This window comes from Corallococcus sp. EGB (assembly GCF_019968905.1).
In the GTDB taxonomy this organism is placed as follows: Bacteria; Myxococcota; Myxococcia; order Myxococcales; family Myxococcaceae; genus Corallococcus.
Genome location: NZ_CP079946.1, coordinates 396,756 through 454,426, shown reverse-complemented (window position 1 = coordinate 454,426; position 57,671 = coordinate 396,756). Strand labels below are relative to the sequence as shown.

At 71.6% G+C, this 57,671-nt stretch carries 45 protein-coding genes and 1 tRNA gene (2 of these 46 cut by a window edge); 28 read left to right on the top strand and 18 right to left on the bottom strand.

What is annotated here, in order from left to right:
• The 3 genes from KYK13_RS01950 to KYK13_RS01940 all read left to right on the top strand — a co-directional run.
• Positions 1–2,005, top strand: partial view of an RND family transporter gene (locus tag KYK13_RS01950; RefSeq protein WP_223641460.1) — the 3' portion only. It extends 521 nt beyond the left edge of the window; only the last 2,005 of its 2,526 coding nucleotides appear in the window; its start codon lies off the left edge, out of view; the stop codon is at positions 2,003–2,005.
• A gap of 51 nt (positions 2,006–2,056) precedes the next feature.
• Positions 2,057–2,788, top strand: coding sequence for a hypothetical protein (locus KYK13_RS01945; RefSeq protein WP_223641458.1), 732 nt, complete (start codon positions 2,057–2,059; stop codon positions 2,786–2,788).
• Between the two features lie 222 nt (positions 2,789–3,010).
• A complete protein-coding gene (locus KYK13_RS01940; RefSeq protein ID WP_223641456.1) occupies positions 3,011–3,574 on the top strand; it encodes a hypothetical protein in 564 nt (187 codons plus the stop codon).
• A 149-nt stretch (positions 3,575–3,723) separates the two neighbouring features.
• Here KYK13_RS01940 and KYK13_RS01935 read toward each other — a convergent pair whose 3' ends face one another.
• Positions 3,724–3,936: a hypothetical protein gene (locus tag KYK13_RS01935; RefSeq protein WP_223641453.1), complete on the bottom strand. Its 213-nt coding sequence runs from the start codon at positions 3,934–3,936 to the stop codon at positions 3,724–3,726.
• 179 nt (positions 3,937–4,115) lie between these two features.
• On the opposite strand from KYK13_RS01935, the gene KYK13_RS01930 reads away from it, so the two are divergent.
• The 3 genes from KYK13_RS01930 to KYK13_RS01920 all read left to right on the top strand — a co-directional run bounded on the left by KYK13_RS01930 (position 4,116) and on the right by KYK13_RS01920 (position 8,374).
• Positions 4,116–5,384 (top strand): hypothetical protein, encoded by a 1,269-nt coding sequence (locus KYK13_RS01930; protein ID WP_223641451.1) that lies wholly within the window; start codon positions 4,116–4,118, stop codon positions 5,382–5,384.
• A 136-nt stretch (positions 5,385–5,520) separates the two neighbouring features.
• The gene (gene glgX, locus KYK13_RS01925; RefSeq protein ID WP_223641449.1) at positions 5,521–7,671 is read left to right on the top strand and encodes a glycogen debranching protein GlgX; all 2,151 of its coding nucleotides are present in this window, start codon (positions 5,521–5,523) and stop codon (positions 7,669–7,671) included.
• A gap of 37 nt (positions 7,672–7,708) precedes the next feature.
• Positions 7,709–8,374, top strand: coding sequence for a class I SAM-dependent methyltransferase (locus tag KYK13_RS01920; RefSeq protein ID WP_223641447.1), 666 nt, complete (start codon positions 7,709–7,711; stop codon positions 8,372–8,374).
• Between the two features lie 12 nt (positions 8,375–8,386).
• Here the strand turns inward: KYK13_RS01920 and KYK13_RS01915 are convergent, their stop codons facing one another.
• Positions 8,387–8,686, bottom strand: coding sequence for a hypothetical protein (locus KYK13_RS01915; protein ID WP_223641445.1), 300 nt, complete (start codon positions 8,684–8,686; stop codon positions 8,387–8,389).
• 472 nt (positions 8,687–9,158) lie between these two features.
• On the opposite strand from KYK13_RS01915, the gene KYK13_RS01910 reads away from it, so the two are divergent.
• The 6 genes from KYK13_RS01910 (at position 9,159) to KYK13_RS01885 (ending at position 17,792) form a co-directional block, all read left to right on the top strand.
• Positions 9,159–9,227 (top strand) — tRNA-Lys (locus tag KYK13_RS01910).
• A 268-nt stretch (positions 9,228–9,495) separates the two neighbouring features.
• Complete coding sequence (locus tag KYK13_RS01905; protein ID WP_223641443.1) at positions 9,496–10,620, top strand: slipin family protein; 1,125 nt, start codon at positions 9,496–9,498, stop codon at positions 10,618–10,620.
• A 110-nt stretch (positions 10,621–10,730) separates the two neighbouring features.
• Entirely contained in the window at positions 10,731–13,247 is a 2,517-nt protein-coding gene (locus KYK13_RS01900) for a VIT domain-containing protein (RefSeq protein ID WP_223641441.1), read from the top strand.
• A 101-nt stretch (positions 13,248–13,348) separates the two neighbouring features.
• Positions 13,349–15,163: an acyl-CoA dehydrogenase gene (locus tag KYK13_RS01895; RefSeq protein ID WP_223641439.1), complete on the top strand. Its 1,815-nt coding sequence runs from the start codon at positions 13,349–13,351 to the stop codon at positions 15,161–15,163.
• Between the two features lie 34 nt (positions 15,164–15,197).
• Positions 15,198–15,926 (top strand): glutathione S-transferase family protein, encoded by a 729-nt coding sequence (locus KYK13_RS01890; RefSeq protein WP_223641437.1) that lies wholly within the window; start codon positions 15,198–15,200, stop codon positions 15,924–15,926.
• Between the two features lie 195 nt (positions 15,927–16,121).
• Positions 16,122–17,792: a hypothetical protein gene (locus KYK13_RS01885; protein ID WP_223641435.1), complete on the top strand. Its 1,671-nt coding sequence runs from the start codon at positions 16,122–16,124 to the stop codon at positions 17,790–17,792.
• Positions 17,793–17,797: 5 nt separating this feature from the next.
• Here the strand turns inward: KYK13_RS01885 and KYK13_RS01880 are convergent, their stop codons facing one another.
• Positions 17,798–18,901 carry a hypothetical protein gene (locus KYK13_RS01880; protein ID WP_223641432.1) on the bottom strand — a complete coding sequence of 368 codons (1,104 nt, stop codon included), beginning with the start codon at positions 18,899–18,901 and terminating at the stop codon, positions 17,798–17,800.
• 310 nt (positions 18,902–19,211) lie between these two features.
• Between KYK13_RS01880 and KYK13_RS01875 the strand changes: the two genes are divergently transcribed.
• Both KYK13_RS01875 and KYK13_RS01870 read left to right on the top strand, forming a co-directional pair.
• On the top strand, positions 19,212–19,916 hold the full coding sequence (locus KYK13_RS01875; RefSeq protein WP_223641431.1) for a LysM peptidoglycan-binding domain-containing protein: 705 nt from the start codon (positions 19,212–19,214) through the stop codon (positions 19,914–19,916).
• A gap of 242 nt (positions 19,917–20,158) precedes the next feature.
• The gene (locus tag KYK13_RS01870) at positions 20,159–20,542 is read left to right on the top strand and encodes a response regulator (RefSeq protein WP_223641429.1); all 384 of its coding nucleotides are present in this window, start codon (positions 20,159–20,161) and stop codon (positions 20,540–20,542) included.
• On the opposite strand, the gene KYK13_RS01865 is transcribed toward KYK13_RS01870, so the two are convergent.
• Both KYK13_RS01865 and KYK13_RS01860 read right to left on the bottom strand, forming a co-directional pair.
• Complete coding sequence (locus KYK13_RS01865; RefSeq protein ID WP_223641427.1) at positions 20,536–22,461, bottom strand: PAS domain-containing sensor histidine kinase; 1,926 nt, start codon at positions 22,459–22,461, stop codon at positions 20,536–20,538. The genes KYK13_RS01870 and KYK13_RS01865 overlap by 7 nt on opposite strands.
• A 109-nt stretch (positions 22,462–22,570) precedes the next feature.
• Positions 22,571–22,831, bottom strand: coding sequence for a hypothetical protein (locus tag KYK13_RS01860; protein ID WP_223641425.1), 261 nt, complete (start codon positions 22,829–22,831; stop codon positions 22,571–22,573).
• A 189-nt stretch (positions 22,832–23,020) separates the two neighbouring features.
• Here KYK13_RS01860 and KYK13_RS38995 point away from each other — a divergent pair, with 189 nt between their 5' ends.
• Complete coding sequence (locus tag KYK13_RS38995; protein ID WP_304504085.1) at positions 23,021–23,707, top strand: response regulator; 687 nt, start codon at positions 23,021–23,023, stop codon at positions 23,705–23,707.
• Between the two features lie 9 nt (positions 23,708–23,716).
• Here KYK13_RS38995 and KYK13_RS01850 read toward each other — a convergent pair whose 3' ends face one another.
• From KYK13_RS01850 to KYK13_RS01840, 3 genes are read right to left on the bottom strand one after another with little or no spacing between them, the layout of a single operon-like run.
• Positions 23,717–26,710, bottom strand: coding sequence for a bpX6 domain-containing protein (locus tag KYK13_RS01850; protein WP_223641423.1), 2,994 nt, complete (start codon positions 26,708–26,710; stop codon positions 23,717–23,719).
• On the bottom strand, positions 26,707–28,524 hold the full coding sequence (locus KYK13_RS01845; protein WP_223641421.1) for an LpqB family beta-propeller domain-containing protein: 1,818 nt from the start codon (positions 28,522–28,524) through the stop codon (positions 26,707–26,709). Before KYK13_RS01845 ends, KYK13_RS01850 begins: the two co-directional genes overlap by 4 nt.
• Positions 28,521–28,976 (bottom strand): hypothetical protein, encoded by a 456-nt coding sequence (locus KYK13_RS01840; protein ID WP_223641419.1) that lies wholly within the window; start codon positions 28,974–28,976, stop codon positions 28,521–28,523. The genes KYK13_RS01845 and KYK13_RS01840 overlap by 4 nt, the downstream gene beginning before the upstream one ends.
• Before the next feature lie 116 nt (positions 28,977–29,092).
• Between KYK13_RS01840 and KYK13_RS01835 the strand changes: the two genes are divergently transcribed.
• The gene (locus KYK13_RS01835; RefSeq protein ID WP_223641416.1) at positions 29,093–29,563 is read left to right on the top strand and encodes an SRPBCC family protein; all 471 of its coding nucleotides are present in this window, start codon (positions 29,093–29,095) and stop codon (positions 29,561–29,563) included.
• A gap of 21 nt (positions 29,564–29,584) precedes the next feature.
• On the opposite strand, the gene KYK13_RS01830 is transcribed toward KYK13_RS01835, so the two are convergent.
• Positions 29,585–30,742 (bottom strand): AAA family ATPase, encoded by a 1,158-nt coding sequence (locus KYK13_RS01830; protein ID WP_223641414.1) that lies wholly within the window; start codon positions 30,740–30,742, stop codon positions 29,585–29,587.
• 45 nt (positions 30,743–30,787) lie between these two features.
• On the opposite strand from KYK13_RS01830, the gene KYK13_RS01825 reads away from it, so the two are divergent.
• The 3 genes from KYK13_RS01825 to KYK13_RS01815 all read left to right on the top strand — a co-directional run bounded on the left by KYK13_RS01825 (position 30,788) and on the right by KYK13_RS01815 (position 32,915).
• A complete protein-coding gene (locus tag KYK13_RS01825; protein ID WP_223641412.1) occupies positions 30,788–31,408 on the top strand; it encodes a hypothetical protein in 621 nt (206 codons plus the stop codon).
• Between the two features lie 20 nt (positions 31,409–31,428).
• Positions 31,429–32,139, top strand: coding sequence for a YqiA/YcfP family alpha/beta fold hydrolase (locus KYK13_RS01820; protein ID WP_223641410.1), 711 nt, complete (start codon positions 31,429–31,431; stop codon positions 32,137–32,139).
• Positions 32,140–32,201: 62 nt separating this feature from the next.
• Positions 32,202–32,915, top strand: coding sequence for an esterase family protein (locus tag KYK13_RS01815; protein WP_223641408.1), 714 nt, complete (start codon positions 32,202–32,204; stop codon positions 32,913–32,915).
• Positions 32,916–33,003: 88 nt separating this feature from the next.
• Here the strand turns inward: KYK13_RS01815 and KYK13_RS01810 are convergent, their stop codons facing one another.
• The 5 genes from KYK13_RS01810 to KYK13_RS01790 form a co-directional block, all read right to left on the bottom strand.
• Entirely contained in the window at positions 33,004–33,651 is a 648-nt protein-coding gene (locus tag KYK13_RS01810; protein ID WP_223641406.1) for a LysM peptidoglycan-binding domain-containing protein, read from the bottom strand.
• 107 nt (positions 33,652–33,758) lie between these two features.
• On the bottom strand, positions 33,759–35,165 hold the full coding sequence (locus KYK13_RS01805; RefSeq protein ID WP_223641404.1) for an MATE family efflux transporter: 1,407 nt from the start codon (positions 35,163–35,165) through the stop codon (positions 33,759–33,761).
• 91 nt (positions 35,166–35,256) lie between these two features.
• Entirely contained in the window at positions 35,257–37,395 is a 2,139-nt protein-coding gene (locus KYK13_RS01800; RefSeq protein ID WP_223641402.1) for a beta-propeller domain-containing protein, read from the bottom strand.
• A gap of 126 nt (positions 37,396–37,521) precedes the next feature.
• Positions 37,522–38,691: a TIGR02266 family protein gene (locus KYK13_RS01795; RefSeq protein ID WP_223646470.1), complete on the bottom strand. Its 1,170-nt coding sequence runs from the start codon at positions 38,689–38,691 to the stop codon at positions 37,522–37,524.
• A gap of 96 nt (positions 38,692–38,787) precedes the next feature.
• A complete protein-coding gene (locus KYK13_RS01790) occupies positions 38,788–40,614 on the bottom strand; it encodes an Hsp70 family protein (protein ID WP_223641400.1) in 1,827 nt (608 codons plus the stop codon).
• Positions 40,615–40,850: 236 nt separating this feature from the next.
• On the opposite strand from KYK13_RS01790, the gene atpH reads away from it, so the two are divergent.
• The 3 genes from atpH (at position 40,851) to atpA (ending at position 44,806) form a co-directional block, all read left to right on the top strand.
• Positions 40,851–41,393: an ATP synthase F1 subunit delta gene (atpH, locus tag KYK13_RS01785; protein ID WP_223641398.1), complete on the top strand. Its 543-nt coding sequence runs from the start codon at positions 40,851–40,853 to the stop codon at positions 41,391–41,393.
• Between the two features lie 148 nt (positions 41,394–41,541).
• Positions 41,542–43,026 (top strand): PAS domain S-box protein, encoded by a 1,485-nt coding sequence (locus KYK13_RS01780; RefSeq protein ID WP_223641396.1) that lies wholly within the window; start codon positions 41,542–41,544, stop codon positions 43,024–43,026.
• Between the two features lie 232 nt (positions 43,027–43,258).
• Positions 43,259–44,806, top strand: a complete 1,548-nt coding sequence (gene atpA / locus KYK13_RS01775) for a F0F1 ATP synthase subunit alpha (RefSeq protein WP_223641394.1) — start codon at positions 43,259–43,261, stop codon at positions 44,804–44,806.
• Between the two features lie 151 nt (positions 44,807–44,957).
• Here atpA and KYK13_RS01770 read toward each other — a convergent pair whose 3' ends face one another.
• Positions 44,958–45,806 carry an HAD family hydrolase gene (locus KYK13_RS01770; RefSeq protein ID WP_223641391.1) on the bottom strand — a complete coding sequence of 283 codons (849 nt, stop codon included), beginning with the start codon at positions 45,804–45,806 and terminating at the stop codon, positions 44,958–44,960.
• 218 nt (positions 45,807–46,024) lie between these two features.
• Here KYK13_RS01770 and KYK13_RS01765 point away from each other — a divergent pair, with 218 nt between their 5' ends.
• From KYK13_RS01765 to KYK13_RS01750, 4 genes are all read left to right on the top strand, one after another.
• The gene (locus tag KYK13_RS01765) at positions 46,025–48,619 is read left to right on the top strand and encodes a PAS domain-containing protein (protein ID WP_223641388.1); all 2,595 of its coding nucleotides are present in this window, start codon (positions 46,025–46,027) and stop codon (positions 48,617–48,619) included.
• Positions 48,620–48,688: 69 nt separating this feature from the next.
• The gene (locus KYK13_RS01760; protein ID WP_223641386.1) at positions 48,689–49,555 is read left to right on the top strand and encodes an OmpA family protein; all 867 of its coding nucleotides are present in this window, start codon (positions 48,689–48,691) and stop codon (positions 49,553–49,555) included.
• An 84-nt stretch (positions 49,556–49,639) separates the two neighbouring features.
• A complete protein-coding gene (locus tag KYK13_RS01755; protein ID WP_223641384.1) occupies positions 49,640–50,509 on the top strand; it encodes a hypothetical protein in 870 nt (289 codons plus the stop codon).
• A 163-nt stretch (positions 50,510–50,672) separates the two neighbouring features.
• Complete coding sequence (locus KYK13_RS01750) at positions 50,673–51,503, top strand: hypothetical protein (RefSeq protein ID WP_223641382.1); 831 nt, start codon at positions 50,673–50,675, stop codon at positions 51,501–51,503.
• Positions 51,504–51,577: 74 nt separating this feature from the next.
• Here the strand turns inward: KYK13_RS01750 and KYK13_RS01745 are convergent, their stop codons facing one another.
• The 3 genes from KYK13_RS01745 to KYK13_RS01735 all read right to left on the bottom strand — a co-directional run bounded on the left by KYK13_RS01745 (position 51,578) and on the right by KYK13_RS01735 (position 53,455).
• Positions 51,578–52,264 carry an NTP transferase domain-containing protein gene (locus KYK13_RS01745; RefSeq protein ID WP_223641380.1) on the bottom strand — a complete coding sequence of 229 codons (687 nt, stop codon included), beginning with the start codon at positions 52,262–52,264 and terminating at the stop codon, positions 51,578–51,580.
• Between the two features lie 228 nt (positions 52,265–52,492).
• Positions 52,493–52,801 (bottom strand): CBS domain-containing protein, encoded by a 309-nt coding sequence (locus KYK13_RS01740; RefSeq protein WP_223646468.1) that lies wholly within the window; start codon positions 52,799–52,801, stop codon positions 52,493–52,495.
• Positions 52,802–52,918: 117 nt separating this feature from the next.
• Entirely contained in the window at positions 52,919–53,455 is a 537-nt protein-coding gene (locus KYK13_RS01735) for a hypothetical protein (RefSeq protein WP_223641378.1), read from the bottom strand.
• A 200-nt stretch (positions 53,456–53,655) separates the two neighbouring features.
• On the opposite strand from KYK13_RS01735, the gene KYK13_RS01730 reads away from it, so the two are divergent.
• Both KYK13_RS01730 and KYK13_RS01725 read left to right on the top strand, forming a co-directional pair.
• Positions 53,656–56,607: a hypothetical protein gene (locus KYK13_RS01730; protein ID WP_223641376.1), complete on the top strand. Its 2,952-nt coding sequence runs from the start codon at positions 53,656–53,658 to the stop codon at positions 56,605–56,607.
• Between the two features lie 31 nt (positions 56,608–56,638).
• Positions 56,639–57,671, top strand: partial view of an OmpP1/FadL family transporter gene (locus tag KYK13_RS01725; RefSeq protein ID WP_223641374.1) — the 5' portion only. 158 nt of this gene lie beyond the right edge of the window; the window shows 1,033 of its 1,191 coding nt (coding positions 1–1,033); its start codon is at positions 56,639–56,641; its stop codon lies beyond the right edge, outside the window.

Here is a 57,671-nt window from a genome sequence, read left to right as displayed (position 1 = left end):
CTTCTCCGACCTGGAGCGGAAGTACGGCGGCGGCGCGGTGACGCGCCTCTCCGGCCACCCCAGCGACTACTACCTGGATCCCGCCGCGCGCCGCGTGGTGGTGCTGGCCAGGCCGGCGACGTCGTCCGCGGACCTCACCTTCTCGACGAAGATCATCGGCGAGGTCCAGGGCGTGCTGAAGCAGCAGGACCTGTCGAAGTACGGGCCCGGCTTCCACACGGAGCTCACCGGCTCGTTCCAGAAGAAGATGGATCAACAGGCGCAGATCACCCGCGACGTGGCGGTGGCCTCGACGGTGGCGTCGGTGCTGGTGCTGCTCTACCTCCTCCTGCACTTCCGGAGCCTGCTCCCGGTGGGGATGGTGCTGGCGCCGGTGGGCGCGGGCCTCGCGTGGACCTACGGCCTGGTGGGCGTGGCGTACGGCAGGGTGAACCTGCTCACGGCCTTCCTGGGCGCCATCCTGGGCGGCCTGGGCGTGGAGCACGGCATCCACCTGTTGGGCCGCTATCTCATCCTGCGCGGGGAGGGGCAGCCCTCCGAGGAGGCCACGCGCGAGTCGTTCACGCACACGGGTGGCTCGGCGGTGGTGTCCGCGCTGGTGGCGGCGCTCACCTTCTTCGTGCTGGGCTCCTCCCAGCTGCGGGCGTTCCGCGAGTTCGGCGTCATCGCGGGGGTGGGCATGCTGGTGCTCATCGTCGCGTACGTGCTGGTGCTGCCCGCGGCGCTGGGGCTGGCATCGCGCCACGGCTGGAAGCCGCGCGCGTCCTCCACGGAGGCGACGGAGGCCCCCCTGGGCCGCGTCATCACCCACCGCAGGGGGCTGCTCACCGCCGTGTCCGCGCTCGTCGTGCTGGGCCTGCTCACGCAGCTGCCGCGCGTGCGGTTCGACTACAACATCGGCTCGTTGCAGGACCAGCGCCTGGACTCGTTCGTCCTGGACCGCGCCGTCAACCAGCTCATCGGCTACTCGCAGGTCCCGCTCGTGGTGCTCACGCGCTCCCGCGACGAGGAGGCGGCGGTCGTCCGGGAGCTCCAGGCGCGCAAGCAGCAGCGGGGCGCGGACTCCACCGTGGACTTCGTCGCGGCGCTCGCGACGCTCGTGCCGGAGCGGCAGCAGGAGAAGCAGGCCATCCTGAAGGACATCGGGGAGCTGCTGGAGGACGTGCCCGACGGACAGCTCACGCCCGAGCACCGCCAGCAGTTGGAGGAGCTGCGCAGGCAGGTGGCGGCGCGGCCCTTCACCGTGGCGGACCTGCCCTCCAGCGTGCGCCAGCAGTTCGAGGGGCGCGGCGGCCCGGGCACCGGCTTCGTGCTGGTGTACCCGTCCGCGGATCAGTCCAACGGCCAGGCCATGCGCCGGCTGGCGAAGGAGGTCCGCGGGGTGAAGCTGCCGGATGGCCGGCCCGCGATCGTCGCCGGCGAGGCGATGGTGCAGGCGGACATCTTCAACCTGGTGTCGCACGAGGCGCCGTTCATCCTGCTGGGCTCGACGCTCGCGGTGCTGCTGGCCATGTGGCTGACGCTGGGCGGGCTGCGCACCGCGCTCTTGTGCCTGATGCCCACGGTGGTGTCGCTCTTCGCGCTCCTGGGGCTGATGCCCCTGCTGCGCATGGAGTTCAACTACCTCAACATCCTGGTCATCCCGGTGCTCATCGGGACGACGGTGGACGCGGGCGTGCACCTGATTGAACGGCTGCGCGAGCCGGGCAGCGACTTCGTGCGGGTGTACTCGGAGACGGGCAAGGCCATCTGCGGCGGCCTGATGACCAGCGTGGTGGGCTTTGGCGCGCTGCTGCTCGCGGACCACCCCGGGCTCAACTCGATTGGCGCCCTGGCGAACGTGGGGTTCGGGATGAACCTGCTCATCATGCTGGTGGGCTTCCCGGCCTTGCTGCTGGTGCTCTCCGAGCGCAAGCGGCGCCACCGTGCGGTTCCCCCGCGCCTCCGGGGTGAGCAACTCATCGGGAAGGGCCCGGGTCCCCAGCGGCCCACGCCCACCCATTAGTCGGGCCGTGGCGCCGTCCGCCCGGCCCCACACCGGCAAGGAGAGGGGACGATGTCTCAGCAATGGATCTGGATGAGCGTGGCGGCGGGCACCCTGGCGCTGGGCTCCGCGAGCGCGCAGGTGGATCCGAACGCCGCGAGCGCCATCACCACGAGCCAGCCGAACCCGGGGGCTCCCGCGGGCACGCCCGCCCCCATGGGAGGCGCGTTGGACAACCAGGTGACGCAGCCCCTGGGTGACACCACCAGCGTGGGCGCGGGCGGCAGCGGCACGAGCACGGGCGCGGTGATTCCGCAGCCGTACGGCACCCAGCCGGACGTCTCCCTCACCTCGCCAGAAACCACCGCGCCGCCGAGTCCCGGCAATGCCACCACCGTGACGGGCGGCGGCACGGTGGTCGCCCCGGGCAGCGCCACCACCGTGACAGGCGAGGGCGCGGTGCTGGCTCCCGGCACCAGCTCCACCGTGGCGGGTTCCACGGGCTCCACCGCCACCTCGGGCGCGCTGCTGCCGCCCGCCACCACCACGCCCGGCGCCAACCTGCCGGGCGCCTCCAACAGCACCGTCACACCGGGGACTCCGACGGGCACGATGTCCAACCAGGGCGCGGTGCTGCCCCCGGCCACCGGCCTCACGCCTCCGTCCATCACGGGCAGCGCCCAGCCCTCCACGCCCATCACGGGCGGCTCCCAGGGCAACCCGCTGTCGCCGGACAACAACACGTCCAGCAACTCCGTGACGCCGCTCGGTGGCGGCAACGTGACCCAACCCCCGAGTCCCTGAGTCCCGCGGAGCCATGCTCGCTGGCTCGCACTCCGAGCCAACAGGCCTGACGACGGGCGGACAAGCCCACCCACGCAAGCCGCCCCTTCCGTCCGCCCCTGCCGTCCCCCGAGCAGGCAGGCGGATGAGCCACCCCTGCACACATCCAGGGGCCTGCTCACCTTCGGTCGTGCAGGCAGCCAGGACCTTTCAAGCAGTCAGACTCCTATCGGGGGAATCCACATGAAGAAGTTCCTGAAGACCCAGCTGACGGTGGCGGCGGTTCTCGCGGGCGCTCTCGCGCTCGGCACGGGCTGTAAGTCGGATCACTCCGCGACGCGCGGCGATGAGCCGATGCCGGCCTCCGACTCCACGGGCACCGGGACGGACACCTCCGGCACCGGCACCACGCAGACACCTCCGCCCAGCAGCGGCGGCTCCGGCTACGACACGGGCAGCACGTCGCAGGACTCGACGCTGCCTCCGTCGGACATGAGCACCGGCGGGTCCGGCACGACGGATGACTCCACGCTGCCGCCTGCCAATGACAGCACGATGAACCCCGGCACGGGCGGCGCGGGCACCGGTGAAGCGGAGCCCGGCGTGCATGACGGCGAGCTGACCGAGCCGGGCACGGGCGGCTCCGGCACGTCCACGGACGACAACGCCATCCCGGACGACAACAGCACCCTGCCCAACGACTCCACGCTGGATCCGAACAACAGCTCCAGCACCAAGGGCAACATGAACACGCCGGTGCCGGACTCCACCGGCACGATGGCGCCCAACAACGGCACCACGCGCTAGTCTCCACCAGGATGGACATGGGAGCGCCCGCGACCCTCACCGGTCGCGGGCGCCTCGCCGTTTCCAGCGCCCGCCCCTCGCACGAACAACAAGACCCCGCCGACGCGCGGGGCGTCAGCGGGGTCTGGAGGGCCGCCGGTCCGGGATGCTCAGGTCACCTTGACGCCCGGCGAATAGGGCTGGCCCACCGGTTCGATGATGCGCGGGCTCCCGTTGTCACCCGGGCCATTGCCGGGGCCGCCACCCGGATCGAAGGTCGACGGCACATGGCGCTCATGCTCCTGCTCCTCCGTTCCGGCTTCGCGCTCCGGCGGGGGAGGCAGCCCCTCCAAGGGAATGTGCAACACGTCCTTCTTGCTCATGACGAACGCCTCCTTTCCCCTGTCAGGTTGGGGCGCCCCGGGGCCATCCGCCACCGGGCGCTCCCCTGCCCGCATGCTCCCCTCGCTCGGAATGCGTCGCTCCGAGGTGACAGGGAGCAGGCTGGGGCTTATCCAAAGAGGTCCACGCAGCGCGCACCCGAACCGAAGGCGTCCAACGCATGAAGCTGTTGCTGGCAGGCCGACGAGGAGCAAGCGACCCGCTGTTCGCCCCCCCGGAGGCGTCCCGGCCCTGGCTGCAACGCGTGGAGGCCTGGGTGCAGGAGGCCGCCGCGGGTGTGCTGGAGGACAGCCACATCGACATAGGCCCGCAGGGCGCCCCCGTGCTGCACCTGCGCCTGCACCCGGCCGCGCCGGAGGTGTTGCTGCTCGCGGCGACCCAGGAGCGCATCGTCGTGTCCGCGGAGACCCGCGCCGCGGGTCCCGGCTACCACCGCTACGTGGTGGACCTGCTCCATGCCCTGGGCGACCAGCACGGCATCTCCTGGGCCCCGCCCGACGAGGACGCGGGCGTGGGCGACGCGGCGGGCTACTTCCACACCGGTGACCCGAGCCACGTGGAGGAGCACTTCCTGGGCTGGCTCCAGCACTCGGTGGACCAGGTCCTGCGCATGCGCAGCCTGGGCAGCTCCGGCTTCGCGCTGTCCATGCGCTTCGGCCACACCTTCCAGCACCCGGGCGCGCTGCTCACGCCCATGGGACCTCGCGACGAGCGCTGGCTGCGCACCGTGCTCGAGGAGCCCCGGAAGGGCACGGACGTGTTCCCCTGGTGGAACCCCGGCGTGGACGCGCGAGAGCGCTTCACGCGCGCCCTGTGCCGCCTGTGGACGGACGTCGTCTGGCGCCCGCCGCTCCTGGACGAGGAGCGCCAGCGCCTGCGCGACGTCGCCCGGCTGCTGGAGCAGGCGTGGCGCGAGGCCCCCTCGCTCCCCTTCCCGTGGCGCGAGTGGCAGGAGGTGCTCGGCTATCTGGGCGTGGGCGGGACGGTGGCGGAGGAGGTCCACCGCCGCGCCCTGGAGTCGCCCGGCGTGGGGCCGTCCATCGGCTACCGGCGGGGCTCCGTGCAGGTGGCCCTCCCGGAGGGCTGGGAGATCCGCATCCCCGGCTCGCTGGCGGAGGCGCGCCTGGAGGATGGGAGCTGGGTGGCCCGCGACCACCGCCGCACCGTGCGCGTGGTGCCCCTGGAGGACTCCGCGGAGGAGCAGCTGGCGCCCACGAGTCCGGAGCGCCAGGCCCTGGAGTTGGAGCACCACGGGGCCCGCGTCAGCGGCCGCGCGTCGCTGCACATGGGCCCCGGCGAGTGCCGGCTGACGGCCCTGTGCCGCTCCGGCCAGCGCCGCGCCCTCTGCGTCGTCAGCTTCGATGATCCGGACGAGCAGGACTGGGCCCTGGGCACCTGGCGCTCCCTGGATCACGCCGCCGCCGCCTGACGGCCCGGTCGTTTCAGGACCAACCCCTTGCCAAAGCGCCGCCCGGTGGACAGTCAGCAGGCCCGGGCGTCTTGCCGCATGGCGCAGTCGCACCCACATTCCGTCGGCAATTTCTCCACGGAATCGAGTGACACGCATGAGCGGCAAGCGGGAAGTGTGGCCAGGCAAGCCCTGGCCGCGTGGCGCGACCTTCGACGGCGCGGGCACCAACTTCGCGGTCTATTCACAGGTGGCCACCCGCGTGGAGGTGTGCCTCTTCGACCGGGCGGATCCGTCGAAGGAGCTCGAGCGCTTCGACCTGCCGTCGACGACCGAGTTCGTCTGGCACGGCTACGTGCCGGACCTGGAGCCCGGGACGCTCTACGGCCTGCGCGTGCACGGGCCCTACGAGCCGGAGAAGGGGCACCGCTGCAACCCGCACAAGCTGCTCGTCGACCCCTACGCCAAGGCGCTGTACGGCGAGGTGGACTGGAAGCAGCCGGTGTTCGGCTACCCCCTGGACCATCCGAAGAAGGACCTGATGCGCGACGAGCGCGACAGCGCGGCCGGCATGCCCAAGGGCGTGGTGGTGAGCGACTTCTTCGACTGGGGCAATGACCGGCGCCTGGACATCCCGTGGCGCAAGACGGTCATCTACGAGGCGCACGTGCGCGGCCTCACCATGCGCCACCCGGGCGTGCCCGAGCACCAGCGCGGCACGTACGCGGGCCTGGGCTCGCCGGCCATCATCGAGCATTTGCAGAAGCTGGGCGTCACCGCGGTGGAGCTGTTGCCGGTGCAGGAGTTCGCGGACGACTCGTTCCTCAACGACAAGGGCCTGTCGAACTACTGGGGCTACAGCACGCTGAACTACTTCTCCCCGGAGCAGCGCTACGCCAGCCGCAAGACGCCGGGCGGCGCGGTGGCGGAGTTCAAGTCGATGGTGAAGTCGCTGCACGCGGCGGGCATCGAGGTGCTCCTCGACGTGGTCTACAACCACACGTGCGAGGGCAACCACCTGGGGCCCACGCTGTCGTTCAAGGGCATCGACAACGCGTCGTACTACTGGACCATGCCGGAGGCGCGGCACTACCTGGACTTCACCGGGTGCGGCAACAGCCTGAACGCCTCCAACCCGCAGACGGCGCGCTTCATCGTGGACAGCTTGCGCTACTGGGTGGAGGAGATGCACGTGGACGGGTTCCGCTTCGACCTGGCCACGGTGCTGGGCCGCATGGGCAAGGGCGGCTACGACCCGAACGCGCCCATCTTCCAGATCATCAACCAGGACCCCGTGCTGAGCCGCGTGAAGCTCATCGCTGAGCCGTGGGACGTGGGGCTGGGCGGCTACCAGGTGGGCGGCTTCCCGGCGCCGTGGCACGAGTGGAACGGCAAGTACCGGGACGCGCTGCGCAAGTATTGGAAGGGCGACGAGAACCAGGCCGCGGAGGTGGGCTACCGGCTGACGGGCAGCGCGGACCTGTTCGCGGCGGCGCGCCGGCGTCCGCAGGCGTCCATCAACTTCGTCACCGCGCACGACGGCTTCACGCTGCACGACCTGGTCACGTACAGCAGCAAGCACAACGAGGCCAACGGCGAGCACAACCGCGACGGCGCGGATGACAACCAGGCGTGGAACTGCGGCGTGGAGGGGGAGACGGACAACACCGACATCATCTCCCTGCGTGAACGGCAGAAGCGCAACCTGCTGGCGTCGCTCTTCCTGTCCACGGGCGTGCCGATGATCGTCGCGGGCGACGAGATGGGCCGGACCCAGCAGGGCAACAACAACGCCTACTGCCAGGACAACGAGCTGTCATGGGTGGACTGGAACCTGGACAAGACGCGCCTGGACCTCCTGGAGTTCACGCGCAAGCTCATCCACTTCCGCCACGGGCAGCCGGTGCTTCAGCGCCGCCGCTTCTTCCAGGGCGAGCACCTGTGGGAGTCCGAGCACAAGGACCTGGCGTGGTTCCGGCCTGACGGCTCGGAGATGGGGCCGGAGGACTGGCAGAAGCCCTTCGTGCGTTCGCTGGCGTTCCTGCTGGGAGGCGACGCCATCCCCACGCCGGACGAGCGCGGCCAGCGCGTAAGCGGGGACTCGTTGCTGGTGCTGCTCAACGCGCACCACGACACGGTGACCTTCACGGTGCCGCCGCCGGGCGAGGGCGGCGCGTGGCGGCTGGAGCTCTACACGGCGGACGACAAGCGCGGCGACGAGGAGATGAAGCCCGGCAAGTTCGAGATGGTCGGGCGGTCGCTGGCGGTGTTCCGCAAGCCTGGACCGGGGTCCAACGGCGTGCCGTGATATTGCGTGCGCACCTTGTTGTCGAGGAGCGCACGGCATGGTGGACCCCAAGGACAGCGGGAGGAGTGAAGAGGCCGCTGTCGCGCGGGTGTACGGGGAGATCGCCTCCGCGTACGAGGTGCTCTACCCCGCGCTGCATCGCTACGGCGACCGGGTGGAGCGCTTCGTCGCGGACGCGGTGAAGCCGGGCATGCGCGTGCTGGACGTGGGCTGTGGTCCGGGCCTGCACACGCGAGGCCTGGACGCGTCCGTGGACGTGGTGGGGCTGGACCTGGCGCCGGAGATGCTGGAGCTGGCGAAGCAGTCACGGCCATCCGGCACGTGGCGCGTGCATAGCTACCTGGAGCCGGTGCCGGAGGACCTGGGCGCGTTCGACATCGCGCTGGCCATTGGCTGCCTGGACTTCTGTGACGACCTGCCGCGCGTGCTGGGGCACATGGGCCGGGTGCTGAAGCCGGGCGGCCGGATGTTGTTCACGGTGCTGGAGCGCAGGCCCGGGCTGGAGGCGCACGAGGAGCCCACGCGCCGGGCGCGCACGGCGGACACGGATGTGACGCTGCACCTGTGGAGCGCGGAGGAGACGGCGCGCGCCGTGGAGGCAGCGGGGCTGCGCGTGCGCGAGTACGTGCACGGGCCGGGCTGGGAGCTGATGGCCGAGGAGCGCGTGATGTGGTTCGGCTGGTGGGACGTGACGCGCGGCTGAAGGAGCAGCGTCCTAAGGGCAGGTCACAGGCAGTTGCGTCACCTTGATGAACGCATGCGACATGACTCCGTCGCCATACACGCCCACGGTGTTGTTCCCCGAGTACACGCGGACACCATTGCTGTCGTAACCGTCCACCCACACAAGCCAGGCCATCCCCACGTAGACGCCGTCGGTGAGGGTCGTCCCCTCGATGACGCCATCCCTTACGTTGAGTGGCACGGGCCCAACATCCGGGTACGCGGGACGGCTCGGATCACCCGACCTCAGGGTCACCGTCGCCGTCGCCACGGTGCAGGAGCCCTCTTCCATGGAGATATGCACCTCCAGGGAACCCCGGCTCCAGCCGGCATCTTCGCCGCCCGCGTCCTCGCTCCCGGTGTCTTCTCTTCCGGCGTCCCTGCCCCCGGCGCTTTCCTCCCCACAGGCCCCGAGCAGCGCACAGCTCATTCCCAGCATCACGACCCAAGCGGCTCGCTTCATGTGTCCTCCCAGATGGCGCATGGAGCGCGCAGCACTTGGACACATGTGCCCCAGGGCCTGGGACATGGGCCGTCAGGATTTCCGCACAGGCGCGTCCAGAGGCCCCGTCGGCAGCTTCAGGGGGGCGCACGGGGTTGTCCCGAGGCGTCCGGTTCCATGCAGTGGCTCTTTGGGCCGAGGCATGGGGTTCGGACGTTCCTCACGGCCATCACCGCCCGAGGTTCCTTTCATATCGAAGGCCGCACCGGTCGCACGCCACACCGTGAGGCGTGCATTGAGGCCCTTGACCGGGCATTCACCTGAACTAGCTCAACGGTAGAGCACGAGACTCTTAATCTCGCATTTGAAGGTTCGACTCCTTCGTTCGCCAGGACCCCGTCGTTTCCGCTGGTGTCAACGCGAGTCCACCGCGTCCTCCTCTCCACTCCGCACACTGGCCGGTCGCCAGGGCCTCCGGAGGCTTCCGTGCTTCACGCGGAACGCTCCGGTCGCCGTCCGTGACCGACATCCGGTGCGGAGATTCGGGAGGCTGAACGCGGATCCGGACGGTCTGTTCGCGCGACGCGCCCGTGGGGCGGCGGGGTCTTTTTCTCCAGCAGCCGGGCTGCACTCTTTTCTTGTCGTCGAGGTGACGTGTCATGGGTATCGGTCGGGTGGATGTGGCGCAGAACGAGCGGCTGTTCGTGGTGGTGAACGGGAAGGCGGAGCAGTACCTGGGGCCGGGCCGGCACTGGGTGGTGCGTCCGTTCCAGCACGTCCGCTACGAGCGCGTGCCGCTGGAGCCACCCGTCACCCGGCTGGATGAGGCCAAGCTCGCGTTGGTGCCGGAGAAGGACCTCCAGGTCCTGGAGCTGGGCGCGAACGAGCGCGCGGTGGTCTTCCATCACGGCCAGCCGGTGAAGTGGCTGGGTCGGGGTCAGCACCAGGTGTGGACGGCGCAGCGGCTGCCCGGTCGAACCGGTCGGCCCGAGACGCCGACGGTGCGGGTGGAGCGCGTGGACGTGTCCGGGTTGGCGACGGAGCCCCTGCGGGACGAGGTGCGCGCGCTGGTTCCGTCCAGCGACTACGTGGAGATCACGGCCACGGAGGGTTCAGTGGCGCTGCGCTACGTGAACGGCGTGCTGGACGCGGTGCTGCCGCCGGGCCGGCACGCGGCGTGGACGGCCGCGCACAAGGTGCAGTTCGCGGTCATCGACCTGCGCGAGCGGCTGCTCCACGTCACCGGCCAGGAGGTGATGACAAAGGACCGCGTGACGCTGCGGCTCAACCTGTCCGCGGCGTACCGGGTGGTGGACGCGCGGCGGCTGGCGGTGGTGGCGCGGGCGCCGGATGAAATCCTCTACCTGGCCATGCAGTTGGCGGCGCGCGAGGCCGTGTCCACGCGCACGCTGGATGAGCTGCTGGCGGCGCGGGAGACCGTGTCGGCGGAGCTGTACGCGCAGGTGAAGTCGGGGGCGGAGGGCGTGGGCCTGGAGCTGCTGCGCTTCGGCATCAAGGACGTGGTGCTGCCGAAGGAGATGAAGGACCTGCTCAACCAGGTCATCCAGGCGCAGAAGCAGGCGGAGGCCAACGTCATCACGCGGCGCGAGGAGACGGCGGCGACGCGCTCCATGGCACAGACGGCGAAGGTGCTCGCGGAGAACCCGCTGCTCGTGCGCCTCAAGGAGCTGGAGGCGTACAAGGACCTGGCCGCGAAGGTGGGTCAGGTGCACCTCGTGCTCGGTGAGGGCGCAGTGCCCACGCTGCAGCTCAAGGGCGGATGACACAGCCGTGTGGCTTCGCGGCCACACGGCTCGTCGTTTCAGAGGGGAACCGGGGTTGGCCCGGGGGCTGCAATGTCCCCGGGCACACCCTGAAACCAAGGTTCCCGACCATGCGAGTCCTGCTCGCCACGCTCTTCGTCTGTCTTCTGGCCGCCCCGGCCTCCGCTCAGCAACCCTGCCCTCCCGCCGCTTCGCCTACCGCGGGCGTCGCCCAGGGCACCCTCGTGGCGCGCTTCCGTGCGCAGCCGCAGGCCGAGGACACCACCGCCTGCCCGGACACCGAACCGCGCACCTTCAGCCTCAAGCACACGGAGGTGGACGCGGAGGTCAGTGGCTTCCTCGCGTCCGTCACCGTGACGCAGGTGTTTGAAAACCCCTACACCGCGCCCCTCGAAGCGCTCTACGTCTTCCCGCTGCCGGAGCTGGCCGCCGTGGATGGCATGGAGATGCACATCGGCGAGCGCATCATCACGGGCGTCATCCAGACCCGCGAGCAGGCCCGCGACACCTACGAGCGCGCCAAGGCCGAGGGCAAGACGGCCGCGCTGCTCGACCAGGAGCGCCCCAACATCTTCACCCAGTCCGTCGCCAACATCCTCCCCGGCGAGACCATCCGCGTGCGCATCCACTACGTGGAGCGCCTCACCTACGACGCCGGCACCTACCGCTTCAGCTTCCCCATGGTCGTCGCCCCCCGCTTCATCGGCGGCGAGCCGCTGCCCACGCGCCAGGGCGAAGGCGTGGAGGCCGACACCACCACCGTCCCCGACGCGAGCCGCATCACGCCCCCGGTGCTCACCGACACGCGCAGCGGCCATGACATCCAGCTCACCGTGCGCCTGGACGCGGGCCTCCCGGTCCACTCGCTGCGCTCCACCACCCACCGCGTGGACGTGAAGCGCGACGGCCAGTCCCGCGCCACCGTGACCCTGGGCCGCGACGACCGCATCCCCAACAAGGACTTCATCCTCGAGTATGTCGTCGCCGACGCCCTCATCCGCCCCGCCGTCCTCATGCACCGCGACCCCGGCGCGGACCACGGCTACTTCCTGGTGATGATCAACCCGCAGCTGTCTCCCACGCAGAGGGAAATTGTTCCGCGTGAGCTCTACATGGTGCTCGACACGTCCTGCTCGCAGTCCGGCCTCGCGATTGAAAAGTCCAAGGCCATCACCAAGGAAGTGCTCAACCACCTGATGCCCGAGGACACCTTCCAGGTCCTCAACTTCGACACGCAGGTGACCAAGTTCGCGCCCACCGCCGTCCCCGCCACGCCGGAGAACATCCAGAACGCCCTGCCCTACGTGGCCAACTTCTGGGGTGGTGGCGGCACCGACGTGCGCATCGCCGCCCAGGAGGCCATGGTCCCGCCCAACGACCCCGCCCGCCTGCGCATGGTGCTCTTCATGACGGACGGCCTCATCGGTGGAGACGAGCAGGTGCTCGGCACACTCCAGGACCACCTGCGCGAGGAGACGCGCATCTTCGCCGCCGGCGTGGGCTCCAGCACCAACCGCTACCTCATCACCAAGATGGGCGAGCTGGGCCGCGGCGCCTCCACCCTCGTCAACCTCAACCGCCCGGAGGAAGACGTCGCCCGCGAGTTCGAGCAGCGCATGCGCGGCCCCGTCCTCACCTCCGTGGTGGTGGACACCGACGGCCTGCCCGTCAGCGACGTGTACCCGAAGTCCGTGCCGGACCTCTTCGCCGGTCAGCCGCTGTTCCTCGTGGGCAGGTTCACCGGCACCGGTGACGGCCTCCTGCGCATCTCCGGCCGCGTGCGCGGCCAGGTCCGCCACTTCGACGTGCCCGTGCACTTCCCCGAAGTCGCCCCGGAGCACGACGCCCTCAAGAGCCTCTGGGCCCGCCAGCGCATCGAGGAGCTCACCGTGCAGGGCTACCGCGGCGAGACGCAGGAGGTCGTCCAGGGCATCACCGACACCGCGCTCCAGTACCACCTGATGAGCCGCTACACGTCCTTCGTCGCGGTGGAGCAGGTGGCCCGCACGGCCCCCAACGGCGAGACGGTCCGCGAGCTGGTCCCCGTGCAGCTTCCCGACGGCATGGTGTCAGGCGCGCTCAGCCGCGAGGAGATTCCGCCCGGCGACCCCATCATCTCCGTGCGCGCTCCGCGCGACGCCCGCCGCGTCACCGCCTACTTCCCCTTCGGCCTGGTGAAGCCGCTCACGTTCGACACCGTCACCCGTTCGTGGCGCGGCCGGTTCCTCGTGCCGCTGGGCATCGAGGACGGCTACTACACCGTGTTCATCATCGCGGAGCTGGCGGACGGCCGCGTGGAGCGCAGCGAGGTGCGCTACCGCCTGGACTCCCAGGGCAACGACTTCGAGGTCGTCCTCTCCCAGAAGGAAGTTTCTCCCGGTGACACGCTGACGCTGGACGTGGACGCGGTGGAGGCCACGCAGGAGGTCAGCGTGTACGGCGAGCTCTTCGGCGAGGACCAGCTCCTGCTCGACACGAAGGACGGCCTGCGCTTCACGAAGTCCCTCGTCATCCCGGAGGGCACGCCGGCGGGCTCCTACGAGTTGGTGTTCGTCGCCCGCGACGCCGCGGGCAACCGCTTCGAACGCCGCGAGACGCTGCGCGTCATCCACTCCCGGCGCAACTGACCCGCGAATCAATCTCGGGTACCCTGGCGGCCCGTTTCAGGCCCCGCGCCTTCACTGGCGCGGGGCCGTTGCATTCGCACCCGGCCGCGAGGAGTCCTTCGATGTCGTCGTCCCTGCACTACACGCCCAACCTCCGCGATATTGAGTTCAACCTCTTCGAGTTCCTGGACATCGGCCACACGTCGCTGGGCAAGGCGCCCTTCGGGGACCTGGACGAGACGGCGGCCCGGCAGACGCTGCAGACGTTCGCGCAGCTGTGCACGCAGGAGCTGGCGAAGAGCTTCGACGAGTCCGAGCACAACCCGCCCAAGCTGGAAAACGGCGAGGTGAAGCTGCCCCCCGGCCTCAAGGCCGCGATGGGCGCCTACTACGACGCGGGCATGCACCTGTTGGAGACGCCCACGCACCTGGGCGGACTGGGCGCGCCGCCGTCGCTCGGCTGGGCCGCGTTCGAGCTGCTGTTGGGCTCCAACCCCGCGCTGGCGTTCTTCACGCTGGGCAACCTGTTGGCGCGCGTCATCGACAAGCTGGGCACGGAGTCGCAGAAGCAGCGCTTCCTGCCGCACATCCTGGACAAGCGCTGGAGCGGCTCCATGGTGCTGACGGAGCCGGACGCGGGCAGCGACGTGGGCGCCGCGCGCACCAAGGCCCGCCACGTGGACGGCGACGTCTGGGAGATTGAAGGCGTCAAGCGCTTCATCACCAACGGCGAGTCGGACATCGCGGAGAACATCATCCACATGGTGCTGGCGCGTCCGGAAGGCGCGGCGCCGGGCACCAAGGGCCTGTCCCTGTTCGTGGTGCCCAAGTACTGGGTGAACGAGGACGGCAGCCTGGGCGCGCACAACAACGTCGTGTGCACCAAGCTGGAGAAGAAGATGGGCCTGAAGGGGTCCGTCACGTGCGAGCTGACGTTCGGCGACGGCAAGCCCACGCGCGGCCTCCTGCTGGGGGAGGTGCACGACGGCATCCGGCAGATGTTCCACATCATCGAGAACGCGCGCATGGCGGTGGGCCTGAAGTCCATGGCCGCGCTGTCCGCGGGCTACTTCCGCGCGCTGTCGTTCGCGAAGGACCGCGTGCAGGGCAGCGACCTGGCGAAGGCGCGCGACAAGTCGGCGCCGCGCGTGAACATCCTCCAGCACCCGGACGTGCGCCGCATGCTGATGGCGCAGAAGGCGCACGCGGAGGGCCTGCGCGCGCTGGCCCTGTTCACCGCGTCCGTGCAGGACCAGGTCGAGTTGCAGGGCGGCCACCGCTCCACGGCGGCGGGCGAGGCGGACGTGCTCAACGACATGCTGCTGCCGCTGGTGAAGGGGTACAGCTCGGAGAAGGCATATGAGCTGTTGTCCCTGTCGCTCCAGGTGCACGGCGGTTCGGGCTTCCTGACGGACTACCCCGTCGAGCAGTACATCCGGGACCAGAAGATCGACTCGCTCTACGAGGGCACCACGCACATCCAGGCGCTGGACCTGCTGATGCGCAAGGTGGCGCGCGATGGCGGCGCGACGCTGATGGGGCTGCTGGAGCGAGTCCGCGCGACGGCGGACGGCGACGAGGGCGGTCCGGAGCTGGCTCGCGAGCGCGCCGCGCTGGGCGAGGCGGTGGGCCACCTGCAGACGCTGCTCGGCACGCTGATGGGCAAGCTGGGCGAGTCCGTCTACCACGTGGGCTTCCAGGGCAACCGCGTGCTGTTCGCCGTGGCGGAGGTCATCATCGGCTGGCTGCTGGTGCGCCACGCCGCGGTGGCGCTGGAGCGCACGAAGACCAACCCCGGTGACAAGGCCTTCTACGATGGCAAGGTGGCCAGCGCCCGCTGGTACTGCCACGAGGTCCTGCCCGGCATCGCGCACGCCGCGCGCATGGTGGAGAACGGCAACCTGGACCTGATGGACCTGGCGGAAGAGTCGTTCTAGCGGCGCGTTGGCGGCGCGCGTCTTGGAGCGCTTCGTGGAGCGCGCCGCCCCCCGCCGGTTCCGCCTCGACAGGGTCCGGCACGGCATCGACAATGCCGGGATGATCACCCTGTATGGCTTTGGCCGCGTCCATTCGAAGGTCGTAGGGCTCACGCGCGACTTGCGCGTCCTCTGGATGCTCGAGGAGCTGGGTGTGCCCTACCGGGTGCACGGCGTGGATCATCCCGCGGGGGAAACCCGGGAAGAGGCGTACCGGCAGCTGAACCCCTTCTGTCAGGTGCCGGTGCTCGATGACGACGGTTTCGTGCTCACCGAGACGGGCGCGATCCTGCTGTACCTGGCGGAGAAGACGGGCCAGTTGATGCCCACGGACTTCCAGGGCCGCGCCCAGGTGACGCGCTGGTGCTTCGCCGCGCTCACCACCGTGGAGCTCCCCATGTCCCAGTTGATCATGGTCGACCTGCTCGGCGACGCCGACCCCACCGGCGCGCAGCGGCGTCCCGGGCTGGTGAAGTACGCCGAGCACCACCTGACCACGCTCGAGGCCTGGCTCCGGGAGCGTCCGTACCTCACCGGCGAGGCATTCACCGTGGCGGACATCCTGATGACCACGGTGCTGCGCGAGGTGCGCAACGCGGGCGTGCTCGAGGGATTCCCCCGGGTCTCCGCCTATCGCGAGCGCTGTGAGGCACGGCCCGCGTGGCGGCGAGCGCTGGAGGCCTATGAGCAGCGCCTCGGGGTCCCGGCGGGCAGCGCGCGCTAGTCCACGATGAATAGCCTGGCCCCGCCCTCTGTCGACGAGCGATGGGCCCCGTCGTCATCGGAGACCTGGTAGCTCATCATCGGCCCGAGCTCGACCAAAGCCAGTCGGTCCATCCCCTGTGTCGGCGGATCCGCCGCGGGTGTGGCTCCAGGGAGACACACCGGGCTGGCCCGGAGTTCGCAATGGGGGTGGAGCATGATGCTCTCCACCCTCACCGCGCTGACCCTGGCCGCCACCGTCACCAACACCGAGACCGTGCACGACCTGGAGCCGTTCGGCGGCCACGTCGTCGCGTGCACCGAAGGCGGCCTGGAGCTGTTCACGCCCGCGGGCCGTCCGGTGCGCGTGCTCACGGTGGAGGACGGGCTGCCCAGCCACTTCTGCCGCGCGCTGGAGTCCACGGGCGACCGGCTCTTCGTCGCCACGGATGAAGGGCTCGTGTCGCTGGACGTGCGCTTCCAGGTGACTCCCGTGCTGGACGTGCGCTGGCAGGCGCTGCCTCCCGCCGACGACGCGAGCACTCCGGACTACGTGAGCCGGCTGGAGTCGCTGGCCGCCGTGCTTACGCCGGGCGCCACGTACACGGCGTTCTCACCGCGCTTCGCGGGCACGGCGGAGGGGCGCGTGTTCGAGCTGGGCAGCGAGCGCGCGTGGTCGCTGCCAGGGCCGGTGCGCTTCATCTCGGACACTCGCGACGGCGTGGACGTGGGCACCACCGAGGGCGCGTTCTCCATCAGCGCCACCGGCCGGCTCTCCGCGCTGCGCGACGTGCCCACCGGGCCGCTGTCCTTCACGGTGACGGAGCAGGGCGTGCGCATCGTGGGCAGCCGCGGTGAAGTCCACGCGTGGGAGACGGAGTCCGTGCCACTCCAGGCCGTGAGCGTCCCCAAGGGCGCCACCGTGCTGCGCGATGGCTGGGCGGGCACGCGGACCTCTGGCGTGTTCTTCCAGGGGAAGAAGGGCTGGCAGCGCGTCACGCCCACCGGGCAACTGTGCGGCAATCACATCACCGCACTCGCCCGGCATCAGGGCCAGTTGGTGGCGGGCACGTTCGACCGGGGCATCTGCATCCAGCGTGGTGACGGAAGGTGGCAGACCGTCCGTTCACCTTCACTTCCCAGCGACCAGGTGCTGGGCATCACCAGCGATGGACCGAACCTCTACGTCGCGACCACGTATGGCCTGGGCTTCCATGACGGGAAGACGTGGACGCAAATCGCATACGGGGCTCGCAACCCCGTGGCATTGGGAAAGCTGTCCGTGCTCAACGTGTCCCAGATGGATGACGGCATCGCGCTGGTGGATGGCCGGGGCACGTCCCTGGTCACGCCCGGCACGTCGCCCCTGTCGCTGGTGAAGCGGCTGCCGTTGCCCAAGGAGTGGAGCAAGCATCCGTCCGTCGGCGAAGCCTCGGGCCGCTTCCTGTGGATGGGCAGCGAGGACCGCGGCCTCACGCGCTGGGACGGTGAGAAGTGGCAGCGCTTCCACGACGGCCGCGACCTCACCGACAACTGGATCACCGCGCTGTCCATCGACTCGCAGGGACGCGCGGTCGCGGGCACCTGCCAGGACGGCTTCAACTACTTCGACGGCGCGAAGTGGACGCGCGTGCGCACCGCGTCCGGCCTGCCCTCCCCGGCCATCGTCTCCGCCGCGCTCGTGCCCGGTGGGGCGCTGGTGGGCACGCTGCTCGGCGCGTCGTACTTCGACGCGGCCACGGGGGAGACGCGCGCCCTGCCGAAGCTGGCCGACCCTCGCGTGTACGCGGTGCTCCCCGACGGAGACTCCGCCCTCTTCGGCACCGAGGGCGGGCTGTCGAGCGCCACCTGGAAGGCCGTCTCCGCTCCGGCCCTCAGTCAGCGCTGAAGGCTTCAGGCCGGCTTCGGCGCCGTGCCTCGCGCGGCCAGCTCACGCTCCACGTACAGCCGCAGGATGTGCATGAAGTCCTGCGCGTTCGTCACCACGCCGAAGGCCTGATGCGTGCCGCGGTCCTTCAGCTTGCTCACCACGAACTCGGACGAGTCCACGCAGATGGTGGGCAGCTCCCGCAGGCTTCCGTCCTTCTCCGTCACGAACGCCGGCAGCATGTTCCCCGTCGCGATGGCGTGCAGCGCCGTGGCCACCAGCACCGCCATCGTCGCCTTCACCGCGTGCCGGCGCATCGCGTCCTGCGCCGCCAGGTTGTCCGTCACCACGTCCGGCAACGGCCCGTCATCCCGGATGGACCCCGTCAGCACGAACGGCACCCCGTGCTTCACGCACGCGTGCATGATGCCGTTGGTGATGACGCCCGCCTCCACCGCCTTCGCGATGGAGCCCGCCTGCCGCACCCGGTTGATGGCGCGCATGTGCAGCCCGTGCCCGCCCGACGTCGCCTCGCCCGCGCCGCTCATCCCCAGCGTCGTGCCGTAGATGGATGCCTCGATGTCGTGCACCGCCACCGCGTTGCCCGCGAGCAGCGCCCCCACGAAGCCGTTCTCCACGAACCACGTCATGTCCGCCCGCGCCCGCGAGTGCACCAGCGCCGGCCCCGTCACCCAGATGGGATAGCCGCCCCGCTCGCGCTCCTCCACCAACAGCCGCGCCATGTGCGCGTAGTCGATGGGCTTCTCGCGCGAGACCTCGCTCGTCATGAACTTGAACTCGCCCTCCCCGCCCTCCGACAGGTAGGCCATGTTCACGTAGACGCCCTCGCTGCCGTCCTCCGCCTTGCCCACCACCACCCGCTCGCCCGCACGCACCCGGCGGCCCTCGCGCACCCAGAGCTCGCCCTGCGCGTCCAGCACCAGCGCGCCGTCCATGCGCGGCTCGCGCGGCATCCGCCACCGCCCGTCCATCCGCACGTACGTGGGCAGGTTCGTCGTCGTGAAGAAGCCCTCCGGCAGCACACCGTCCGCCGGTGCCGGGGTGAAGCGCGCGTCCGGGAAGCTGGCGAACCGCGCCGCCGTGAAGTCGGGATGAGCAATGGTCGTCACCCCGCCACCATGCGCGGGCCTCCCCCACCCGTTCAAGCGCGCCGCATCGCCCGTCAGAAGCACGACGGTCCGCGCCGCGAAATCCCCCGGGAATTACGCACCGCGCCAGGCCCCGCTCCGGGTCCCCATTCGCCGGTGCTCGCCCGGCTCCAGCCTGGATTCCACTTCGGGTGCGCCAGCTCGCCCACATGTGCGTGCCTGGCGTGAAAAGCAGGTGGGGGGACGCAACCCCGGTTCTTGAATACCGAGAATGGAAACAATCGCAGTCGGTGACCGCGGTCGGGTCACTGCTCCCCTCTCGGAGCCTCCCATGAGCTACCGCATCCAGTCCGGTGACACCCTCTCTGCCCTGGCCCAGCGTTACGGCACGTCCGTGGACTCGCTGATGAAGGCCAACCCGCAGATCACCAACAAGGACCTCATCTACGCGGGCACGACGCTGAACATCCCCGGCTCGCGCGACAGCTTCGAGTCCGGCGCCCAGGGCTTGCGCGGCGGGTCCAGCGGGTCCAGCGGCAACAGCGGCGCGGGCGACGTGATGGCGCCAACGGGCGGCGCGGGCCCGGCCACTCGCGGCCCCGGCGGCAGCCCGTACGACATCGCGGTGTCACACCTGGGCAAGAACGCCGGTTCGCTGAAGTACGAGACGACCGGCGTGGGCGCGGACATGGAGGACTGGGTCCCCAACAACGTGAACTGCGCCAACTTCGTCTCCGCGTGCCTGGAGCAGGCCGGGCAGATCAAGAACAGCCAGCACAGCGCGTCCGTGATGACGCTCCAGTCGAACCTGGACCGCGACCCGAACTTCCAGCGCGTGAGCCTCAAGGACGCCAAGCCCGGCGACGTCGTCTGCATGAAGGTGGGCAGCGGCGAGCACGTGGTGATGTTCGCGGGCTGGAAGGACGGCAAGCCCCAGTTCATCGGCTCCAACAACGTGAACTCGGACGGCTCGCAGCGCATCAGCTACTCGTCGATGAACTACCCCATCATGTCCGTGCACCAGTACCGGGGCTGAACAACCCCTGGATGACGGTCTCCGGTGGGGCCTTCGCCTTCCGCGCCCCCAGCGCCCGGAAGGGGGAGGCCCCCTCCACTTTTCAGGGGGTTGGCTTCAACGCCTGGCCGGCCACCTGCCCTCCAAGGCCCCCACAATGGCGCGGGCTTCACATTGCCAATGGCCTTCCGTCCAGGGTTGGACGTTCCCTGGACACGAGGACTTTGCGACAGGGGCCGGACGGGGGGAGGCTCCCGGGTGCCATGCGAAGCCTCATCCTCCTCGTGGAAGACCATGTCGACAGCCGTGAGATGCTCGAGGAATTCCTCACGCTGGAGGGGTTCGCCGTGGAGGTCGCCGGCAACGGCCTGCACGCATGGGAGCGCCTGCGGCGCGGCCCCTTGCCGGACGTGATGCTGCTGGACCTGATGATGCCGGTGATGAGCGGCTGGGAGCTGATGGAGCGCGTGCAGAAGGAGCCGCGCCTGAAGAACCTGCCCGTCATCGTCGTGTCGGGCGCGGGCGCCACCCGCCCCGTGCCCCAGGGCATCCGGGCGTCCATCCCCAAGCCGCTGGACCTGGACGACCTGATGCGCGCGTTGGAGCCGTTCCGCTCCCAGCAGTCACAATTAGCCGCCGCCTACTGAGCGTGCGGCGGCGTCGCGGGATGCGGCGCATGCTCGCGCGGCAGGAGCACGCGGAAGACGGTGCCCTCGGACGCGCGCGAGCGCACCTCGATGCGGCCCCCGTGGCCCTTCACCACCTGTTCGACGATGTAGAGCCCCAGCCCCAGGCCGCCGTGCGTGTTGCCGCCCGCGCCGCGCCGGAACGGGTCGAACAGGCGCGGCAGCAGGTCCGGCGGGATGGGGTCTCCGCCGTTGTGCACCTCCAGCACCACGTTCGTGTCCGCGTCCGACAGCGTGAAGCGCACGGGTGAGTCCGGCGGGCTGTACTGGAGCGCGTTGCCGCCCAGGTTGCTCACCACCTGCAGCAGCCGGTCCGCGTCCCAGGCGCCGTCGTAGCGCCCCGGCCCCACGGTCAGCGTGAGCGAGCGCTCCGGCCACGCCGCCTCCAGCTCCTCCACCGCCTGGCGCACCACCATGCGCACGTCGCCGGGCACCCGCTCAATCGGGATGCCGCCGCCCAGCCGGCTGCGGGTGAAGTCGAGCAGCTCCGAAATCATCCGCGCCATGCGCTCGCCGGAGCGTGCGATGCGGGACACGGCCTTGCGGTCGCGCTCCTGGAGCGCGTCGCCGTGCAGGAGCTTGGTGACGGACAGCTGGATGGCGTTGAGGGGGTTGCGCAGGTCGTGGCTGACGATGGCGATGAGCCGCTCGCCGAACTGCGCCGCCTCGCGCGCCGCATCCTCCGCGCGGCGGCGCTCGGTGACGTCCACCAGGGTGACGACGCCCGCGACAATCTGGTCGTCCCGGTCGCGCACGGGAGCGCTGGAGCCCAACAGGTGCGCGGTGGTGCCGTCCGGCCGGCGCACCTGGAGCGGCTCCGCCTGGCGCGTCTCACCGGTGCGCAGCGCGCGGGCCATGGGCCACGCGTCGTCCGGCAGCGGCTGGTTGTCCGCGGTGAACATCTGGTGCGACGCCTCGTAGTCCGCCAGGTTGGCCGAGGGCCGGAAGGGGTGGCCCAGCAGCGACTCCAGCGCGCGGTTGCCGAGCAGCAGCCGGCCGCTGGGCGCCTCCGCGATGAGCACGCCCGCGGGCAGCTGGTCCAACACCGCCGCCAGGCGCGCGCGCTCCGCCTCGATGGTGGCCAGCAGGCGCTGGCGCTCCGCCTCGCCGTGGCGGCGCTGGGTGATGTCCAGCACCGTGGCGGCGCGGCCCACGCGGCGGCCCGTGGCATCCCGCAGGGACGTCACGTGCACGAACGCGGGGAAGCGGCTGCCGTCGCGGCGCAGGTGCAGCGCTTCGTACTCGTGGAAGGGCTTGGAGCTGGCGGCGGCCATGTGCCGGGGCAGCGCGCCTCGGGACTCGGGCGCGACCAGCTCCTCCAGCCGCATGCCCTTGAGCGACTCGGGAGGCTGCCCGTGCATGCGCGCGAGCGCGGGGTTCGCCGCCACGAACGTGCTGTCGTCGGCGTCCATCACCGCCACGCCCACGCCCAGGTGCGCGAAGATGTCCTCCCAGCGCTGGGGCCCGGGCGTATCCGAGCCAGCGCCCCGCTCGCGCGCCGCCTCCGCCGCCTCGCGCGAGGCGAGCAGCCGCGCCTGGACATGGGCCTCCAGCGCCGCGGCCTCCACCGCGTCCACGGCGTCGTGGAAGCGCTCCACCTGCGCGGCGTCGTCGCCTCCCCGCTCGCGCCACAGCCGCAGCACCGTGTCGCGCAGGCGCCGGAAGTTGGTGGTCGTGGGGTGCCCGTCGGAGCCCTGCACCAGGAGCGACAGCTCGCGCGCCAGCGCGTCGGACACGCGCGCGTCCGGGTTCGCCATGCGGGCCGCCACCGCGGACAGCCCGTGCATGAAGGTGTCACCGGAGCCGGGGGCTTCGTGAAGCCATGCGTCCTGCAGCACGTCGCGGGACTGGAAGAGGAAGTCGGCCAGGGGCAGGGACACGGTGCGAGGCTCGTGGGTCGGAGGGACCTGGGGGCGTCCGGGATGAGAAGAGGTCTCCTCCCGACTTAGGCTCCCGCCCTCGACGCGACAAGGACCGTCTGGCGACGTGTCAGGAGGAAGGCGAACGGACCAGCCCCAGCGGCCACAGGGCCGTCAGCCGCAGGAGCCCCGCGTCCGGCTCCACGCGGTAGCGGACCTGGAAGCCGCAGGCGAGCACCGTCGCCCCCTCGCGCCCCGCGGGCGGAGCCGGAAGCGACGGCATCCGGCTGGCGAGCGCCCCCAGCTCCGCCTGGAGCTGCTCGCGCACCGGAGGCGGACACGCCGTGAGCGTGCGCACCACCGGGGGTTCCAGCTGACAGCGGTAGGCCATGGGCGCGCCAGAGGGTGTGCACATACAGCTTCTCTGCAAGATGACAGCGGCACGGTCCCAAGTGCGGTCAGGCGCCAGGCGTCGGAGGGAAACAGTCCCCGGGGCCCACTGTCGGGCAGGCGACGCTGGGGAGCCCGCTGGACCCAGGGCCGCTTCAAGAATCCGAGGAAAAGCAGGTCGAATCCGGGGATGGCCCTGGGCATCCACCACCTGCTGCTCGTCGAGGATGATCCGTCCTGGCGGGAGCGTGTGGACCGGGCGGCGCGGGAGGCGGGCTTCCTGGTGTCGTCCGTGGCGGATGGCGCGGAGGCGTTGGACTGGCTGCGTCATCGTCCGCGCGCGCAGCATCCGGACCTCATCCTCCTGGACCTGATGTTGCCGCGGATGGATGGATGGGAGCTGTACGGGCAGCTGCGCACGGACACGCGGCTGCGGCACCTGACGGTGATGATGATGTCCACCGCGAGCGGTGCGCCGAGCGTGCCGCTGCATGGCGTGTTGGGCTTCCTGCGCAAGCCGCCGCAGCCGGAGGCGCTGGTGCGGGTCCTGGCGGAGCGGCTGCGGGAGCTGCCCGGGCGCCCTCCCGAACCGCCGCGCATGCCGTACTCGCTGCGGGTGCCGGACGAGTCGCTCTACGCGCTGCACGCCCTGCCATCTCCAATCCGCCACGCGGTGCGCGTGCATCTCCTGCGCGCCGCGGAGCTGGCGGCCACGGAGCTGCCGCTGGCGTCGTCGTGGCTGATGGCGCTGCACAGCGATCATCCCTCGCTGCTGGTGACGGTGGAGGGCGTGCGCGTGGTGCTGGAGGTGGACGACGGTGCCTGCGCGCTGACGGCGAGCATCGTCATCGTGCCCAGCCACCTGCGCTGCGCCTGACGCGAGGGTTCACACCACCGGCACGCGGTGGACCTCGCCGGTGCGCAGGTCCAGCCACACCACGCGGCCGAGCAGGTCGTGGACGGCGCACCAGTCCTCCGTGAGGCGCACGACCTGGGGCGGAGTGCCGGAGAACTCCACCGTCACCCGGGCGTAGTCGGCGACGGTGCGCAGGACGGTGGTGTGCAGTTCGCCCTTCTGGAAGCGGGTCACGCGCCAGGATTGCGAAAGCACCTCGCCCGCGCGCTCCGCGGCCCGCTGGGCCGGGCGGTGGTAGCGCCGCGCGACGATGGGGGCCACGTAGGTCCACACGCCGGGCTCGTCGCCCGCGGGCACCGCGACGCGCCCGGCCATCGCCTCACCGTCGGGCGTGAGCGCGAGGGCGTCCGGCGTCCCCCACGGAGCCGGCAGGTTCGAGCGCCCACGCAAGGTGGGGCCGCCCGGCAACTCGTAGCACCAGCGATCCAGGTATTCGAACTCCTGCTCCGGGGTGAGGTGCAGGACGAGGAAGGAGAGGTGCTTCGCGTCCACGGCCATGCGGAGCACGGTGCCGCCCACCTCCGGCACGCGCCACAAGGAGCGCGGCTCGGCGGCGAGCGTGTCCACCATGCTCACGGTGTCGCGCACGGCGATGAACCACCGCTCCCCGTCGTAGGTGGGGGCCCACGCGTCCAGCTCCACGTCGCACCAGCGTGTGGCCCGGCGCTCCACCAGGTCCAGCCGCGACACGCGCCACAGGTCCCCCCGGCGCGCCAGCGCGAGGGCTCGATTGCCCTGCTCGGAGAGGACGAGCGAGAACGCCGGCACGTCGAAGCCCGCGAGCGTGCGCCCGTCCGGGCCCACCAGCCGCGCCCCTGCTTCCCCCAGCGCGAGCAACACGCGCCGGCCCGGCAGCACCACGGCGTCATGCACGGCATGGGCGCCCGCGTGGCCGCGGTCCATCGACACGCGCACGTGAGGCAGGTCCGGCGACTCGGCCCAGGGCTGCTGGGAGGAGACCTTCGGCGCCGGCATGTCCGTGCGCAGCGCGGTCAACGCGGGGTCCTGGAGGCCGAGGAGTTGTTGGAGGAGCCGCGCGTTGGAGGGGAGCCCCTCCACCCTCTCGTCGCGCATCAGTGAGCGGATGGTGGGGACGAGGAGCGCGCCGCGGGCCGCGGAGGCGCCCGAGCGAGGCAGCACCGTGGCGAAGGCCAGGCGCTCCGGGGCGCGCGCGGCGGTTTCATCCGACAGCAGGTCCTGGATGGCCTCGCGCGCGGCGTCCAGGCCGTCCGGGGACTCGAGAGCCAGGCGCGCCAGGAGCTTCGCGCCCCCCGTGCCGCCGGCCTGGATGCCCCGCTCCATCCAGGCGCGCGCGAGGTGTCGCGCGGAGGTCACCGGCCACACGACGTCCACCGCGCCCGACCAGTCTCCGGCCTCCGCGAGCGACTCCGCCCACAAGAGGCGCAGGGCCTGCGCTTCGGCGGGGTGGGTCTTCTCCAGGCGCAGCACGGCGTCCGCGAACACGCCCGAGCGCCGTGCGATGGCCACCGCGCGCCCTACGTCCTTCGCGAGGAACCACTGGCGCACCACGAGGCCGGGCGGAAGGCTGCGCCCCTCGGCGAGCTCCGCGGCGAGCTGGAAGCGGCCGTGGCGCTCCAGGAAGGACACGGCCTCTTCGGCCGCGTCCAGGAGTTCCGCGAGGACGAAGGCGGCCTCGTCGATGCGGCCTTCGCGCTCCAGGCGGCGGAAGGTTTCGCGGTAGCGCTCGCGCAGCGCATCGAACACGGCGGGGCCGCCGCCGAAGCTTTGCGCGGCCCCACCGCGGCCGTGGGGTTGGATGCGCAGCTCCTCGCGCGGGCTGGGGACACCGAGCGCGAGCCGCGCGCGTTCGTCCATCGCCTTGCCCAGGGGAATGGCGTGGCGCAGGGCTTCGTCCAGGTCGCCCTGTTCGAAGAGCTCGAAGAGGTGGCGCAGGTAGTCTCCCTTGCGCCGCCCCACGAGCGCTCCGAGGGGCGTGTTCCGGAGCATCCACGCCTTGAGCTGTTCGAGCGCGCCCGGGCCTTGGGGCTCGCCAGCGCCGGAGCCCTGTGAGGCTTTGGCGGGGTCATCTCCGCGCATTCCGGCGAGGAGCCGTAAGAACCAACCGGCCCGTGCGCCAGTGGCCGTGGCGGAGGCATTGGCCGTGTCCGGCGAGAACGCGCTCCGCAGACGTTCGAACCACCCCGCGCGACTCGGGGCCAACGCGCTTCCCGGTGCGCCTTGCGCCTCCGTTCGGAAGGCACTGCGCACTCGTGCGAAGAGGCCCTCGCGATGCACGGTCACCGCGCCTGCTGGCTGCGAGCGGAATGCCCGGCGCAGCCGCGTGAACAGGCCTTCACGACGGACGGTCAGCACTGCTTCGCCGGGCTTCCGCGAGAAGACCCGCCGCAGTCTCGCGAAGAAGCCTTCGGCCTCCACCGCCGGGACCTCCCGCCCCTCCATGCGCGCCAGCATGCGCTCCGCTTCGGGCGCGAGCCCGGGCACCCCGGGCCCGAACCGCTCTCGCGTGGGCGCGGGCACGGGCTCCACCGCGGTCTTCATCGGCGCGGGTGGCGCGCCCAGCCCCTTCACGCGCACGCGCCGCCACGCCGACACGTCCAGCCATGTTCCCGGATCCACCTGGCGCAGCGCTCCAGGCCCATACACCCGGGCAACGCCCGCCTGCACCAGCACGACGGCCCCCGGGGGCGGCGCCAGTCGCTCGCGCTCCTTCGGGCTCAGCGGCGCGCTGGTGAGCACGCCGGAGTCCAGCACCAGCGGCAGTCCAGGCGCGGACTCCACCGCGCTCGGGTGGGGCGTGGCCAGCTTCAGCAGGTGGCCTCCCTCCAGCGCCCAGACCGTGACACCGGGCCTCCAGGCCTCCAGCACGCGGCGGCGCGCTTCGGCCTCGCCCACAATCGCCGGGTGGAACCACCAGGCCGCCACCACCACGGTGCCCCGGTGCACCTGAGCGCGAGGACGCACGGCTTCGGACGCGGAGCTCACGGCGTGGCCTCCTGGAGGGAGCGGAACAACACCGCCTGCTCCATCAGGTCCCACAACACGAACTCTCCCGCCTGCGTCAGCCATCCCAACACCGCCTGCCCGTGGCTCGCCGCGGCTTGCACCACGGGGCCACTGGCCATCGCGAGCGTCCGGGGTGGCTGACGAGAGAAGAGGTGGAAGGTGCGATGATCCGGATCCAACGCGATCAGCCCGGGAAGCGAAGGCGCGGGCGGCTGCACCACGCCCACCACACGGTGCCCCTCCGGCACGGCGACGACCGACACGCCCGTGTCGAGGAACAGCCGCCACTCCAGCCCCTTGTCACGCACCGCGAGCAGCCCTGCGTCCGGATGCGCCCCCGACGGCGAGTAGCCGAAGTACGCATCTCCACCACGCGCGTTGAGCGGGACCGTGCGTTCCGGCTCCTCGCACAGCACCCTGAGCCGCGAGATGACGAACGCGGGCCCTGCCGCCACGCCCCGGGGACGAACCACGCAGACCGGGCGCGCGGCCACCTCCGCCATCGCGGAGACCCCCTCCTCCTCCACCTTGATCTCCGAGCTGCGCTCCAAGGAGAGAGGCGCCAGCGAGAACAGCGCCTCCTTCTCGTTCTTCACCCACAGGTGTTCCCGCCCCCCCGGATCCACCCAGCTCATGAGGCTCAACGGGAGCGCGTCCGACGCGGTATCCGGCCGGTTGAAGTCACCCGCCACGTGGTAGCGCGCCTTCCGGTAACCGTTCGGCGTGCGCACGTGCCCGTGCATCACGTACGTGTCCCGGTCCCGCGCGAGCACGAGCAATCCCCCCGAGGAGCGCCACCCTGCGGCGACCACGCGCTGCCCGGGCGGCACCTGGACGCGCCGGGGCTTGGGCACGGTCGCGCGCGGAGAATGCGGCACGGCCATGGCCTCCACGGCGCCATCCCCGGAGAACAGCAGCACGCGCCGGCCATCCCCGGAGAAGGAGAACTTCGCCATCCTCTGGCCGGCCTTGCGCGGCAGCCACCCGGAAGCCTTTGGACTGGAGGCGAAGGGATTGCGCAGCAGCCGCACACAATCATCCCGAGGCGGAAGCTCCAGCACCACCGAGTGGGGCACTCGCGCCGCGGGCCTCACGTCCACGGAGAGCCGGTGCGCGCCGGGCTCCATCGGTTCGGAGACCTCCACGCGGGACATCCCCTCCGAGCCCTCCAGCCGCCCCAGGCGCGAGGAGCCCACGAGCCACACGTCCTCGGGCGCCCGCGAAAGCGACAGGGCCTCGCGCCACGCGGCCAGGTGCGCCGGGGACGCGGGCACGGGGGAGCGGGCATCGAGCCACGCGAGCAATGACGTGCCGCTCAGCCCCTCGTGGGTGGCGCGGGCAGGCTCGGTCTGGAGCGCGCCCCACGTGAACGCCGCGCCCACGGCCTCGGCGCGACGCGCGAGCACCACCAGCAGCGCGAGGTGCGCGATGCGAGGCAGGCCCAGCTGATCCGGCCCCACGTCCAGCAGCACCACGGTGCGCCGCGCCCCCTGCGGCTGACGGAACGCGGGCTTGAGGAACGACAGCTCGCCGAACGCCGCGCGGCGCACCAGCTCCTCCGGTGCCTCCAGGGCCCAGAGCCATTCACTGACGAGCAGCCGTTCAAACGTCCCCCGGCAAGCGAGGCCATCGTAGCCCTGAGGCTCACCGCCCTCGGCCTCGCCGCGAGGCCGCAGCGTCCCGACCGCCGCCGACAGCCGGGCCACGTGAGGCCCCAGGTGCCGCGCCAGGTCCTCCGGAAACAGGGACAGCTGCGCCGCCCAGGGGCGCAGCGCGGGAGGCAGCGCGTTCACGAAGCGGCCTCCGCGCCGGTCAACCACGCCACCAGCGAAGCGCGGACAACAGGCTGGGCCGCCGCCACGGAGACGAGCACGCCGGGCCCGGGCAGCACCGCGAGCGGCGCATCCCCCTGCCCCGCGAGCAGCGCGCGCTCCAGCAGCGGAGGCGCCACCTCCGGCTCCAGCGCGCACGGCAGCAGCAGCGAGGGAGCCAGCGAATCGCGGCCCAGGTACACCGCGCCATCCACCCAGGGCAGCGAAGCGGCGGCCCCCAGCAGCACGAGCACGTCCGTCCCCGCCACACCGGTCCATGACGCGAGCACCGCGTCCTCCGCCCGCGCAGCACGGTGCGCCAGCGCGAGCGCCACGGGTCCGATGCCGGCCACGGCCACGGGCTCCAGGGGCAGGTCCCGGGGACGCCAGCGCACGGGAAGCCCCGCGACGGTGGGTTCCGCTGGAGGCCTCATGACGCCCTGTTCCCGCGACCTGCGCCCGTTGAGCACCCGGGCACTCTAGACCGCGCCGGGCATGACGCGCGACAGTCCGCCGGACCTCCGCTGTACAGCCCCAGGAGCCCCCGCGCATGAGCACGACCCGGATCCGCTACCACGTGAAGGCCCCCCGCGCGCGCGTCTACAGCGCCCTCATTGACGCCCGAGCGGTCGCGACGTGGATGGTGCCCGACAGCATGACCAGCCACGTGCACGTCTTCGAGCCCCGCGAAGGCGGCGCGTTCCGCATCTCGCTCACCTACGACACGCTCACGGAGACCGGCAAGACGACGGCGCACACGGACACGCATCACGGCCGCTTCGTGAAGCTCGTGCCAGACGAGCAGGTCATCGAAACCACCGAGTTCGAAACCTCCGACCCCACGCTTCAAGGCGAGATGCGCATCACGTTCACGCTCAGCGACGCGCAAGACGGAGGCACCGACATCGACGCCGCGCACGAAGGGCTCCCGCCCGGAGTGCCGCCCGCCGATAACGAGCTGGGCTGGCGGATGTCCCTCGCGAAGCTCGCGAAGTACGTGGAGTCCCCTGCCTCACCGTGACGCTGGCTCCCGCCGCGCGCTTCACGCCGCGCGAGGGCCCGCGTCCTCCAGCGCCGCCGCCACCGCGCCGCGCAACGCACGCAGCGCCTCCGGCAGCGCTTCCGGCGCGAAGCCCGCGTCCATCTCGCGCGCCACGCCCTCCAGCTTGAGCCGCCACGCGGCCACCGCGTCCACATCTCCCTCCAGGGGCCGCGCCTCCAGCAGCGCCTGCCCCGCCTGCGCGATGCGTCGGGCCCGGGCCAGCGGCCCCGCGCTCGCCTCCAGCGCCGCGGCCGGCAGCGCCGGGTTCTCCGTCGCGGACAGCACGTCGCGCAGCACGTCCCGCGCCAGCGCCTGCGCCTCCTTCGTGGGCACCGCGTAGACGAGCGGCCACAGGTCCGCCACGCCCGGCGTCGTCCGCCCCGCCAGCGCCGCCGCCGCTGACACCAACCGCTGCACCTTCACCGCGCGCCGGTCCGACAGCGCGATGCCCGCGGCCCGCAGCGTCCGCAGCGCCTGCGCCAGATGCGGCCGCACCGGCCCCAGGTCCGCGCTCCGCGCCACCTGCGCCACCACGTCCAGGGACTGGAGCGACGCCACGCGAGGCGCCGCGTCCGCCCACAGCGACGCGCCCCCTTCCAACAGCTCTTCCAGCCGCGGATCCGGCACCGGCTCCACGAAGATGCGCGCGAGGAAGCGGTCCGCGAACGCGGCCAGCGCGTCGTCCTCCGGCAGCGCGTTGGACGCGCCCACGCACACGCGCAGCGGGCACTGCATGCGCGTGTGGCCGCGCCGGAACGTGCGCTCGTTGAGCAGGCCCAGCAGCGTGTTGAGGATGGCGGTGGAGCCCAGGAACACCTCGTCCAGGAAGGCCACCTCCGCCTCCGGCAGCATGCCCGCCGTCTCCGTCTCCACCAGCCCCTCGCGCAGCTTGCGCAGGTCCACCGGCCCGAAGATTTCGGACGGCTCCGTGAAGCGCCCCAGCAGGTATTCGAAGTAGGACCCGCCCAGGCCGCGCGCCGTCCGGCGCACCGCTTCACTCTTCGCCGTGCCCGGCGGCCCCACGACGAGCAGGTGCTCGCCCGCCACCGCCGACAGCGCCACCAGCTCCACCATCGCCTCGCGCTCCACCAGCCCCCGGCTCGCGTCGGTGAGCGCGTCGCGGACCTGGGCCGCCGCGACCTCGAAAGATACGGACATGTCCGGCAGCCTAGCCTCGCCCCCGGTCCGGCATACAGTGGCGGCATGGATACGAAGTGGAAGTGGCTGGCCCTGGCGGGCGTCCTGTCCGCCGGGCCCGCGAGCGCGGACGGGTGGCATGGCTATGCCTCCCTCGGCGCGGGCATCACCCTGGATCATTTCAGCGACTGGCGCGCCAAGGGCCCCGCCCTCCAGGCCTGGCTCGCCGTGGAGACCCCGCCCGGCCTGTCCCTGGGCGTCGTCTTCGAGACCACCCAGACCTGGGGCCAGCAGTTCGCGGAGGCGAAGAACCCGGCCGAAATGAGCCGCGTGCAGTTGGACTACACGGCCGTGGGACTGGAGGCCCGCCTGCGCTTCCTCGGCGACAAGCCGGTGACGCCGTGGGTGGGCGCGCGGCTGGCCAAGAGCTGGTCGCAGCCCTTCACCCCGGACAGCCTGGGCCAGCTGCGCCGCGAGGACTTCGACGTCACCAGCATGGCCTTCCGCCTGGGCGTGGACGGCTGGCTCTCCGACCGGTGGGGCATCTCCGTCGCCACCGCCCTCCAGTTCTGCGACGTGAAGTTCACCAAGGCCACGGACGACACCAGCGCCAGCGCGGGCGTCAGCGTGACCATGTGCGCCAAGCCGCTCCAGACCATCGTCGCCGGCCCCGTGCTGCGCTTCTAGCGCGGGTACAGTGCGCGCCCATGAACACGCCGCCTCCCACCCCGGGTCCCCGCTGGCTCTACCTGCACGGCTTCGCCTCCGGCCCCCTCTCCACCAAGGGCGTCTGGCTGGACAACCACTGGGCGAAGCAGGGCCTCTCCGTGGAGCGCCTCAACCTGCGCGTGCCGTCGCTGGAGCACCTGGGCCTGCACGCCATGCTGGACACCGTGCGGGACGCGCTGGGCGCCCCCAACGACCGCGCCGTCGTCATCGGCTCCAGCCTGGGCGGGCTCGTCGCCGCGCGCACCGCGGAAGCCGACGCCCGGGTGGGCGCGCTGGTGCTGCTGGCCCCCGCGTTCCACTTCGTGGAGCAGCTCCAGCGCCGCCTGGGTCCCAACGCCTGGGCGGAGTGGAAGCGCACCGGCTTCCTGGAGACGGATGACCACGCGGAGAAGCGCCGCACCCGCGTGCATCACGGCATCATGGAGGAGGCCCAGCTCATGGACGCGAAGCGCGGCCCCTGGCCGGACGTGCGCGTGCCCACCCTCATCATCCACGGCCGCCAGGACGACACCTGCGACGTGCGCTATTCGCGCGCGTGGGCCCAGGGCAAGCGCCACGTCCGGCTGGTGGAGGTGGATGACGGCCACGAGCTGACCGCCTCCCTGGAGCTCATCGCGAAGGAGGCGGATGCCTTCCTCGCTCCCTGGAGGGGTGTGGAGCAATCCCGGCAGGTGTTCACTGGCGGCTGAGCCGAGCGCCTCCCCGTGGCCGCCTCGCCTGCGCCGCGAACGCGCCGGTTAAGGTGGCGGCCATGAACCGCGAATACCACCGCTGGCACAGCCCGCGGCTGAACCGGGACATGGAAGTGCTGCTGTACGGGCACTCGGGCGAGCCCGTCATCCTCGTGCCCACGAGCAAGGGCCGCTTCTTCCAGGCCGAGGACTTCGGCCTCATCGGCGCCATCGCGGACGGCATCAACGCGGGCCGCTACGTCGTGGCCTGCGTGGACTCGGTGGACGAGGAGTCCTGGTACAACAAGGGCGTCGCCCCCGCCGTGCGCGTGGCCCGCCATGCCCAGTGGGAGGACTACCTGCTGCATGAGGTGGTGCCGCTGGTGCGGGGCCGCGCCAACGGGGGCCGCCTCACGCTCGCCGGCTGCAGCCTGGGCGGCTTCCACACGTACAACGTGGGCCTGCGCCACCCGGACGTCTTCCAGCGCCTCATCTCCATGGGCGGCAAGTTCGAGACGGAGGACTTCCTCGACGGCCACCACGACGAACAGGTGTACTTCCACACCGCGCCGCAGTGGCTGCCCAACCTGCACGACGCGGGCCTCCTGTCCGCCCTGCGCCGCGTGGAGATGACCCTGGCCGTGGGCGAGCACGACTTCTGCCGCCCCTCCAACGAGAACCTCTCCAAGGTCCTCTGGCAGAAGGACATCCGCAACGACCTGTCCATCTGGCACGGCGGCACCCACGACTGGCCCGTGTGGCGGCAGATGATCCGCCAGTACCTGCCGGCCTGACGCCGTCACGAACGCCGGACACGACAGAGCCTCCGGTCGGAAGGACCCGGAGGCTCGTGGGATGCGCCAGCGTGAGTGCCGGAAGGCACTACTCGATGGGCATGAACACCTTGAAGCCGGTGCGGCCGCTGTTCGTCGTGTTGCGCTCGATGAAGTCGCTGGCGGACGAGTGGCCGTCGCCCAGCGTGATGGCCGTGTGGCCGTAGATGCTGCCCGCGGCCGTCGAGGTCCGCTCCCACGTGAGCACGAGGCCCGGAATCTTCAGCGCCTCCTCCAGGGACATGTCCACCTGGCGGAACTTGTCGCGGGGCAGGTTGTCGTCAATCTGGTTGCCGTTGCCCGACACACCGATGCCCATGGAGTTGCGGATGGCCCGGCTCACGCCCGTGGCGCACAGGCCCTGGCTGTTGTAGCCGCCCATGCCCATGGCCGCCGCGCGCGCCGCCTCCGCCAGCCGGCGACCCGTGGCGGTCCCGCCAGTGGGGGCCACGCCCATCGGGCCGCCCACGTCCCCGCCGCCGCCCACGCCACGGCTGCCGCCACCGCGCAGGCCCTGACGGCCACCGCCCGCGTCGAAGCCGTCACGCCCGGAGTGGCCGATGCGCAGCGTCCGGCCCGAGTAGATGAGGTCCGGGTTCGAGATGTTGTTGTCGCGCGCCAGCTTCTGCACGGAGGTGCCGAAGCGCTGAGCGAGGGCGGAGAGGGTGTCACCAGGGCGGATGCGGTAGTTGGACATGTAAGCTCCTGCGCCAATTGTCGGGACTTCCCGATCCAGGTTGCGTCCGATTCCCAGAATCTTGGACTTTTCAACCAGGCCGCATCTTTACATCCAGGCAAACTCTCTCAGCCCTCCAGGGGGCGGAGGGTGCCGGCGCTGACGCGCCAGAAGCGCCACAGCACGGCGCCGGCCACGGTGATCAGCCCCGCGCACAGGCCCCACCAGATGCCCAGGACGCCCATGCCCAGGTGGAAGCCCAGGAGCAGGGTCAGCGGCAGGCCCACGGCGTAGTGGCCCAGGATGTTGGCCACGAAGGTGAAGCGGGTCTGGCCCGCGCCGCGCAGCACGCCCGCGCCCACGCCCTGCACGCCGTCGAAGACCTGGAAGATGGCGCCCACCATCAGGAGGGGCAGCAGGAGCGGCAGCACCTCCGGCGGAGCGCCGGCCAGCTGCGCGAGGCTCCGGGGGAAGAGCGCGAAGACGAGCCCGCTGAGCGACATGGCGGCCGCGCCGGTGGCGAAGGCCGTCAGGCCGCTGCGGCGGGCCTGCGGCGTGTCATGCGCGCCCACGGCCCAGCCCACCCGCACGCTGCCCGCGTTGCCGATGCCCAGCGCCATGGTGAAGGTGAGGCTGGCGAAGGAGATGGCGATCTGGTGCGCGCCCACGCTCTCCGGCCCCAGCTTCGCGGACAGCACGCCCGCCAGCGCGAAGACGCCCACCTCCGCCGCGATGTGCAGGCCGATGGGCAGCCCCACCCAGAAGGCCCGCAGCTGATCCGCCATCACCGGCTTGAGGGCCGAGCGGCCCGGGACCGGGATGGCCTGCACCGCTCGCGCGACGATGAGCACCTCCAGCGCCGTGCACAGCAGCGTGGACAGCGCCGCGCCCGCCGCGCCCATGGCCGGCACGCGGGTGAGCGGCCCCGCCCACTCCGGCAGCGCCGCGCCGCCGAAGACGAACAGCGGCACCAGCATCACGTTGAAGATGTTGGCCAGCACGGCGGACACCACCAGCGGCCGGGGCATCCCGATGGCCTGCAGGTACGCGCGCACCGTGAGGAAGATGAGCATCAGGGGCAGGCTCGGCGCGCGGAAGTGCAGGAAGGCGCGCACCTGGACGATCTGCTCCTCCGCCACGCCCACCCACGGCAGGCCGGACGGCACGGTGATGAGCACCGCCCACAGCACCACGCCCACGAACGCGGACAGCCACACGCCCTGCCACAGCACGTCCCGCGCGCGGCGCGGGTTGCCGGCGCCAATGGCCTGGGACACCAGCGGATCCACGCCCATCATCAGCCCCATCCCGAAGCTGCTGACGGCGAAGAAGAGGGCGTGGCTCAGGCCCACCGCCGCCAGGGCCGACGTGCCGGCCCGGCCGACGATGAAGGTATCCGTCACACCCATGAGGGACTGGCCCGCCTGCGCGATGCACAGCGGGATGGCCAGCCGCAGCAGGGCGCGCAGCTCCCCCCGCGCGCCACGGGCCGGAGGGGAGGACGACACGGCGGGGTCGACGACTTCGGGCGGCATGGCGGGGCCTATAGCGTCTTCGGGACGGGATTGCGCTGGCGCAAGCGACGCAATCCCCCTCCCCGCCTGACCGCCCGCCCTCCTCCCCGCGTCAGGGCGTGATGACCGGGAACGGAACCGTGACGAGCGGCGTCTGGAGGCTGTCCACCTTGGACACGCGCACCCCCGCGTCGCTGATGGCGTAGACGTAGTCATCCGCCATCACGCTGCGGCGCACGTCCGGCACGTAGTAGTAGCTCCAGTGCGGCAGGCTCGCGGTCTTGAACAGGTCCGACATGGGCACCGCGCCCACCGGGGAGATGCCCGCCGTCAGGTCCACGCGGAACACGCGCAGCTCCGTGCGGAAGCTGGACCAGTAGTCCTCAGAGCTCGTGTAGGACGCGTAGTCCGTGAACGGGATGGCCACCAGGCCCTTGGCCGCGAAGTAGTTGAAGGCCTTGTGCTCGTAGAGGGCCTCGCTCCAGCCGTAGGCCTGGCCCACCAGCTGCGTGGAGACCTCCTTCGGGTTCGCCAGGTCGCCCACGTCGAAGAGGGACAGCTTCACGTTGCTCGTGCCGCAGCAGCCGCCGTTGGGCGGCTCCGTGTGGATGCCCAGCGTCAGCAGGTGGTGGTCCCCCACCGGGTGCATGTACGTGGAGAAGCCGGGCACCTTCAGCTCGCCCACCTTGCGCGGGTGCGCGGGGTCGCTCAGGTCGAAGGTGAAGAGCGGATCCACCTGGAGGTAGGTGACCACGTAGCCGCGCGGGCCCACGAAGCGCGCGCTGAAGATGCGCTCGCCCTCGGCCAGGTCCTCGCTGCGGCCCAGCTCCGCCAGGCGGCCGTTCCTGACGTCCAGCGTCGTCACGCGGCTGGTCGTCGCGGTGCGGCCCCACCACCAGTCCTCGTGCTCCGGCTCCGGGACGCGGGTGGACACCGTGGTGGCCAGGCGCAGCACGCCTTCGTACTCATCCAGGGCGAACTGGTTGATGGGCGTGCCCTCCACCGTGCCGGAGCCCACGTACACCGCGCGGCCCGGCTGGCTCAGGTCGAACTTGTGCAGGTAGGTGAAGTCCTTCTGCCCCGGCTGCGGCCACCACCAGTAATGCGAGTGCGCCAGGTACAGCGACGCCTTGGAAGCGTACACCGTGCCCGGCTCCGCCACCAGGCTGGTGCGCCCCGGCGCCGCCGTGCGCGCGTCCAGGTCCACCGAGGCCACCGTCACGAAGCCCAGCGCGGACGGCGCGTTGCTCCGGTAGAAGTCACCGCAGGACATGGGCAACGCTGTCTCCACTCCCGCCGCGTCCACGTGCTTGCCCGGGGGCAGCCACTTCTCCAGCGTGTTCGCGCGGATGCGCTTCTCGTTCTGGGCGATGAGCGCGTCGATGGCCTTGGTGAGCTTGCCCTCGTCCTTGTAGAGGTCCTCCGAGTAGTCCACCCAGAACTTCACGTCCTCCGGCCAGCGGAACGCGTCCGACAGCACCAGCCGCACGCTGCTGTCCACGCGGCGCGCCTGGTTGAAGACGCCGGGCAGGTAGAGCTGATCCACCACCGCGGGGTGCGCCACGTCCGACACGTCCACCGTGGTCACCTTGGTGCTGTCAGCGTTGTAGTAGCCGCAGCCGAAGCCATAGCAGGCGATGTCCCCGACGGGCATCATGCCCCCGCCCGGCCCCGCGCCCGTCTTCGCCGGGGTGCCCGGCAGTGACATCGCCACCTGCGAGACGATGACCAGCCGGTTGTGCTCGTCGAGCAGCATCTCCCTCGGCCAGCCCTCCACCTCCAGCGTCGCCGCCAGCGTGAGCTGCTCCGCGGGCCACGAGCGGTGCGCGTACAGCCGGTTGCCGGACAGCACGAAGATGCGCGTGCCGTCGTTCTGCACGAAGTCGGACTCGTGCACGCCCTCCACCTGGTTGTTGGTGCCGGTGGAGTCCTGGGGCGCCACCGGGCTGCCACCGCCGGCGTTCACGCCGCCGCCCGCCGAGTCCTCCTGAGGCATCGGGCCGAAGACGATGCCGCCGCGCCCCCGGCCGAAGCGCTCCCAATAGCCGGGCTTCTGCTGCTCCAGCAAGGTGCGCATCTGCTTCGTCGCGCTGTCCTCGATGTACTGCTCCAGCGCCGAGCAGTCGTTGAAGGTCGTCAGCTTCAACGACTGCTGCACGGGTTCGTTCTCCAGGCCGTCCGGGGCCTTGCCGTCACCACATCCCACCGCCAGGAGCGCGAGCCCCACGGTTCCGAAAAGACTGATGCGCATGCGTGATTCCTCCCTCGAAAGCCTCGCGGGGCCAGGCACATTGCCACGCCCATGCCAGGGGAGGATCCCGCCTGCGCTGTCTGTGATTGCGGGGGGTTGGGGCGCGCCAGGGGCACGCCGCCGCTCTCAGAAACCTGAGGCGCGCACGGACCCGGCGGGGGGAAAACCGAGGCTCTGGGGCACGAAGCGCATGAAGCGCTGCTGCAGCTGCGCGTCCATGCCCTCCAGCCGCAACCCCATGCCCGTCTGCGAGCGGAACGCGCTGCCCATCCCGGGGGGGTTGCACCACGCCACCACCGCCTGCGCCTCGCAGGGCGTGCGCTGGCCGGCCATCACCAGGCGCAGCGACAGCCGCGAGCCCTCGCGCGCGGGCGTGAGCGTGCGCACGAAGAGCCCCTGGGGGCTGGCGTCATGGCTGAAGCCGCTGAGCGTGGGGCCGCCCTGGGTGCTGAACTCCACCACGGTGAAGAAGGGCACCCGCTCCGCGGCCCGCAGGGGAGCCGTGCCCGGCGCCAGGCGCGCGAGCACCTTCGCCAACAGCTCGTCCGCGCCCAGCTGCCGCTTGAGCAGAAGCGGCGCGCCGCACAGCTCCTGCGCGCGCGCCAGCACGTCCGGCGCCTCCTCCACCCGCGACATCAGCACCAGCGGCTTGCGCGGGAACTGCTCGCGCAGGCGCGTGGCCAGCGCCAGGGCCTCGCGCGGCAGCCGGGACACGTCCACCACGAAGCCGTCCAGCCGCTCGCCCTGGGCCACGGCCTGCGCCGCCGCGTCGTCCAGGTCCTTGGCGTAGAGCACGTGCAGCCCCTCGTGCTCCAGCGCGCCGCCCAGGAAGGTGTGCAGGAAGCGGCCGCCCTCCACCAGCAGCACGCCCTTGCCGCGCGGCGGGCCCGTCCAGGCGCGCTCGCGCGACAGGCGCACCGCGGCCACCTTCGCCTCCAGCGCCTCCTGGCTCACCGGCTTGGGCAGGAAGTCGTCCGCGCCCGCGCGCCCGCAGTGCATCACCTCGTGCGGCTCGTCCGCGGCGGTGAACATCACCACCGGCACGTTGCGGCCCGCCGGGTGCGCCTTGACCAGGCGGCACGCCTCGTCCCCCTGGAGCTTCTCCAGGTGCAGGTCCATCAGGATGAGCGCCGGCGTCCGCTGCGCCAGCTCCGCCAGGCACGCATCCGCCCCCTCCAGCCCCACCGCGTCGCAGCCCATGCGCGACAGGTGCAGCCGCATCACGTCCCGCGCCGTCCGCGAGTCGTCCACCACGAAGACCAGATCTCTCGGGCGAGGAGAAAAGCCGGGGGTCATCATGACTTCCGGAGATACGCGGACTCCACGAAAGGCACCACGGACGTGGCGATACAACGTGCGCTGGTGGACGCCTCTTCCGTGTGCCGCGGGACGTCAGCCGCGGGGCTCGGCGCGGCCGGACAGGAGCTTCGTGAGCTGACGGGCAATGAGAGCGCACTGCGCGGCGTCACCGGCGGCCAGCGCGTCCTTGCCGCCCACCAGCAGCTGCTGCACGGTGCCCACGGCCGACTCGGCCTCCGGGCTGGGGTTCTCCCGGGCGCTCTGCTGGAGCAGGCGGGCCAGCTTCTCCCCGCGCTCGAGCAGCTTGCGGAAGGTCTCCTCCGCCTTGCGCGCGTCCACCACGCCCTGCGCCTGGGCGTAGCTGGACTGCTCCTGGCCCAGCTTCTCCGCCTCGCCCTGCGGCAGGCCGGCCCGGGCCTCCAGGCGCACCAGCTCCATGTTGCCGGAGGTCAGGTCGGTGGCCTTCACCGCGAGGATGCCCTCGCCGGACAATTCGAAGACGACCTCCAGCGGCGTCTCCCCGCGGTTGGCGACGTGCAGGTTCTTGAGCACCACCTCGCCCAGCTTGTGGTTCTCGTCCTGGAACTCGCTCTCCCCCTGGTACACGGGGATGCGCGCTTCGGCCTGGCCGGAGGTGCCCGGGAAGAAGATGTCCCTGGCCACCACGGGCACGCCCGTGTTCTTGGGGATGAGCCGCTTCACGCGCCCGCCCATCACGCCCACGCCCAGGCTCTGGCTGGCCACGTCCAACAGCAGCGCCTGGCCCGCCTGGCGGACCAGCTCGTCCGCCTGCACCGCGGCGCCCAGCGCCACGGCCTCGTCCGGGTGCACGTCCGTGGAGGGCGCGCGGCCGAAGAAGTCCGCCACCAGCCGGCGCACCAGCGGCACGCGGGTCATCCCGCCCACCAGCAGCACCACGTCCACCGAGCGCGGATCCATCCGCGCCTCCTCCATCACGCTCTGGCAGACCTCCAGGCACCGGCGCGACAGCGGCTCGGACAGGGTCTCGAAGAAGCTGCGGGTGAGCGCGGTGTTGATCTCCGTGAAGCGCTTCACGCCCGCCGTGTGGTCGCCCAGGCCGGACACGGAGATGGTGGCCTCCTCGTGGTCGGTGAGCTCGCGCTTGGCCGCCTCCGCCGCCACCTTCAGGCGCCGCAGCGACTGCGCGTCCCGGGACACCGCCTCCTGGAAGGGCTCCTCCACCTGGGCCAGCAGCCACTGGACGATGCGCTGATCGAAGTCCTCGCCGCCCAGCGCGTGGTCGCCGCCCGTGGCCTTCACCTCGAAGACGCCCGCCTTCACGTCCAGGATGGACACGTCGAAGGTGCCGCCGCCCAGGTCGAACACCAGCGCGCTGCCCTCGAAGCCGCGCGACAGGCCGTATGCCAGCGCCGCCGCGGTGGGCTCGTTGACCAGCCGCACGACCTCCAGCCCCGCGATGGCCGCCGCCTCGCGCGTGGCCTGGCGCTGGTTGTCGTCGAAGTTGGCGGGGACCGTGATGACGCACTTGCGCACGTCCCGCCCGAAGTGGGCCTGCGCGTCCAGGCGCAATTCGCCCAGGATGAAGGCGGACACCTGCGTCACGGGCATCACGCGGCCGGACATCTTCACGCGCACGTCGCCCGTGGGGCCGGCCACCAGGGGGTACGGCACCACGGCCTTCGCCTGCTGCACCAGCTCCGGCGTGTAGCGGCGCCCCAGGAAGCGCTTGGTGGCCCACACCACCGCGTCCGGGTGCTCCTCCCCCAGGGCCTGGGCCGGCTGCCCCACCAGGCGGTCCCCCGCCCGGGTGAGGCCCACCACCGAGGGCGTGAGGCGTCCTCCCGAGCGTGAGGGGATGAGCCGCGGGCGTCCGTCTTCCACGGTCGCCACGACGCTGTTGGTGGTGCCCAGGTCGATGCCGATGACAGGTTCTTGCATGGCGAGGGTGGGGCCACGCTACGGGCAAGGGCCGCTTCCGCCAAGTCCTGTCGCTCCCGGGCCGTCCGGTGCCGGGCGCCGGGCTGCCTCGCGGGGCCCACGGACCGTCACCGGCGCACACCCCGGGCACGCCCGCCTGTCCGCTGTCCGGCGAATCTTGAAGGAGCCGGGCATCCCCGAGCGTGGCGCCGGCATCATTGCCGCCAGGGACGCCCCATGCTAAGGGCGCCAGCGTCATGGTGAACGTCTCCATCTCCCGCCGCTACGCCCGCGCCATCCTCGACGTCGCAGCGGAAGGCAACCGCACCGACGCCGTCGCCGAGCAGCTCAACGCCTTCGCCGCCGTCGTGGGCCAGAGCCCCGAGCTGTCGGACGTGCTGCTCAACCCCGCCTACAGCCGCGCCCAGCGCAGCAACGTGGTGGAGGCACTGCTGAAGGCCCTGCCGTCCCCGGCGGAGCCCGCGCTGGCCAACGCGCTGCGCCTGCTGGTGGACCGCAACCGCCTGGGCTACCTGCCGGACATCGCCCGGCTCTACCGCGACATGGCGGATGCCCGCGCGGGCCGCGTCCGCGGCCAGGTCACCAGCGCCGTGCCGCTCACGCAGGACGCCGTCAGCCAGCTGCAGCAGTCGCTCCAGCAGCTCACCCAGCGCAACGTCGTGCTGGAGACCCGCGTGGACCCCTCCCTGCTCGGCGGCGTGGCCGCCCAGGTCGGGGGCACCCTCTACGACGGCACCCTGCGCACCCAGCTGGAGCAGATGCGCCGCGAGCTGAAGTAGCCCCTCCCCCGCTCCCGGTACGACCAACGTGCCGGGTTGTCCGGGTTGCCCCGCAGTCCTAGCCAAACCTGTATTTCCCGCTGGCTCCGGGAATGGGTATACTTCTGGTCAACGCGGACAAGCCCGCGTTTTCCGAGACGACCCGCCCATGCCGCAGCCTGTCTTCCAACGGCTTCCCGGAGCCCTTCCGTCCCCGGGGGTTCCCGAGGAGACCCTGCCCTACCTGGGCGCGTTGCTCAACGCGCCGGGTTGGGGGGTGGCGCTGGTGGATGGGGACTCCCGCCTCGTCTGGATGAACGACCTGCTGGCGGCGCTGTGCGGCCGCCCGGCGGCGCTGTGCGTGGGGCGCTTCCTGTCGGAGACGTGGCCGGGCCTGGCGCCGCCCCTGTCGCCGCTGCTGGCGCGGGCGCAGTCCGGGGAGCGCGTGGCGGAGGAGCTGGTGTCGGGCCGCTTCGGCGAGGTGGGCACGCTGCGCCACCTGACCGTGAGCGCCATGCCGGCGGGCCCCGGGGTGGGCGTGCTGCTGCTGCTGCGGGACACCTCCGCGCGCCTGCGCGAGGAGGCGGCCCTGCGCGCGAGCGAGGAGCACATGCGCTCCATCGTGGAGATCTCCTGCGACGGGTACTTCTTCCACGACCGCGGGCAGTTCCTGGAGATCAGCCCCGGCCTGGGGCGCCTGTTGGGGTTCTACGAGACGGCGGAGCTGATCGGCCGGAACATCCTGGAGTGCGTGGCGCCGGAGTTCCGCGCCCCCGCCCGGGACGTGATGGAGCGCGGCGTGGAGGCCCCGTATGAGCTGGCCGTGCTCCACCGCGACGGCCGCCGCATCCCCGTGGAGGTCATGGGCCGGCCGGCCACCTACCAGGGCCGCGCGGTGCGCATGGGGGCGGTGTGGGACGTGAGCATCCGCAAGGCCGCCGAGGAGCGCCTGGCGCGGATGGAGCACTTCCGCGACCAGTTCCTGGACGCCGCGGGGGACGGCTTCAAGGCCCCGCTCCAGGCGCTCCACCATGAGGTGCTCGCCCTCCAGCACGCGCCGGCGATGCCGGAAGCCCTGACGGAGCAGGTCGGACGGGTGGGCCAGGGGGTGCGCCGGGTGGAGCGGCTGATCCGCCAGCTGCTGGACTTCACCCGCGCCCGGCTGTCCAACGGCCTGCCCGTGCACCCCGCCCCCGTCCACCTGGGGGCGCTGGCGGAGCGCGTGGTGGCGGACCGGCAGCGCGCCCACCCGGGCCGCGACCTGCGGCTCGTCCTGGGCGGGGACCTGAAGGGCTGCTGGGACGCGGAGCGGCTCCACCAGCTGATGGACTCGCTGGTGGGCAATGCCCTGCACCACGGCAAGGAGGGCGCTTCCGTGGTGCTCCAACTGACGGGGCGCTGGGACGGGGTGACGGTGCAGGTGCACGACCCGGATTGCCGGGTGCCGCCGGAGTCCCAGGGCACCCTCTTCGAGCCGTTCAAGCACCGCTCCGGGTGCGCCGCGGACGACGGGCTGGGGCTGTCGCTGTTCCTCGTCCGGCAGATCGCCCTGGCCCACGGCGGGCGCGTCTCCGTGGAGTCGGGGGCGGTGGACGGCACCCGGTTCATCGTGTGGCTGCCCCGCGAGGACGGCCTCGCGGCGTCCGGCGCCTGAAGCCGGGCTCGAGGCCGGGCGCTCCGTGGGGCGGCGGGCGGGCATGGCCCCCCACGTCCGGGCCACCGGCTTACGTGCGCGATAAAGGGGCGCCGGGGTGGGGAAAGGCCCTGGCGTGTGGTGCGTTGCGAGAGTCCCGGTGGCCGTGATAGGGGGCCACCCGGTACATCAAGCTTCGTGGCGGCCTACCCCGTTCCTTCGGCCGCCCCCTCCGCAAGGACGCAAGACCCCCATGGAAATCCGCGCCGACGAGATCAGCAGAATCATCCGGGAGCAGATCAAGGACTACGGCAAGAAGGTCACCGTCGCCGAGACCGGCACCGTGCTGTCCGTGGGCGACGGTATCGCCCGCGTGTACGGCCTGGAAGGCGCGCTCGCCGGCGAGCTGGTGGAGTTCGCCAACGGCGTCCAGGGCCTCGTGCTCAACCTGGAAGAGGACAACGTCGGTATCGCCATCATGGGTGACTTCAAGGACATCCGCGAGGGTGACACCGTGAAGCGCACCGGGCAGATCGCCTCCGTGCCGGTGGGCAAGGGGCTGCTGGGCCGCGTGGTGAACGCGCTCGGCCAGCCGGTGGACGGCAAGGGCCCCATCGAGGCCACCGAGCACCGCCGCCTGGAGGTGAAGGCGCCCGGCATCGTGAAGCGCAAGTCCGTGCACGAGCCCCTGCAGACGGGCATCAAGGCGCTGGACGCGCTGGTGCCGGTGGGCCGCGGTCAGCGCGAGCTCATCATCGGTGACCGCCAGACGGGCAAGACGGCCGTCGCCATCGACGCCATCATCAACCAGAAGGGCCTGGGCGTTTACTGCATCTACGTCGCCATCGGGCAGAAGCAGTCCACCGTCGCGCAGGTGGTGGAGAAGCTGACCCGCTACGGCGCCATGGAGTACACGACGGTCGTCGCGGCGAACGCGTCCGACCCGGCGCCCATGCAGTACTTCGCGCCGTACGCGGGCGTCGCCATCGGCGAGTACTTCCGCGACAACAAGATGCACGGCCTCATCGTGTACGACGACCTCTCCAAGCAGGCCGTGGCGTACCGCCAGCTGTCCCTGCTGCTGCGCCGCCCGCCGGGCCGCGAGGCGTACCCGGGCGACGTGTTCTACATCCACAGCCGCCTGCTGGAGCGCGCCGCCAAGCTGTCCGACGAGGAGGGCGCGGGCTCCCTCACGGCGCTCCCCATCATCGAGACGCAGGCGGGTGACGTGTCCGCCTACATCCCGACGAACGTCATCTCCATCACCGACGGGCAGATCTTCCTGGAGACGGACCTGTTCTTCTCCGGCGTCCGCCCGGCCATCAACGTGGGCCTCTCCGTGTCGCGCGTGGGTTCCGCGGCGCAGATCAAGGCCATGAAGCAGGTCGCGGGCTCCATGAAGCTGGAGCTGGCGCAGTACCGCGAGCTGGCCGCCTTCGCCCAGTTCGGCTCCGACCTGGACAAGGCCACGCAGGAGACGCTGGCGCGCGGCGCCCGCATGGTGGAGCTGCTCAAGCAGGGCCAGTACGAGCCGCTCTCCGTCGAGCGTCAGGTCATCCAGATCTACGCCGCCACGAACAAGGACGACGCCGCCAAGCGCGGGTGGATCCGCAACGTGCCGGTGGGTGACGTGGTCCGCTGGATGAAGGAGATGCTCGAGTTCGTGGACAGCAAGTACGCGAACCTCGTCCAGGACCTGGTCGCCAAGCGCGAGCTGACGGCCGACATCAAGACGACCCTCAACAAGGCGCTCACCGAGTTCAACGAGCTGTTCCAGCCGACCCCGGGCGCCAAGGTCTAGTTTCGCGCCCCACGCGCGGCGCCGTCACGACAGCCCCGTCCTCCCTTCATCCGGGAGGCGGGGCTTTTCGTTTGCCCGCGTGGAGGAGGCTCAGCGCGCCGGGGACGCGTCCACGCATCCCCCCGCGTTCCGGGGGTGTCGTGCCGCCCCTTCAGCGCAGCCGGGGCAGGATGGCGCGCAGGCTCTTGTCCGCGCTGCCCCGCGTGCCCAGCCGCTGCACCGCGGCGCGCTCGTAGGGCATCACGTTGGCGCGCTCCACCAGCTGCACGTGCGCGCCCAGCGCGGCGGGCATGGCCAGGTCCAGTTCGAAGATGTCACCCGCGACGAGCGTGGACTCCGGGCCCGTGTGCGTGGTGTCCCAGATGCGCTTGAGCGCGGAGAAGTAGCGCCCGCGCTTGAGGTACACCGGCCGGCCCAGCACGCCGTCCAGGTGGAGCGCCTCCGGCAGCGCGTCGAAGCGCGCGTCCTGCGGCTGCGTCTCCTCCAGCTGGAACTTGCGCGCGTCGCCGAAGACCTTCAGCCGCTCGCGGCCCTGGGGGGCCAGCTTGTCCAGCTTGGCCTCCACCAGCTCCGTGTGCGCGTTGGTCACCACCGACACGGGCAGGCCCGTGGCGAGCAGCGCCTCCAGCACCTCCTTCGCCTCCGCCTTGAAGGCCGTGGCCGAGTGCCGGTACGCGTCCCGGTACAGCGTCTGCACCGTGTCCGTGCGCAGGGCCTCGTCGTCGCCCTTGCCGAAGCGCTTGAGCAGCCGGTGCGCGGTGCAGGTGGCCGTCAGGTACGGATCCGCGGTGGCCGGCGCCACGATGCGCCCTCCCACCTCCCAGCCGTACTGGTCCACGCCCTCATTCAGCGCGGCGACCTCCTCCGCCCATGCCTGGGACGCGTCCTGTCCCAGCACCCGGTACAGCGCGTCCTGGAAGTGCCTCTGGAAGGGCTCGCCCTCCGCCAGCACGTCCGTGAAGGTCCCATCGAAGTCCAGCACCACACACGCGATTCCCATCCACCCTTCCTTGCGGCAGCCCGGCCGCTGGAAGCGCGGCCGTGAACGAAAGCCCCGAATGACGCCCCGTTGGCCGCTCCGAATCAAGCCCCCCGCCCTGCCGCCGGGTGGATCCAGGTGCCAACTCCCGGAAAGCCGGATCCAACCGGGGTCGGGTGGTCCCATTCCCCCGCCACCCCCACCGTAGAACCTCCCGCGGGGAAGGGGGCTCCGCGCCCATGTCCGAGCCGACTGGCACCTTTCTGGCGGAGTCCACCCCCGTGCCGCAGGAGTGGCTGCGCACGGTGCTGCAGCTCCTGCCCGTGGGGGTCGTCATCGTGGACACGGCGGGCCGGCTGCTCGCCGCCAACGCCGCCGCCAGCGCGATGTGGGGACCGGCCGCGCTTGCGGGGATGCACCTGGAGCACTTCGACAGCTTCGAGGCGTACTGGCCGGGCACGGGCAAGCGCCTGCGCGGCGAGGAGTGGGCCGTGGCGCGCACACTGCGCAGCCGGCAGACCATCTCCAACGAGGAGGTGGACATCGTCGGCAGGGACGGTGCGCGCCGCACCATCCTCAACTCCGCGGCGCCGCTGTACTCGTCCGACGGCCGGCTCGTGGGCGCGGTGAACATCCACGTGGACATCACCGAGCGCAAGGCCACCGAGCGCGCGGAGTTCTTCGTCAGCGAGGCGAGCCGGCTGCTCGCCGAGTCCCTGGACTGGGAGACCACGCTCAAGGCGGTGGCGCGGCTGGCCACGCTGGAGTGGGCGGACTACTGCATGGTGGACGTGCTGGGACCGGACGGCGAGCTGCACCGGCTCGCGCTCAGCGCGAGGGACCCGCGGCGCCAGGCGCTGCTCGACCAGACGCTGTCCTTCCCACCGGAGGCCGGCTCGGGCTCGCCGCTCGCCGGGGTGTTCTCGCGCGGCAAGCCCGTGCTCATCTCCGACCTCACGCCGGAGTGGCTGGACCAGGTGTCCCGCTCGCCCGAGCACCGCCGGCTGCTGGAGGCGCTGGCCCCGCGCTCGTCCATGCTGCTGCCCCTGGCGGTGGGGCGGCGCCGCTTCGGCATCATCAACCTGGTGTCCGCGTCGCCCGCGCGCCGCTACACGAAGCGCGACCTGGGGTACGCCACGGAGTTCGCGCGCCGCGCCGCCCTGGCGGTGGAGAGCGCCCGGCTGTACCGCGAGGCCCGCGAGGCGCTGCGCGAGCGCGACGCGTCCGCGGCCATGCTGGAGGCCTTCTTCGCCGCGTCCCCGGTGGGCATGGGCTTCGTGGATCCGCACATGCGCTACGTGCGGCTCAACAAGGTCGTCGCGGAGAACAACGGCATCCCCCTGGAGAAGCACCTGGGCTTCACGCCCCGCGAGCTGATGGGCCCCGCGGGCGGCCCCATCGAGGACCTGCTGCGCCACGTGCTGGAGTCCCAGGTGGCCGTGGTGGACGACCCGGTGGAGTACGTCGCGGGCCCGGAGCCGCGCACCTTCCTGGCCACGTACTTCCCGGTGCGCTCCGGCACGGAGCTGTTGGGCGTGGGCGGCGTGGTGCGCGAAATCACCGAGCAGCGCCGCATGGAGACGCACCTGCGCTTCCTCACGGACGCGACCACGCGGCTGGCCACGTCCCTGGACTGGCGCACCACCGTGCGCAACGTGGCGGAGCTGGTGGTGGAGCAGCTGGCGGACTACTGCCTGGTGGACATGCTGGGCGAGGACGGCGAGCACCTGGAGCGCGTGGAGCACCGCGCCCGGGACGACCAGCTCCAGGCCCAGCTGGAGAAGTCCATGCCCTACGCGCCGCATCCCGGCGCCGAGACGCTCCTGCGCCGGGTGCTGGAGACGGGGCGCCCGGAGCTGGTGGTCGAGGTGGACGAGGCCGCCATGCGCGCCTTCGCCGTCAGCGAAGCGCACCAGCAGGTCCTGGAGGGGCTCGCCCCGCGCTCGGTGATGGTCGTCCCGCTGATGGCGCGCGGGCGCACGCTGGGCATCGTGAGCGCGGCGACGTGCTCCCCCACGCGGCGCTTCAGCCCTCGGGACCTGTCGCAGCTGGAGGACCTGGCGTGGCGCGCGGCGCTGGCGGTGGACAACGCGCGGCTGTACCGGCAGGCGGAGCAGGCCGTGGCCGCGCGCGACGAGTTCGTGGCCGTGGCGACGCACGAACTGCGCACGCCCCTGTCCGCGCTGCACCTGCAGCTGTCGTCACTGCAGCGCACGGTGGACAAGCTGCCGTCGAACGAGTCGGAGCGGCTGGGCCAGGGCCTGCAGGGGGCGCTGCGTCAGGCGGACCGGCTGACGCGGCTGGTGTCGCACCTGTTCGACGTGGCGCGGCTGGGCACGGGGCGGATGGCGCTGGAGCTGGAAGCGGTGGAGCTGTCCTCGCTGGTGCACGCGCTGGTGGCGCGGATGGAGGAGGCGCTGGCCACCGCGGGCTGCGTGGCGGTGGTGCACGCGGACGCCCCGGTGGTGGCGCTGGCGGACCGGCCGCGCGTGGAGCAGGTCCTGATGAACCTGCTCACCAACGCGATGAAGTACGCGCCGGGCCTGCCGGTGGAGCTGTACGTGGAGCGCGAAGGCGACACGGCCGTCATCGCCGTGCGCGACTGGGGCCCCGGCATCCCCCAGGACGCGCGCGAGCGCATCTTCGAGCGCTTCACCCGCAACTCCGGAGCACACGCCCGCGCGAGCCTGGGCCTGGGCCTCTACATCTCCCGGCAGCTCGCCCGCGCGCACGGCGGCGACCTGTTCGTAGAGGCACCGCCGGACGGGCCGGGCTCGCGCTTCGTGCTGCGCCTGCCCAGGTGGAAGAAACCGTCCGGAGCGGCGCAGGGCTGAAGCAGGCGGGCGGTGTCGCACGACGCCACCTTGCCGCCCACACCCGGGGGGACATTACCCTCCAGGGCCATGGACGACGCGCGAAGAGAAGCAGCGCTCGGACGTTGGCGGTGGCTGCCCTGGGGGCTGCTGGCCGTCACGGTGGCGGTGGCCTCCACGGGCGCGTGGCTGGGCTCGCGCTCGCTCCAGGCGCTGGAGGCCCGGGACGCGCAGCTGGAGCGAGAGGCCGCCGAGTCCGAGGCCCACGTCGCGCAGCTGCAGACGCTGCGGCAGGCCATGGAGGGGCGGCTGCGCGCGCTGGAGCGTCAGCAGCAGGCGCAGGAGTGGGGCGGCGCGGCGGCGGAGCTCCAGGCGAAGGGCGCGGAGGCGCAGCAGACGCGGCGCGAGGCGGCGCTCGAGACGCTGGGCAGGACGCTGAAGGACGCGCTCAAGGCGGGCGACGTGACGCTGGCCCTGGAGGACGACGCCCTGCGCGTGGAGGTGTCCGAGCGCATCCTCTTCGCGCCCGCCACGACACGGCTCACCCCGGAAGGGGCCGCCGTGCTGAAGCAGGCCGCGGCGGTGTTCCGCGGGCCGCTCGCCGACCACCGCGTGGCGGTGGCGTCCCATACCGACGAGGTGCTCCCCGCCGCGCCCGGTGCTCCCGCCACCACCGCGTGGGAGCTGTCCGCCGCGCGGGCCGTGGCGGTGGTGCGCCAGCTGGGCGAGCGCGAGGGACTGGCTCCGGAGCGGCTGAGCGCCACGGGCCACGCCGCGTACCGGCCGCTGGTGCCCGACGACAGCCCGCCCCACCGCGCCAGCAACCGGCGCGTCACGCTGCGGCTGTCCCCCACGCCGGTGACGCCGGAGAGCGCGGCCGTGGCCCGCACCGAGCCGCCTTCGCGGTCCCTGAAGCGCCAGGCGAATGCCAAGGCGAAGAAGACGGCGCAGCGCTGACGCGTGACCTGGAGTGAATGGAACGCCTGGCGGCCCGTCCAGGGGCGCAGGGGATTCCACCTCGCCCCTGTCTCGGAGCCTCCCGTGTCCGCCTTCCGCCCCGCGCTGTGCGCCACCTTCGCCGCCAGCCTCCTCCTGGCCGCGGCCCCCGCGGAGGCCCGCTTCGGCAAGAAGTCCCCGGACACCTCCGAGAACAAGAACGAGGACAAGAAGCGTGACGACAGGCGCGAGGACCGGGGCTCGCGGGTCCACGCCGCCACGCCCGTCCGCTCCAGCTCGTACAACGAGCCCCACGCCTACCGCCCGCCGCCCCCGCGGCCCTCGTACACCGCTCACATCTACGGTGACGCCATCGTGGCGGCGGCGGAGCTGCTGACCGTCGCCGCGGAGACCTCCAGCTCCTGGCCCGGGCTCGTCCAGCAGCAGCGCGACGTCCAGCCGCTGGAGGTGCGCGCGGGCCTCAACGTGGGCGCCATGGGCGGCGGCCTCGCCGGGGACGCGTTCCTGGGCATCGAGGGCGAGTCGCTGGGCATCGCCGTGCAGGGCACGCAGCTGGTGCTGCCCACCGACGACGGCTCGTACGGTTCGGATGACCTCCGCCTGGCGACCCTGCACATCACCTGGGCGCCCGTGGCCACCGAGCGCGTGCGGTGGCGCCTCGAGGGCGGCGTCTCCACCGCCCAGGCGCCGGACGTCTTCTTCGTGGGCCCCAGCCTCGCCACGTCCCTGGAGGCCACCGTGGCGGGCCCGGTGGACCTGGAGGCGCGCGTGCAGGGCACCGCGGGCCTCTACCGGCAGCTGGACGCGAGCGCCGGCCTGGCGCTGCACCTGGGCGCCCTCGTGGTGCGCGGCGGCGTGCGCAGCCTCGTCCTGGACGACCAGGGCCGGGTGGACGGCATCCGGCACGTGGACAGCTTCGTGGGCCCCTACGCCGGCGCCGGCCTGGCCTTCTGAAGCCGCCCACGTGTCCAGGGGTGCACATGCCCCCTTCCGGACACCACCCCCCGCCCCGGGGCCCCTGGTTCCACCGGGGTGACGCGGGTTGAATATTCCGGGCGAGCAGGCGTCCACATGCCGCGGCCCCACCCCCGGGCCCATGAGAAGAGGAGAGGTCGCCGTGGGCTTCTGGAAGACGCTGGGTGCCGCGCTCGCTGTCGCTGTCCTGATGGGGTCCGCGCCCGCGGAGGCCCGCTTCGGCAAGCGCTCCAGGCAGAACGCCTCCGCCCAGGACTCCGACGACAGGGACGGCGAGCAGGAGCACCGCGCCACGCCCGTGGGCCGCGCCTCGGACGCGCCGTTGCGCTCCAGCGTGCGCGCCTCCGGCGTCGGCATCGGCTGGTTCGACGTGCTCTTCATCAGCGGCCCGGCCAGCTACCACCGCCGCGCGCGCATGGAGGCGCCCCGCGGGCAGCGCGCGCCCCGGCCCGCGCCGCTCGTGCACCTCAACGTGCAGGGGGACAGCTTCGGCGACGTGGGCGGCGCGCTGGACCTCTTCATGGCCCTGGACGGCCAGCGCTGGGGCATGGACGCGCGCGTCAGCGGCATCGCGCTGGAGCCGGACGACGGCTCGGCTGGCACGGACCGCCTGACGCTGCTGGACGCGCACCTCACCCTCTCGCCGTGGTCCACCGAGCGCGGCCGCTTCCGCATGGAGGCCGGCATCGCCAGCGCGCACGCGCCGGACGCCATCTTCGTGGGCCCCAGCCTCGCCGCGTCGCTGGAGGCGTGCATCGGCCCGTCGCCCTTCGACGTGGAGGCGCGCATCCAGGTGGTGCCCTTCCCGCACCGCCAGGTGGACATGCAGGCCGGGCTCGCGCTGCACCTGGGCGCCCTCAACCTGCGCGGCGGCTGGCGCACCCTGTACCTCAGCGACGGCGGCCACCTGGACGGCGTGGTGCACGCGGACCTCTTCTCCGGTCCCTACGCGGGCCTGGGCCTGTCGTTCTGAGGGCGGGAAGCCTGAAGTAAAAACTCCCGGGGTCCCCGCGCACCGTGCGGCCCCCGGGAGCTGCGGCTCGCGGCCTACTCCTCCGACGGCGCCGCCGCGTAGGAGGCCGGAGCGGACTCCGCGCCTGCGCCGTTGGCCGCGTTCGCGCGCTTCATGCGCCGCTTGGGCGGCGGGGCCAGCTTCGGGGGGCCGCCAAAGAGCCGCTCGTAGACCTCCGGCGTGTTGATGTTCACGACGACCCCCGGATCCTTGACGGCCAGCTGGCGCGGAGAGAGCGCCCGCACGGCCTCCTCCAGCTTGTCGCCCTCCGCGTCGTGAAGCTTGCGCGCCATGTCCGCCGTGAGAATCAGCGGCCAGCCCGGGGCGCCCTCGAACTCCGGACGGAGCACCGTGCCGGACTCCCCCACGGCCTTGAGCAGCGTCTTGAGGGTGGTGGCGCGCACCGCCGGCATGTCCACCGGATGCAGCAGCACCACGTCCGGGTCGTCCGCCAGGGCCGCCTCCAGCCCCGCCTTCACGGACGCCATCAAGCTCTTCTCCCAGTCCCTGCTCGTCACCAGCTCCAGGCTCGGGTGCTGCTCGCGCACCGCGACCTCGTCGCTGCCCACCACGCCCAGCACGCTCATCCCTCCCCCTGCCTTGCCGAAGGTGGACGCCAGCGACTGAAGGAAGCTCTTGCCCCCCTCGTGCTCGATGAGCGCCTTGGGGTGGGACATCCGCCCGGGCTTGCCCGCCGCCAGGATGATCGCCACTGCCTTCATGACCCGCCTCCTCGCCCTCGACGGAAAGCCGGGGGCACCGCCAACAGGCTGTTGACCTCCTTCCGGGATTGCAGCCCGCCCGCCAGTACGAGTCGTCAGACAGCCGCCAGTCAGACCTGGAGGTGTTTGCTCCCAGCCCTTTGCGCAAGGGCGGGTGTCCACCAGCGGTCAGGCGGCCTGGCCACCGGGCTTGCCCTCCCCCGCGCCGGATGGGCGCGCAGGGTCCTTTCAGTGCAGCCAGCCGCTGGAGGCGGCCAGCCGCAGCGGAGCCGCGGCCTCCGCGGTCGTTTCTTCCGGCGCCGCCAGCGCCTTGACCGTCAGAATTTCAGCCAGCCGCGCCAGCGGGCGGCGGCGGGCCACGCGGTGCAGCTCGTCCTCGGTCACCTCGCCCAACAGGTCGCCGCCGCGCCCCTCCACCACGGGCAGCACGTGCACGCCGTGGCGGTACATCTGCTGGAGCGCTCCCAGGACGGTGTCCTCCGGGAACAGGGTGATGGCGCGGGAGATGAGGTTCTGGAACTCAGGGCTGCGGCACATCGACACGTGAGGCCTCCGGTGCTCGGCGTTCGGGCGCCGTGTGCCGGAGGGCCTTAGCAATCCGCTTGCCGACGTCCCCCGGCGCTCCGGGGCCCCCCGCGGCTCCGCCTGCCCGCGCTACTTCTTCGCCGCGGGCTTCACGGACTCCACCAGCTTGCGGAAGTCCTTCTCCGCGCCGTTCACCGTCTTCTCCGGCCCGGTGAGCTTGTAGAAGAGCGCGCCCTCCGGCCCCTCCACGATGGCGCCGCGCAGCTTGAACTTCGGCTTGGGCGCGGAGGGCCCCATCATGGGGCCGCCGCCCGCGTACGTGCCCTTCACCTCCACCGTGGTGACGGGCAGCCCGTTCACCTTCTCCTGCTTCGTCTTCGCGTCCTTGTCGTCCAGGGGCTTGCCGTCGGGCTTCTGGAACTGCGCCACCCAGCGCTTCACGTTCGCGTCCACCGCGCCGCCCTGCCCCTGCCCGAAATAGAAGACAGCCATTTCCGCGTCTTCCGCGTCTCCCTTCGCGGCGGGCACCTTGTATGTCGCCGCGCGCATGGGCCTGGGGGGCTGGGCGGCCCACTCCGCGGGCGCGGTCCACGTCAGGCCTCCGGCCTCCTCCGCGCTCGCGCCCATCGCCACGGTCATCGCCAACACTGTCAGCAGTCGTTTCATGGACGGCAGCGTATCCGCGTTCTCCCGCGCGTCACGCGCCCCCTGCCGCGCACGCGGCGTGAGCGTCCACCCGCATGCACGCGGCGCCACCCCACACCTGACTCGGCGCGTCAACCCCTCTCACTTTGTGACTCGGGATTGGCGTGCTACTCACTGCATTGTTTCCAGCAGTTCACCTTGGGCTGGAGGGGATTCCCACCATGAAGAAACAGTTGTTCCTCGGGGCCATGGCCCTGGGAGCCGTCGCCTGCACGCCGGAGATCGCGCAGGACGCTCCGAATACGAACGTCGGTCTCGCGGAGTTCGATCCCACGGGTTCTCCCGCCGTCGTTCCCTCTCCCAATGATCTGGCCATCAACCAGACCACGAAGCTGGTGGAGGCGCCCATCAACCCGGCGGCCTCCGCGGCGGAGCAGGAGTTCACGCGCGACTACCTGAATTCGCTCAACGGCTTCCCGACGTCCGCCATCGCCAACACCAAGGTGAAGGACCTGGATCCCTTCACGGTGAACTCGAAGACGGTCGTCTTCATCGACCTGTACGCGGGCACGCCGCTGGCGACGAAGCCGGTGACGCCGACCATCGCGTACAACGAGGACACGGACCTCATCAACATCATCCCCCCGGTGGACCCGAACACGGGCCTGCCGGCGTGGCCGAAGGGCGGCCGCTACGCGGTGGCGCTCATCGGCGGTGAGAACGGCCTGAAGACGACCGCGGGCTACCCGGTCATCGGGTCGGCGACGTGGGCCTTCGCGAGCTCCGCGAGGCCGCTGGTCACCTGCGAGGACCTGACCGCGCCGGACTGCGCCCCGGCCACGGAGATCATCCCCTCCACGGAGACGGATCCGGCCAAGCGCCTGGCGGACCAGACCCAGAGCGCCCTGCGGCTGGAGCAGCTGCGCCGCGGCTACGCGCCCATCATCGAGGGCCTGGTCGCCAAGGGCTTCAAGCGCGAGGACGTGGTCCTGCTGTGGACCTTCAGCGTGGTCAACCAGCCGGAGGCCACCATCAACCTGGCGGCCACCCCGCGCGTCCCCACCATCGTCCCGTTCCCCAACGACCTGCTGCGCGTGCCGGCCACGGCCACCGCGGCGGCGCACCTGAACTTCCCCGTCCCGACGACCCCGGGCCTGCAGCAGGACCTGTTCACGGGCCTGAACACGCTGGACGGCTTCTCCACCACGGGCGCCATCGTGTCGGAGAACGGCGACGCGCAGGGCGTGCTGGACGGCACCATGTTCCGCGAGGCGGCGGACGGTCCGGCCCCCCGCGTGGACGCGGCGTCGCTGGCCGCGGGCGTGAAGTTCTTCAAGCTGTCCAACCTGGACAAGGGCACCCAGCCGGACGTGGTGCCCTGCCTGGTGGAGAAGACCGGTGACTGCGGCACCAGCGTGGGCACGGCGGGTGTCGTCGACGTCCCGCAGCAGCTGCAGATCGTCCCGAAGACGCCGCTGGATGGCGCCACCCAGTACGGCGCGGTGCTGACCACGGACCTGAAGGACACCCGCGGCCGCAACGTGGCCCCGGCGACGGCGTTCGCGCTGATGCGCCTGGCCAACCCGGTGTACGACGCCGCGACCAAGAAGAGCACCATCTCCTCCGTGCCGGACTCGCTGGCGGCGGCGCTGGAGCCGGTGCGCGCGGCCCACAAGCCCTTCTTCGACGCGCTGGCCAAGGCGGGCCTGCCGCGCAAGAAGATCGCCCTGGGCTGGGCGTTCACCACCCAGAGCACCACGTCCGTGCTGCAGCAGCTCTACACGCTGCCGGGCGGCGTGTACGGGACGCCCGCGGCGCCCACCTCCGTCTTCCCCATCACCACGCAGGTGAAGGCGGCGATGTCCGGGGTCGGGTTCACGTCCAACAACATCGCCGCGGTCTACGAGGTGCGGGCCAACACGCCCTGGCTGCTCACGGGCCCGTTCGACACGCTGAACCCCACCGAGCCGCGCCCCACCCGCTACCCGTTCATGCTGTTCGTGCCGAACGGCGAGGCGCCCTCCACCGGCTGGCCGGTGCTGGTGTTCGGCCACGGCCTGACGAGCAACCGCACCGCGGTGCTCGGCGTGGCCAACAAGCTGACCGGCGCGGGCTACGCGGTGGTCGCGATGGACGCCGTCTACCACGGTGAGCGCACCAGCTGCGTGGGCTCCGCCACGGTGCTGGGCACCACGGGCTCGGTGGGCGACGACGGCGCGTGCGCCGACCCCGCCACCCAGCGCTGCGAGACCAACCGCGGCAGCCTGTCCTACGGCCGCTGCGTGGCGCGCACGCCGGCGAACGGCGCGGACTGCAGCGCCTCGGCGCTCCCGCCGGGCGTGCCGGCCGACGTGTACTGCTCCAGCGTGCTCTCCCCGTCGCAGGGCGTGTGCCGCGCGGACACCCAGCGCTGCGAGGGCGGTGACTTCAAGCGCGACAGCTCCGGCGTCCCGGTCATCTCCGGCTGGAACTTCCTGAACCTGGGCAACCTGTTCACCACGCGCGACAACTTCCGCCACCACGTGGTGGACTTCAGCCAGTTCCTGCGCGTGCTGGCGAGCCCCGAGCTGTCCACGGCCGTGGGCGTGCAGCTGAACGCGGCGCAGGTGGACTACGTGGGCCAGAGCCTCGGCGGCATCATGGGCACCATGTCCACCGCGGTGTCTCCGCGCGTGCACCGCTCGGTGCTCAACGTGGCCGGTGGCAACCTGGCCAGCGTGCTGCTGACGGCGCCGGCCTTCTCCGCGCAGCGCACCGCGTTCCTGGCCCAGCTGGCCTCCGCGGGCGTCAACCCGGGCACCCCGGCGTTCGACACGTTCATCAGCCTGGCGAACACCATCCTGGACCCGGCGGACGCGCGCAACTACGCGTACCTGCTGGACAACAACGCGGCGGCCGGCACGGACCCCAAGGTGCACCGCGCGTTCATCCAGTACATCGAGGGCGACCAGGTCATCCCGAACGCGAACACCCAGGCGCTGATCAACGCGGCCAACCGCAAGGACGCGCCGCGCACCGTGGCCACGTACATGTTCCCGGAGTCGCTCATCGGGGGCATCCCGGCGTCCGGCCGCCACTCGTTCCTCAACCACCCGCAAATCCCGGTGAGCGTGCGTGACGCCGCCCAGGACCAGATCATCGGCTTCCTGTCCACCGGCACCGTGGCGCAGTAACGCGAACCACTGAGAGAGGACTCAAACACCCATGAAAAAGACACTCTCCCTCGTGGCGATCCTGGCGGCCGGTACGAGCCAGGCCGCGGGCTTCCAGGTCGACACCCACAGCGCTCGCGCCACCGGCGCGGGCGGCGCCGCCACGGCGTGGCTGGAGGACTCGTCCTCCATCTATTACAACGTGGCGAACATGGTCGGCGTGAAGAAGCTCGACATCACGCTCGGCGACACGGGCATCCTGCCCAGCATCAACTTCCAGCGGCCGGGCATGGAGCAGGAGGGGCAGCGCACCACGCTGTCTCCGCCTCCGCACCTGTTCGTGGTCTACAAGCCGTTCGAGAAGGCGGCGTTCGGCGTGGGCGTGTACACGCCCTACGGCGCGCGCAGCCGCTGGGAGGAGGGCTTCAGCGGCCGCTTCCGCGGCTACGAGTCCGCGCTGGCGACGTACTACATCAACCCGTCGTTCGCGTATGAGCTGCACCCGCGCTTCCGCTTCGGCGCGGGTCTGGACATCGCCCGGGCCACCATCGAGCTGACGCGCGGCCTGGACTTCGTGAACAGCGAGGGCTCCATCCACCTGGGTGGCGCGGACTGGGGCTCCGGCTTCAACGTGGGCGTGCAGGCCAAGCTGCTGGACAACCTGGACCTGGGCCTCCACTACCGCAGCGCCATCGACATCGCGTTCCAGGGCAAGGCGGACTTCCAGAACATCCCGGTGGAGTTCCAGAGCCGGCTGACGGACCAGAAGGCGCACGCGGACGTCACCCTGCCGTCCACCGTGACGGCGGGCCTGGCGTACCGCCCGCTGTCGAACCTGCTGCTGGCGTTCGACGCGAGCTGGGTGGACTGGTCCTCCTTCTCGGAGCTGGCCATCCACTTCGAGAACCCGTCCATCGACAACCCGCTGCCCAAGCGCTGGCACGCGAAGTGGAAGTACTCGCTGGGCGGTGAGTACGGCGTGACGGACGCGCTGCAGGTGCGCCTGGGCTTCACGTACGACCCGTCCCCCAGCCCCAACAGCACGCTGACGCCGGACCTGCCGGACGCCAACCGCATCAAGGTGT

Coding starts and splice junctions, on each gene's coding strand:
- KYK13_RS01945 (WP_223641458.1), top strand. CDS start 2,057: ATGTCTCAGCAATGGATCTGGATGAGCGTGGCGGCGGGCACCCTGGCG.
- KYK13_RS01940 (WP_223641456.1), top strand. CDS start 3,011: ATGAAGAAGTTCCTGAAGACCCAGCTGACGGTGGCGGCGGTTCTCGCG.
- KYK13_RS01935 (WP_223641453.1), bottom strand. CDS start 3,936: ATGAGCAAGAAGGACGTGTTGCACATTCCCTTGGAGGGGCTGCCTCCC.
- KYK13_RS01930 (WP_223641451.1), top strand. CDS start 4,116: ATGAAGCTGTTGCTGGCAGGCCGACGAGGAGCAAGCGACCCGCTGTTC.
- glgX (WP_223641449.1), top strand. CDS start 5,521: ATGAGCGGCAAGCGGGAAGTGTGGCCAGGCAAGCCCTGGCCGCGTGGC.
- KYK13_RS01920 (WP_223641447.1), top strand. CDS start 7,709: ATGGTGGACCCCAAGGACAGCGGGAGGAGTGAAGAGGCCGCTGTCGCG.
- KYK13_RS01915 (WP_223641445.1), bottom strand. CDS start 8,686: ATGGAAGAGGGCTCCTGCACCGTGGCGACGGCGACGGTGACCCTGAGG.
- KYK13_RS01905 (WP_223641443.1), top strand. CDS start 9,496: ATGGGTATCGGTCGGGTGGATGTGGCGCAGAACGAGCGGCTGTTCGTG.
- KYK13_RS01900 (WP_223641441.1), top strand. CDS start 10,731: ATGCGAGTCCTGCTCGCCACGCTCTTCGTCTGTCTTCTGGCCGCCCCG.
- KYK13_RS01895 (WP_223641439.1), top strand. CDS start 13,349: ATGTCGTCGTCCCTGCACTACACGCCCAACCTCCGCGATATTGAGTTC.
- KYK13_RS01885 (WP_223641435.1), top strand. CDS start 16,122: ATGATGCTCTCCACCCTCACCGCGCTGACCCTGGCCGCCACCGTCACC.
- KYK13_RS01875 (WP_223641431.1), top strand. CDS start 19,212: ATGAGCTACCGCATCCAGTCCGGTGACACCCTCTCTGCCCTGGCCCAG.
- KYK13_RS01870 (WP_223641429.1), top strand. CDS start 20,159: ATGCGAAGCCTCATCCTCCTCGTGGAAGACCATGTCGACAGCCGTGAG.
- KYK13_RS01860 (WP_223641425.1), bottom strand. CDS start 22,831: ATGGCCTACCGCTGTCAGCTGGAACCCCCGGTGGTGCGCACGCTCACG.
- KYK13_RS38995 (WP_304504085.1), top strand. CDS start 23,021: ATGGCCCTGGGCATCCACCACCTGCTGCTCGTCGAGGATGATCCGTCC.
- KYK13_RS01840 (WP_223641419.1), bottom strand. CDS start 28,976: ATGAGGCCTCCAGCGGAACCCACCGTCGCGGGGCTTCCCGTGCGCTGG.
- KYK13_RS01835 (WP_223641416.1), top strand. CDS start 29,093: ATGAGCACGACCCGGATCCGCTACCACGTGAAGGCCCCCCGCGCGCGC.
- KYK13_RS01830 (WP_223641414.1), bottom strand. CDS start 30,742: ATGTCCGTATCTTTCGAGGTCGCGGCGGCCCAGGTCCGCGACGCGCTC.
- KYK13_RS01825 (WP_223641412.1), top strand. CDS start 30,788: ATGGATACGAAGTGGAAGTGGCTGGCCCTGGCGGGCGTCCTGTCCGCC.
- KYK13_RS01820 (WP_223641410.1), top strand. CDS start 31,429: ATGAACACGCCGCCTCCCACCCCGGGTCCCCGCTGGCTCTACCTGCAC.
- KYK13_RS01815 (WP_223641408.1), top strand. CDS start 32,202: ATGAACCGCGAATACCACCGCTGGCACAGCCCGCGGCTGAACCGGGAC.
- KYK13_RS01810 (WP_223641406.1), bottom strand. CDS start 33,651: ATGTCCAACTACCGCATCCGCCCTGGTGACACCCTCTCCGCCCTCGCT.
- KYK13_RS01805 (WP_223641404.1), bottom strand. CDS start 35,165: ATGCCGCCCGAAGTCGTCGACCCCGCCGTGTCGTCCTCCCCTCCGGCC.
- KYK13_RS01800 (WP_223641402.1), bottom strand. CDS start 37,395: ATGCGCATCAGTCTTTTCGGAACCGTGGGGCTCGCGCTCCTGGCGGTG.
- KYK13_RS01795 (WP_223646470.1), bottom strand. CDS start 38,691: ATGACCCCCGGCTTTTCTCCTCGCCCGAGAGATCTGGTCTTCGTGGTG.
- KYK13_RS01790 (WP_223641400.1), bottom strand. CDS start 40,614: ATGCAAGAACCTGTCATCGGCATCGACCTGGGCACCACCAACAGCGTC.
- atpH (WP_223641398.1), top strand. CDS start 40,851: ATGGTGAACGTCTCCATCTCCCGCCGCTACGCCCGCGCCATCCTCGAC.
- KYK13_RS01780 (WP_223641396.1), top strand. CDS start 41,542: ATGCCGCAGCCTGTCTTCCAACGGCTTCCCGGAGCCCTTCCGTCCCCG.
- atpA (WP_223641394.1), top strand. CDS start 43,259: ATGGAAATCCGCGCCGACGAGATCAGCAGAATCATCCGGGAGCAGATC.
- KYK13_RS01770 (WP_223641391.1), bottom strand. CDS start 45,806: ATGGGAATCGCGTGTGTGGTGCTGGACTTCGATGGGACCTTCACGGAC.
- KYK13_RS01765 (WP_223641388.1), top strand. CDS start 46,025: ATGTCCGAGCCGACTGGCACCTTTCTGGCGGAGTCCACCCCCGTGCCG.
- KYK13_RS01760 (WP_223641386.1), top strand. CDS start 48,689: ATGGACGACGCGCGAAGAGAAGCAGCGCTCGGACGTTGGCGGTGGCTG.
- KYK13_RS01745 (WP_223641380.1), bottom strand. CDS start 52,264: ATGAAGGCAGTGGCGATCATCCTGGCGGCGGGCAAGCCCGGGCGGATG.
- KYK13_RS01740 (WP_223646468.1), bottom strand. CDS start 52,801: ATGTGCCGCAGCCCTGAGTTCCAGAACCTCATCTCCCGCGCCATCACC.
- KYK13_RS01735 (WP_223641378.1), bottom strand. CDS start 53,455: ATGAAACGACTGCTGACAGTGTTGGCGATGACCGTGGCGATGGGCGCG.
- KYK13_RS01730 (WP_223641376.1), top strand. CDS start 53,656: ATGAAGAAACAGTTGTTCCTCGGGGCCATGGCCCTGGGAGCCGTCGCC.